Below are 57,671 nucleotides of genomic sequence, written 5' to 3'. Positions count from 1 at the left end.
TAAGGTTGCTTCTAAATTACCATCGTCATTTGTCCTAGCTTGCTCTAATTGTTGTTCGAGCAGGCGAAATTCTTTATCACCGTCCATCACATAATCAAGAGCAGATTGCTCAAGCGACGGTGTTTCTTGTTTAACGGTCGCTATTTCCCAAGTACTTGGCATACTCAAGTTTCCTGCATCAGGAGATAGTTCTCCTAATAAAGCCGCAAAAAGAGACGATTTACCACAACCATTACTGCCCACTAAACCTACTTTATGATTGGGATGAATAGTGAAGCTTGACGCGTTGATTAGATTTTTTGCGCCTCTATCTAAGCTTAAGTCGGTTGCAGTGATCAAGAAAATGCCCTAATAATGAGATTTGAATAATTCGAGACTATTGTCGCTTTTCCTTAGGGGGTAGTTCAAGGTAAAATAGTCTAAATAGTATTTATTTTCCCTTTTGAGAACATTGTTGTGAAAAATAAGATTAAAAAAAGATTTATCGCGGGTGCTGTTTGTCCTAAATGTAAGGCGCAAGATACGATGGCGTTAACTAAAGAAAATGATGTTGAAAAAGTCACCTGTGTTAGTTGTGGAGAACAAATGACACAAAGTGAACCTCAAGTTGAAGAAGTGGTACGCCAACATGAGCAGGTTATTGGAGTCTTTAAGCCTTAATAATATAGTAGTGTGGTTACCAAGGGATTATGACAGGCAGCATAAGCTCATTGCTGCTAGTGGGAGTCCATCTCAGAACGCTAACTGTTGCCATAATGCGGTCTAAATTTTTAGAACAATCACGTCCACTTTTATGTCCGCTATCTTCAAGAATAGCTGACATTAACAGTATTTTCCTATCTAGCTTTCGCCCCCTTTGTGAGTTATAAGCTATAAATCAGTGGCCAGAATTACTTAGCCACTACAGAGAGTGTCATTGTTAGGACGAACGATAAACTGGTTATCGTAGTTAGTTAACTCTGAGAAATGCTCAAAGCTATTCCAACCATTACGTTCATTGAATGGGTTACCTACTTCAGCCATATCATTTGCGATAACAGCCTCAAGTTGAGCATCTGTATATAGGTCAGTAGTTGTTGCTGCCGTTGGAATAGAATTTGCAACAATCGCAAATGTACCGATTAGTGATGCTAATATTAATTTTTCATGGTTCTATTCCTTATTTAGTTGCTACAGGCACAGTCCACTCACCTGCGAAGTACGCTGGAGTAGGTTTGTATAAACGGATTAGATAGTTCCAACCGTCAAGAATTTCAATGCTGTTCTCTACTGATGTATCATTAGTAAAGTTAACAGTTACTGAACCGTCGCCATTAGGAACAGCCGATTGGCTGTTGATAACGTGTGAGCCAGTTTCAGTAGATAGGAAGCCTTCTTCGTTGTAGACAGTCACTGACCAAAATGCATCATCAGCTACTGGCACATCATTCAAAGTAATTGAGTATGCAGTTTCGCCGTCATTGTGCTCTGGGGTACCTTGAACATATGTGGCGTTGTCAGCTGCCCAACCACCCCATGCAATAGCAGTACCGATTAGATGATGAACCATGTTCACGTCTTCAGCATTTTTACCGTATGTGTAGATGTAATCAGTATGGTTCTCACCGAGTGCACGAAGATTTTCACGGATAGGAATTAATGTATCCATATCAGGAACAGGTAGGTCTTCAAGGTTACCTTTGTCAGCTTGTGTGAAAGTCATAGCATTTTGAGCTATACGAGCTTTATCTAGGTCACCATCGTTAACGATATTGACCATAGTACGACCAATCAGAGATGCATAACGACTTCCAGCTATCTCTTCAGTAAGTACATATTCACCAGCTTCAGAGTAAACGATAGGTGCATAGTGACCTTCATTTACCACTAATAGCGTTTGGTAGCGACCATCAGTATCAGGCATGTTGATTGTCACGGGAGAACTTAGGTCAACAATTACTGCTGTGTATAACGTATCAACGTTGCTACGAACAACGGGTTGACGGTCAAGAGGAGTAACTACTGGTTGATGGAATACTTCACCGATACCGCCTGTGATTTGCATCATTCCATGCATCATTGCATGAGTTTCTTTCTCAGCGAAGTTATCAATTGTTACTGGTTCAGCTCCTACAACTACAGAGGCTACTGTGGCTGCAAAAACACCTGCTAATACATAACGACCTGGATTTAAAAATTTAACCATCGTATTTCACCTTTCTATTTAGTGGATGTTACAGGTGCGCCCAATGTAAGACTCACTTGCAACAATCTTTTGAATGTGGAGCTATTATGATGGAGAGGCGTTAATGGGTATGTGTGGAGGAAGCTTAATAATGTGTGTTTATTTAAAGGTAAAGTATCTGATCAGCAGTGTCCGTCTGGTGGGCTCATTTAGCGTTTAATATTCAACGGTAATAAAGCGTCAATGTCGGGTTCTAGTTTGGAGAATTCATCTAAACATTTCAATACGTAATCAAATGGGATAAGTCTATTAGCTTTGGCGGTTTATATAATACTGTAGAGTGCTGCGCTAGCATAATAATGTACACAATAACGTCATAACTCAAATCAAAATGTTTTTTGCTCTGAAAAAGGAAAAACAACAAGATTTAGCCTATAATTTAACCACCCAAAAAAAGAGGAACTATATTATGAGTAATCAACATTCTTGGGAATTATCAATGAATCAAATTGAAAATTGTAGCTGTAGTCACGGATGTGGCTGTCAGTTTGGCGGTTTCCCAACCAGTAAGGATGGTGGCTGTGAAGCAATACTAGGCTTTGAAATACTTAAGGGTCACCTAAACGACTTAGACTTAAGTGGTTTGAAAATGGTGTTTGCTGCCGCTTGGCCAAGTGCTATGCATGAAGGTAATGGCAAAGGTGCTCTTTTTATCGATAACAGTGCTAACGAAGAACAAGTCGGTGCGCTTGCTACCATAATGTCAGGACAAGCAGGTGGTATGCCTGTTGAGGTACTAGGTACTTTGTTTAGTGAATTTGATGGACCAATAATGGCTGATATTAAGTTAAATAGGCAAGACTATACATCAACGGTAACAATAGAGGGAATTATTGAGGTTGAACAAGAGCCACACATTAACCCCGTTACTGGCGATATTAATGAAGTGCATATTTCCTTCCCTAAAGGCGGCTTTATGTGGAATGATGGTTTTGCAGGAAAAACCAAATTAATGAAAATTAACCATGGCAATATGGCTTTTAATTATAGTGATACCTTTGCTGCAAATGCTGTTGTTAATTGGCCAAATGCTTAAATAAAGATACATCAATGCCTGATTACAAAATGGTATTAATAAATCGAACTTTTATCATTATTAGTGTGTGCCTACTCATTTATTTGAGTTGGCATTACATGCTTTATGATATGACTATGAATATGGATCCAGTAGCAAGTTGGTCTGTGGCTGATGTATTCATGCTGTTTATCATGTGGGCTATTATGATGGCAGGAATGATGCTGCCATCGGCAATTCCAGTAATATTATTGGTTGATAAACTAAACCGACAACGTATTTCGTCAAATCAAACCTACACACCAACCATTTTTTTTACCTTCGGCTATCTCATAATTTGGTGCTTATACAGTTTAGTTATTACCTTTTTGCAGTATTTTCTACACCATTTAGGTCTACTGACACCAATGATGGATAGTGCGAACCTAAGCTTTAGTGCGTCAATTTTAATCATTGCTGGTATCTATCAATTTTCTTCATTCAAACAAAACTGTTTAAATCTGTGTAGATCACCATTGTCTATGCTTAGTAAAGATTGGCAAGAAGGTTTTAAAGGTGCATTACTCTTAGGCCTAAAACACGGCAGCTATTGCGTAGGCTGTTGCTGGTTTTTAATGACGGTATTATTTGTAAGTGGGGTAATGAATCTAAAATGGATCCTTATTTTAACGCTGGTAATTGTTGTAGAAAAAGTCATGCCAAAAGGAGAAATAATCAGTAAATACTTAGGTGCATTACTGATTGTTTTTGGATTAAGTTATTGGTTCTAGGTAAAACGCATCAACTTATCTGCTAAAAGCGAGTTGCGAATAGAGTATAATCATGACGACCAAGATCATGATATTGATGTTCAACAAACCTTCACTGAGCAACTCAAAAGAAAATAGTAAAATGTCCGCTTAGTTGAATATGAATGGCATAATGAGCTTTCAGGAGACATCGAACTACCAATACTCGACTGGCGAGTTAGTCACCAGACTGTGTGAAAACTCTTGATCACTTTCTGGTCTAATACTCAGTTTTTTATGATCAGCTTCAGCTTCATCAACAGGGGCATCACTTAGACCGAGTGAAAATATTGCCGAGGTATTAGATTGTTTTAATAGTTCTTTCATAGTAATTACTCTTATTAAGCATAGAAGGAATAAGCAATGTTAAGGCACAGAGAAAGTAACTTAATATTGATAGACTTTTCTATAAATGAAAAATGACTTTATGTGAAAGCCACGACTACCCGTAGACAGTTACCAAGACTCAAACCGCTCCAATTAAATAAATAGATATAGCGTGTCTGAAATTATAATGAGACATGTTAAATTAGGTAGATACTATGATATCAACATTTAAACTCAAGGCTCTTAGCTAACATTAAGCTTTCACATAACTCAAAATACAAAGGTAAATACGCCTAGACATGTGTAATTCCTAGCACTTATAATCACAGTATTCCTGTAAAATTTAACATATTTAATTTAAGGCACTCAAATGAAAATATTATCTTTACTGATTATTTTGACACTATTTATCTCTAACACTGCACTTGCAGAAAAACCTGAATGGGCAGGAAAAGGTAAACCCACCAAAGAACAACTCAAAGCTCATAAGGAGTCGATGAAAGCTAAAAAAGGTGTAGAGAGCGAATATGAAAAAATGGAAGAAAAGCCTGAAAAAACTAAAGATAAAAAGAAAAACAAGATAAAAGGAGACAAGCAAAAATTAAGGGCTATCTCAGATAAGGAGAAAAATAAAAAAGCTTACAAAAGCAATAATGAAATAAGAAAACAAAAAACTGGTAAAGACAAAACAGCAGAAATAAAAGAAAAAGCAGTTAAGTCGGAAGTTAAAGAAAAAACAGATAAAGATAATAGTGCAGAAAAAGCTAAAGAAGTTAGAAAAAAATGGTGGCAGTTGTTCTAAAATACTAAAGTTAAAACTCACATTTATAAATCACTAATTTAAGGAAAAAACATGAAAAAAATTATTACTCTATTTTTAGCTATTTCTCTTCTTACTGCTTGCTCTCCAAAAGTAGGAAGTGAAGATTGGTGTTCTGATATGAAAGAAAAAGACAAAGGTGATTGGACTGCTACAGAGACTAAAGACTATACAAAACATTGTATTTTTTAAAGTAATTAAACAAGCCTTTAAAATCGAAAAATAAAAGTTGGCTACGTATTTTAAAATACGTAGCCAACTTTTACTTTACTGCTTAAAGTAATAAAATATAATATGAACCATTTCTTGGGTTGTTCTGAGTGGGAAAATTAGCAATGTCTGCCAGTAGTATTATGTTGGTTTACAAACTAACAGCGGAATGTCATTTTTAACCCTACTCATGTCAGGTTTATTGCCACAGGCAGGTATGAGCTAGGCACCTTAATAATGTGGCGGTGGTGGTTCTATCTCATCTTTATCTGATGACATGCTACCTGCATCTTTTAGACGATTTGCCACTAATTGAATTTGCTCTTTCAGCTCTGCCATTTGCGTTTGATGTACAGCCAACTCTTTACTGAGTTGCTCTATCACATCATCTTGAAAAATATTGCGAGATTCCAGCGCATTGATGCGCTCTTTGAGTATACTGATTTCTTTATTTTGATTGTCGTTCGTCATTGACTTAATTCTATTCTTACAGGTTAGTGTGCTTGGGGAATACGCCAAAGTTCAGCATATCCAGAGGAGCTTTCTGTTATTAGGGTGTTATTATCGCTAAATGCGAGACTATAAACAACGGCTCCTGTCGGTCTATTTGCTTCTTTAGGGGTAACACGCCAATTAGCCGTTCGTTTTCCTGTGGCGACATCCCACACGCTAACTTTACTACTCGCTGCCCCTGTCACTAAGGTTTTGCCATCAGGTGAAAAACTCACAGAGCTAAATACTTCGTGACGTTTAGTGCCTTTTAGCTTAGTGATTAGTTTACCCGTTTTTAAATTCCATATATGGGCTGATTTCATGCTATCAGCCGAGAATGCAAAACGGCCTTGGCTATCAAGCGCCACTTGTGATACTCGGCTAGTGTGATTGAACTGATAAATAACTTGTCCTGATACGGTGTCCCAAACATAGGCAATAAAATCATTACCGCCTGACATGGCAACTCTGCCGTTGGGCATCATATCAACGGTATTTATTTTTTCTTTATGACCTAAAAACTCTAAACGCCTGCCAGTATCCACAGCGACATGTACCACGACACCATTACCTTTGCCAATAAGTAAGTAATCACCATTGTTGCTAACGGCAATATCACGTATGTTTGACTCACGTACCTGCCAGTAACCTTCAGATTGACCAGTATTCATATTCCACAAAGCAAAATTTTCTCGGCTAGCGGTGAGTGCGTGGCTATTGTTATTACTAATATCAATAGCTAATACTAAATTATCACTACTATCTTGCTTTTGTGCCCATTGATACGTTAATGCGTTCTTTTCTAAGTCCCAAACGCTAATGCCGTGATGAATAGAAGAAATCACACTCCACTTGCCGTCATTAGATATGTTGCCAGCATAGCTGCCTTCTATTGCGTGTTGAAATCTTTCTATGGGTTTATCGCCGGAAGGACTGCATGCGAGTAAAAAAATTCCAGACAGTAACAGAGTAACTGAGATTTTCATCACTGATAACAAGTACTTTTTAGGTTTTGAAAAATTAAGCAACATATTAGGTCTTTTTTATTTTATCGTTTCTCGTTAGTATATACTCAAACCACCTCAATATGCGAGTTTCAGGACGCTTGAGCGAATCATGTTCAAGGCGTACTTTTTATTAATGGTTGTTCAGGGGAATATGCTCCTGCATCCTCTAATAAGCTACGTCCATGTAACGTCCTTAAAAATAGATGCAACGACGAGCATGTTTTGCTCAGTCGTCCCCACAGGGCTGGTTTAGAAACGCTTTATGCTGTGTTATTGATTTTGAAAAGGGGTAGCCATTCTCTTTAATCAATGCTTTGCCTACATGGATGTAGGTACTTAGGTTCAGTCGGGAACTATGAACCTGTGCCTAAAGACGTTTCTAATTCCAGCTGAATTCTGTATCTTGAGGTGGCTTGAGTATAAGGCGTTTTTTTAAATTGTTTAGCTTTATTTTAGTTTAGCTAGAATGATAAATGGATTGGGGAATTCTCCAATTGTGATGTTTTAATGGAGAAATAAATGAAATTATTTAAACCCACTTTAGTTGCGGTTGCTTTATTAGCTGTGGCTGGTTGTTCAGAAGGCACCAAAAAAGAAGAAGCAAAAGCACCGGTATTACCAGTATTAGACACTGAAATACAAAAACAAGCTTATGGCTTAGGCGCTTCTATTGGTAGTTACATGCAACGTAATTTGGATGAGCATGACAAGTTAGGGTTATCGCTAGATAAAGAATTAATTGTACGTGGCTTTGTTGATAGTATTAACGATAAAGCAGTGATTGAACAGGAAGAAATTCAAGCATTGTTGAAGAATTTAGAACAAAACATGAAATCGAAACAACAAGAACTATCAGTAAAAGAGGCAAAAGAAAGTTTAGAAGGTGGTCTTAAATTTCTTGAAGAAAATGCCAAGAAAGAAGGCGTACAAGTCACTGAGTCAGGCATTCAATACTCAGTTTTAACGGAAAGTGAAGGTGCAAAACCTGTGGCTACTGACACAGTAAAAGTACACTATAAAGGTACTTTTTTAAATGGAGAAACTTTTGATAGCTCATACGATCGTGGTGAACCAGCTGTATTTCCATTGAATCGTGTTATCAGAGGTTGGACTGAAGGCGTGCAACTTATGTCAGTTGGATCGAAATTTAAATTTACTATTCCTTCAGACTTAGCATACGGGCCAAATGGTAATCCGCCACGTATTCCTGGTAACTCAGTATTACAGTTTGAAATTGAGTTATTAGAAATTCGAAATATAGAGTCAGCTCCTGAAGTTGTTGAGCAGCCTACTGCAGAGAAATAAGTACGAGTTACTAGTAAATAGTTACCCGTAACGTAATGCGTTTTGAAAGCCATCTGCAAAATATTGTAGGTGGCTTTTCTTTTAATTAATACCAGTTTCATTAATTAGGTGATCTATTTTATAAGTAGGGAAAACGGTCAAATACAAGGCGTTTATTTCAATAACTAGTTGTTCTAGCAATTAAATAAATAACGAAGTAGTTGGTCGTTTTAACAAGTAGAAATAATCACATAGTTAGTGAGATTGGTATAAATAGTACTTTTGGTGCAGGTGTAATTAACAAATTGGTACAGATGAAATGAAAAAACTTTTAATCATAGGTTGGGTTTGGCCTGAGCCTAATTCTTCTGCAGCAGGTAGTCGTATGTTGCAATTAATAGAGTTCTTCCTGCAACAAGCTTATAGCATAACTTTTGCGTGTACTGCTCATCGTACTGAGCATATGGCTGATTTAGATCAGCTGAATGTCGACTGCATAGACATTCACTTAAATTGCTCAAGCTTTGACGTTTTTATTGATAACCTACAACCTGATGTGGTGATGTTCGATCGCTTTATGATGGAAGAACAGTTTGGTTGGCGTGTTAGTGAAAAGTGTCCACAAGCATTGAGAATATTAGATACTGAGGATTTGTTTTGTTTACGAAATGCTCGTCATAATGCTTATAAACAAAATCGAAGCATGACCAATGCCGATTTGTTGGGTTCAGATTTAGCTCAAAGAGAGGTTGCAGCAATTTTTCGTTGTGATCTAACGTTAATGATTTCTCCCGTAGAAATAGCATTGTTGACTGATCTCTTTAAAGTCGATGCTAGTTTATTGCATTACCTACCCTTTGTTTTTAATCAAGAACAACGTCAAAAAAATAATCCTTCTTATCATCAGCGACAGGGCTTTATTTCTATTGGCAATTTTCGTCATCCACCTAATTGGGATTGTGTATTATGGCTAAAACAACAGATTTGGCCATTAATTCGTCAGCAATTACCGAAAGCTGAATTGTTGATATGTGGCGCTTATCCCCCGCCCAAAGCGACTGATTTACATGATGAAAAAACAGGTTTTTTGGTTAAAGGCTGGGTTGATGATGCGGTACATGCGATGCAATCTGCGCGAGTATGCTTAGCGCCTTTGCGTTTTGGTGCTGGTATCAAAGGAAAATTGGCTGAAGCGATGCTATGCGGTACTCCTTCGGTTACTACCGATATTGGTATTGAAGGTATGCAAACCCAATTAGCATGGCCGGGTATGGTAGCTAATGAAGCGCAAGCGATTGCTGATGCAGCGGTTAAACTTTATCAACAAGCTAATGTTTGGAAAATAGCCAGTGAATTAGGCGCAACAAATGCGGAACAATTATTTGAGCAAGTTAGACATTTTAAAGCGTTATCAGACCATATTGATGGGTTGCTATATAATTTAGAGCAACATAGGCAACATAATTTTATTGGCACAATGTTGAATCATCATCACCATAAAAGTACTAAGTATATGTCTCAATGGATTGAAGTAAAAAACAAGTTGGTATAATGCAGCGTAACTATAACGATTCTTCTAATATTTTAGTTAATCGCTGTGCTGCTAATAATAACCTTTGCTCCATAACAACTTGATGGTGGTTCAAATAATTATCCGGTAATCTTATTTTACCTGTCAGTTTCTGGCAGCTGCCATCGTTGTTTGATTGGCAATAGTTTAAGCTAGCACTTTTTGCTAATTGAAAAGATTCATCAGCCCATAGCCAAACTTGTCCCGTTTGCCAGTTTGGCTGCAAATGTTGATGCCATTTTTCTGTTAGTAACGCTAACCACTTTGCTTTACTGTGCTTGCCTTTATATAAAATACATTCATCCCAATACCAATGTAAGTTCTTACATTTCGTCGCTAAGTGGGAAAATTCCACTCTGTTGCCACCTAAGTCATCCGCGAAACTGATATGCAAAGGTTGATGAATATCACCTAGCCAATGACCTAAAAAAAGTAAGGCTTGTACTTGTTGCCACTTTGCATCGTTTTTGGTTTGAGCTAATGTTTGTTGATGTTTTAAAATAGCTTGAGGTAGACAGTTTTTACTGCAATCGTTGGCTCTTATGTTAATGTGATCACGCGGTACATTCATATAATGCCAAGGATTATATGACTTAAACTCTTCTAAACGTTTGATTGCATCAGCCCAAGTACAGGCGTTAGCAAAGGTTATTGGACTGTTTTTCTTTTTATAATTAAAATTATTAATTAAGTGCTGATGTTTTGTTGGGATAGCGTTAAGTAAAGCGGATATTTGGGTTTGTTTGGTTAAGGATAAATGTTCAAAAGCTAATTGACAGACAATTTGGTGACCCAGTTTTCCTAAAGCAAAGCTAGGGTTAGAAAAAGTAAAAAATATCAAGATGAAAAAAAATAGCTTTATTGTCAAAATTTAGTCCTTTGATTTAGCTTTGTCTGTCGAGAACAAAGCTAATTATTTATATCTATGTAAGCAAAAAATCACAAGCGTGATGTTGATGGAATGGCCTTAATCAACAAATATTTCCATTTCTTCACCAATTTGCTTACGCATCTCCATTAATTTTACTGCAGTATCGTGCTGTTTCTTATCGGCTTCTGTTACAGGAACCCACTGAGGTACTTGCTCAGATTGACCGTTTTGATCAACTGCCACCATAATGACAATACAATGGGTAGTTAAACGACGATTCAATGATTTTGGATCACACGCATTAACTTCTAGTGCGATATGTAGAGAAGATTTTCCAGTGTAAATAACTTTGGCTTCTACTTCGACTAAGCTACCGACATGGATTGGGGCAACAAAACGAATGCCACCAGCGTATGCGGTTACACAATAACGACCACTCCAACCTGCCGCGCAAGCATAAGCGGCTAAATCAATCCATTTCATCACCGCGCCACCGTGGACTTTTCCGCCAAAATTGACATCTTGTGGTTCAGCTAAAAATCGTAGGGTAATATCCCGTTGTGGTTTTTTCATTTTATTTAGTGCTCTAAAGTTGCATATTAAAAGAAATTTATATTGTTAAGGTGTTATTAGCAAATAATTAAGCGCTTTTTCTTCGATGCATATAAATTATATGCATCGACTAATAGAGTTGATAGTAGTCTGAACTCGGGTGGTATAGCCTATTTATCAAACAAGGTTGATTTACTCTTCAAAAATAACGACTAAAGAACCGCAATAAAGTGTTATTTTTAGCAATGTGCTTGATTGATGAAATAATAACGATAGTTTCGGGTCATCTATCTATACCCGTTCCATTTGAAGATGCATGATTCAGCTGGAATTAGGCACGCCTTTAGGCAAGGCATTGATTGAAGATAATGGTTACTCCCTTATCAAAATCAATAACGTAGCATAAAGCGTTCCTAAACCAGCCCCTTGGGGAAGGCTGAGCAAATCATACTCTGCGTTACATTTCTTTTTAAGGGAATAACCCTTAATAAAAAAATGCGCCTTGATTATAAATCGCTCAGACTTCCTGAAACGAGCATCTTCAAGTGGAGCGGGTATATACATCATTAGAGCATTTTATTACTACCATTGAGAAAGCCAAACTTGAGGTACTAAAGTTCAGCAATCTTATAGTAGACATAAATAATTGATACAACTAAAACGATTAACGAGGTAAACATGGATAATATGTACAGTATGCTCAGTTTATTGGAAAAACTATCGGTTATTTTTATTTTTTTTATAGGATTGGGGGTTTTAGCCATAATCTACATGTATATCGTTGATCGAACACAGACGAAGCAGGCTATACGTCGTAATTATCCTGTTATTGGACGGTTTCGATATTTATTTGAAAAACAGGGTGAATTCTTCAGACAGTACTTTTTTTCTATGGATCGAGAAGAGTTACCATTTAATAGAGCTGAACGGAGTTGGGTTTATCGTGCGGCAAAAAATGTAGATCGCACTATTGCTTTTGGATCAACGCGAAATATTGAGCTGACAGGAACTATCATGTTTATGAACTGTGCGTTTCCAACTTTGGAAGAGGACGCGGTTCCACCAAGTACGATTACTTTTGGTGATGGTTGCCGGGAGCCTTATAGTACCGATTCATTATTTAACATTTCAGCCATGAGTTATGGTGCGCTATCTGCACCGGCAGTTAAAGCACTTTCAAATGGAGCAGCCAAAGCTGGGTGCTGGATGAATACTGGTGAAGGAGGGGTGAGTGAACATCACCTAGCGAGTGGCGCTGATCTCGTTTATCAAATAGGGACAGCAAAATATGGCGTGAGAGACGAGCAAGGACAACTATGCGATAAAAAGCTAGCCGAAGTGGCAGCAAAGCCACAGATTAAAATGTTTGAAATTAAAATGAGCCAAGGAGCAAAGCCAGGAAAAGGCGGGATTCTACCGGGTAATAAAGTGACGGCAGAAATTGCGAAAATACGAGGCATACCACAAGGGGAAGACTCAATAAGCCCTAATGCTCACCCGGAAATAAAATCAGTACAAGACATATTAGTTATGGTTAATAGGGTAAGAGATGTGACTGGAAAACCCGTGGGTTTTAAAGTGGTTATTGGTGAGTCGTTGTGGTTAACCGCGCTCTTAGAAGAAATAAATAGTCAGGGATCTGAGTTTGCGCCTGATTTTATCACCATAGACAGTGCTGACGGCGGTACGGGAGCTGCTCCGCAACCGTTAATGGATTATGTAGGTTTACCGTTAAAAGAAAGTTTACCCTTAGTTGTTAATTTACTGATTAAATATGGTCTACGAGATCGTATTAGGGTTATTTGCTCAGGCAAGCTTATTACACCCTCTAAAGTTGCTTGGGCGCTGGCGGTTGGTGCTGATGCAGTGAACTCCGCAAGAGGTTTTATGTTTTCTCTGGGGTGTATTCAATCATTGCAATGTAATAAAAATACCTGTCCAACAGGAATAACCACGCATAATGCAAAATTACAACAAGGACTGGATCCCGCAGATAAGGCGGAACGTGTGGCTAATTATCATAAATATGTACAATATGGTGTTGGCTTATTAGCACATTCTTGCGGTGTAAAGCATGCGAGAAAGTTATCGCGTCGACATGTTCGTATTATTCAAGATAACGGATTGTCAGTAGCATTAGATAAATTATATCCCTATAATCATGCTGAAAAGTAGGAACTTATCCATCTTTTAATAAATAATCAATTGGAAATAAAAAAGCCTTTCTCAAAGAGAAAGGCTTGAAATGCTCGCTTTATGGTCTTGTTGAACAAGCCTCTTATTATTTATTCTTTCTAGCTGCTTTTATTCTTTTTATTAGACTTCCTTGCTAGTGCAGCTATTTTATAACAAAGCGTTTTCTCCACTGCAACAACTTTAATAGAGTATAAACTCGACTATTTTCTTCGTAGCGGGTGTTATTTTGCTACTTACTTGGCTAAGTAACTGATTATAAATCTATTTAAAGATAGCGAATATTGAATAATATAAAAAAACATTTTAACTTTTTATGGAACATTTGTTGAAGTTAGTAAAAGCAATTGATTTGGCGCATAGATCCAAAATTGTACCAGTGCTAGAATACTCGGCATAAATTTCTCGTTATCTATACCTGCTCCATTTAAAGGTGCTCGTTTCAGGAAGTCTGAATCATGCATCTTCAAGTGGAACGGGTATATATTAATGACAACGAGAGCAAGCAAACAGTAAATGAATTTAGAGGATTTATTGGTGACCGAATTAAAAAATGATAATTATTTACGTGCGTTATTAAAACAACCAGTAGATTACACCCCTGTATGGATGATGCGTCAAGCAGGACGTTATTTACCTGAATATAGAGAAGTTCGCAAAGGCGCTGGCGATTTTATGTCGGTTTGTCGTGATGCTGACTTAGCGTGTGAAGTAACTATTCAGCCTTTACGTCGTTTCAAACTTGATGCCGCTATTTTGTTTAGTGATATTTTAACTATCCCTGATGCGATGGGCTTAGGATTGTATTTTGAAACCGGTGAAGGTCCTAAATTTACTAATCCTATTACCTGTAGAGCGGATATTGAGAAAATAGGCATTCCTGATCCAGAAGATGAGTTAGGTTATGTAATGAATGCCGTACGTACTATTCGCAAAGAGTTGAAAGGAGAGGTGCCGTTAATTGGCTTTTCAGGCAGTCCGTGGACGTTAGCAACGTATATGATTGAAGGTGGCAGCTCAAAAGCTTTTACTAAAATCAAAAAGATGATGTTCTCAGATCCGCAAAGCTTGCACTTGTTACTTGATAAGTTAGCAGACTCTGTCATTACCTATCTTAATGGTCAAATTGCCGCTGGCGCACAATCAGTTATGGTATTTGATACTTGGGGTGGCGTGTTATCACCGCGAGATTATAAAGACTTTTCACTACAATACATGGCGAAGATAGTTGATGGCTTAACTCGCCATGCAGATGGCCGCCAGGTGCCAGTTACCTTGTTTACTAAAAATGGCGGTATGTGGCTAGAAGATATTGTCGCGACAGGCTGTGATGCGGTAGGACTTGATTGGACGATTGATATTGATAAAGCTAAAGCGCGTGTCGGTGATAAAGTTGCTTTGCAAGGAAATATGGATCCGTCAATGCTATATGCACCTCTACCTCGTATTGAAGAAGAAGTAGCGAAGATATTGGCAGGCTTTGGTCATGGTGGTACAGGGCATGTGTTTAACTTAGGTCATGGTATTCATCCTGATGTTAAACCTGAGCATGCAGGGCACTTTATTGAATCAGTACACCGATTAAGTAAGCAATACCACAAGTAAAAAGTGACGAGATTTTAGTAATAAGGGTAGCGAACTCTTTAGAGTTTGCTACTACTTTTTAACTCGTACTTCGACTGTTCGTACCTCACGCTCAGTATGAATGGACTTTTTGTCTATTTTTAGGCTCATTATGAACAGACCTTTCCGTTCGCTCTGAGCCCTAAGCCCTGAGCCCTGAGCTTGTCGAAGGGTCGAAGGGATCAGTCTTCTTCTACATCATAAGCGCTAAAATCAGTAACGCCCTTTTTTTCTAAGATGCGACGCACGCTTGCAGGTAGCTTTTCATTATTATCTTTTGCTAAATCTTCATCATCAGGTAAAGGTTGGCCGGTGAAAGCATGTAAAAATGCTTCACATAATAGCTCACTGTTAGTCGCGTGGCGTAAATTGTTTACTTGGCGCCTAGTTCGTTCATCTGTTAACACTTTCAAAACACGTAAAGGAATTGATACGGTAATTTTTTTTACCTGTTCACTTTTTTTTCCATGCTCGGCATAGGGATTTATATATTCGTCATTCCACTGAGCCATGTTACTTCCTCAATTATTATTCTAGTTATCTTATTATACCAAATGAAATAATGAATTAGTCAATTCAGAGCTGTGTCAGGTAAGTTAGAACAAGCAAAATTTGTGCGTATATAGTTATTCTATATCAAACAAATTTGTGAGGTTATCACTTTCCTGACAAGCTCCCAAGGGCGAGTTTAAAAGGTTTATATGCCGCGTTATTGATTTTGACAAGGGAATAACCATTCTCTTTAATCAATGCCTTGCCTCTTAACCTTTTAATTCTCGCTGAATGAACAACTCACTACTTCAATTGGTATTAGTTATAAGATAGATTTTACTGGTTGTTGAAACTCAGTCAAGTAGAAGTTTAGATGTCTAAAAAATCTTGACCTAAATAACCAAAGAGTTTAGAGTTATAGACGTCCAAACATCTAAAAAAACATATGAAAAATTCATATGTAAAATCAAGTAAAAAAGTGATTGAATAAGAGGAATTTATATGTCGATCAATAAAATCACCACTGCTGCGGTGCAAGCCGGTATTAATATCGACCCACATCATGGTGCTGTGGTTGCGCCTATTTATTTATCAAGTACTTATTCATTAAAAGGCTTTAATGATAAGCGTGAATTTGACTATTCTCGCACTGGCAACCCAACGCGTGCTACTTTTGCTCAAGCTATCGCTACATTAGAACAGGGCAGTGTTGGTATTGTTACCAGTACAGGAATGGCTGCAGTACATTTAATCTGTCAGTTATTATCAACAGATGATTTGGTGGTGATTCCTCATGATTGTTATGGCGGAAGTTTTCGTTTATTTACCCATTTAGCCAAGCGTGGTCAATTCAAATTAATTGTAGTTGATCAAAATGATCAGAAAGCGCTAGCAAAGGCGTTAGCGCAAAAACCTAAATTAGTTTTATTAGAAAGCCCAAGCAATCCGTTATTACGCTTGGTAGATATTGAGCAAGTCACTAAAGCTTGTCATAAAGTAGGTGCTTTAGTGGCGGTTGATAATACTTTTTTATCGCCAGCCTTACAGCAACCACTGTTACTTGGCGCTGATATTGTTTTTCATTCCACGACTAAATACATTAACGGTCATAGTGATGTTGTTGGTGGTGTTGTCGTTACTAAAGAACAAGCGCTAGGTGAAGAGTTAGCATGGTGGGCTAATTGTATCGGTATTACTGGCAGTGCTTTTGATAGTTTTTTAGCTTTACGTGGTTTAAAAACCTTACCTATACGTATTAAACAGCACCAAGAAAATGCTGAAAAAGTGGCTGCTTTTTTAAAGAACCATACTGCTATTGATGTTGTTTACTATCCAGGATTTACTGATCATCCTGGTCATGATATCGCTAAAAAGCAGCAATCAGGTTTTGGTGCTATGTTAAGTTTTGAAATAACAGGCGGCGTCAATGCCGTGAAAAAATTGTTTGATAATTTAAGCTTATTTACCTTAGCGCAATCTTTAGGCGGGGTAGAGAGTTTGATCAGTCATCCGCCGACAATGACGCATGCTGGTATGGAAGAAGCTGCTCGGCTAGAAGCGGGTATCACAGATTCATTGGTGCGTATTTCTGTGGGTATCGAAGCTATTGAAGATATTTTAGCTGACTTGGCGCATGGTTTAGAGCAAAGTCAAATTGCTTAGTGACAAAAGATCTAAAGAGTAAAATTAAAGGATTAAACTAACCCTCGAGTATTATGGGTATATAGAGCTCAGTTGCTTAGTTTTGTTTTTTCTAGCATTATTGACTTTTATTCATATGCTTTATCGACGTAATGGCTAAACCTGACCAGCATCAAACACATTATACTCGTCAAGTTCATAGCTTGCTGAGCAAAATCTATGGACGGAGTCAACTCAAAGACTCTATGCTTGAACGAGCAATTCATTATTTTAATCATCAGTCTTTTATGGCAACGGATGAAACGGTAAGTGAAAACCACCTCGAGCTAGAAAAATTAGAACGTATTGACCGTCATAATCATTTACTCAATATTTGTCTTGAAATTATTGATTTAACTGAAGGTGACAGCTTTGAGGAAAGTAATCGTAAGTCAGCTCAACTCCTTGGTACTATTCAATTAATTAGCCCAACTGAAGGCAAGAAAGTTACCGATAACAACGAGTATTATAAGTCGTTATATAAAGCGATATTAAGCTTACGCTTATTAGATAAACTGTTGTTTGATGGTGAAATAACCGATTCTCATATAACTAAAACATTAGCTGAATTTCCTGAGCAACCCTATGCGCAGTTTGATCTTGATGCTCAACGTCGTGTAATCGAACAAATCAAAATACCCTTGTTGATGGCGGCGTTACTTCAAGATATCGGTATTTATCACAGTGATGCACAAGCTATACTCGTTGGTACAGATTTGACAGAAGACCCTCATAGAACATTGGTTGTAGATGAACGGAAAAAGCTATTAACCATCAATTATAAGCAAACATTGAAATATATTATTGATGGTTTAAGTGTCCCTGTTTATGTCGGGAACTCTAAAGAAGAGCGTGACCAGTTTGTCGTTGATGAAAAAGTAAAGTCGCAATTTTTACAACAATTAATTAAAAGTAGTTTCAAAGTAAAGCAAGGTATTGGTAATTTATTGAAAGTACCACAAATATACACCTCTATTATTCTTTCAACCAAAAGTAGCTACAACTATAAGGTGTTACCTAAGGTTTATCAGGTATTAAATAAAAATGCTGAGTTAGGGGCCTGCTCTCAGAAAGTTGTTGATGCGCTGTATCAAATAACAGGTATGTTCCCTCAAGGTTATGGTGTGATTTATATGCCACAAGAAGGAGGGTGTTATGAATATGCAATTGTAAATCGATTATACCCAGCTTTGCCTGAGCAACCGCTATGTCGTATAGCAACGAGGAAATTAGCTTTTATTAGTCATGGGCATAATATAGAGGTGGAGAAACAAAGTAATTTATACTTTCCACATATGGCTAAAAAAGTAGCTCGCTTAAGTAAAGAGCGCTTGAATGAAATTCTTGAGTTGTTATCTTCAAATTATCAGGAAAGACAAGAATTGGATTTACTACCGCGTTGTTGGCATGCAAATGAATTCTTTTCAGTTAAAATTAATCAAAAGCTTTGGAATAAAAAGGATTAGTAAGCAAATTTTATTGGAACTCGTCAAAATGGTATTTTATAGTTTTTGGCCAAACATCTGGATTCAATTTGGCTAAAATATTTATAATAGATAAAGGAAATTGTAACTACTCACCTATCGTCACTCCCGAGATGTTTTAATCGGGAGTCTAATGTTTAAAACAGGCAGATTCCTGCTTCAGCTTTGTAGTTCCAGACCAAAGCTAAGTACCCACGTCCTATCGGCAAAGACACAACCGGAATGACGTGCACGCTGGGTATGGTGAATAATTACAGGAAATTTACTATTAGTGAAGCGTTTATTAGGTAGCTAAGCAATGATCAGAAGGATATAAATGAAAAATTCTTTAGTGACAGCAAAAGTCAAACCAAAACTGTGGCATTGTTACAATAGCCGTTCATTACGAGTATTGTGGGCCTTAGAAGAGTTAGGGATAGATTACGATATAGAAACTATGGCGTTTCCGCCTCGCTATACCGTTGAAAAATATAAAGAGCTGAATAGCTTGGGCACAGTACCTTTCTTTGTTGATGGGGAAAATGGTGAAATACAGATGACTGAGTCGGTGGCAATTTGTCATTACCTAGGTGAAAAGTACCACAGTAAAAATAACCTGATACTGTCCGTAGTCGATAGTGGTTATGGTGATTATCTAAACTGGCTTTATCATAGTGATGCCACATTAACGTTTCCACAAACATTAGTATTGAGGTATCGTGCTTTTGCGGCTAAAGGGTGTACTCAGCAACAAACAGCCGATGATTATGATGCTTGGTTTGTTGCACGCTTAACACGCTTGAGCGAACATTTACTTCACCATGATTACTTATGTGCTGAGCGATTTACTATCGCTGATATCGCCATCGGATTTTCTTTGCACTTAGCTACCTTGTTACAGTTAGACAGGCACTTTAGCCCACAAATTTCAGCTTATTTGATGAGACTAAAAAACAGACCTAAATTTCAACGCGCTCAAGCTATCGGTAAAGAACTCGACCCTTTTTCATAAAAGAGCATTAAAAATACTGTTTCTACTTCATAAAAAATGCATGTTAAAAGTTTGTTTGCACTAGTGCATTAATATGTCTGTCTTTGTGAAATATCAACAGCCTTTAATCGAATAGAAAAAGCTAAAAAGTTGAGTTTTATCAAATTATCAAAAACAAATTAGTTTAAAATAACGTTATCAATATTTTATATCTTGACGTATTTAATTCTCAACATAAATGGATCGGACAATCAAAATGAAAAAATATATTCTAGTTATATCAGCATTATTACTTGTGTTAATGGGTTGCAGTAAATTAGTCGATGTGCAACTTGATGCGGAAGTGACGGTGTTTTTGAGCAATGGCGGCGAGAGAAAAATACAGTTAACGGCGAAAGATGCAGAATACATTATGTTGAAAGAGTGGCTCGAGCAACACAAAGCGGACTGGTTATCTACATCGGGTCTATATTCTGGTGGTGTTTACTTAACATCAGGTAGTTACGGTATTCAAGTGACCGATAGTAAAGTAGTGTTGTATACGAATATTACTGATAAACCAACGGCTATTTATGCTCAAGAAATAGAACGCAGTGCTCTTAAAGCGTTAAAGAACTTGGATAAATAAGAATCCTAGTTGAAGTTATTTCACTTTTGTTTATAAAGGAATTATCAATAATATTACAAAAACAACAAAGTTCATCCAAAGTGCTCTGAATAGCGTTATTCGAATGCATTTTAGGTTGTTGTCTATTCATAAACAATAACGTTGGATCATTGCTATCAACAACTTGTCTGTTTTATCTATTTCGCTATGGGCTAAAAATTCGTTTGGTTGGTGTGCTTGGTTGATTGAGCCCGGCCCTAATACAATTGTTTGACAGCCTAGCTGTTGAATATAGGGCGCTTCAGTAGCGTAATTTACCGCGCAACAGGTATGGCCACTAATTTCTTCGGCGATGCTAACAAAACATTCTTCATTATTTGTACTCTTCTCTTGTTCAAAGCTTGGTGAGCTAGGATGTAGTTCTTCAAAACTAATACGACCTGGATATTTCTCAGCCAAAGACTTCAATGATTCGCTTAACCAATGCAGTAGTTCGTCATCACTCATCCCCGGTAGTGATCGTAAATCAATGTCCAAGTCACAATGACCACAAATACGGTTGGCATTATCACCTCCTTTAATGGCACCAAAATTTAAGGTGGGTGCTGGCACATCAAAGGCTTCATTTTTATAGTTCAACCTGAACTTTTCTTGTAGATTGATGAGTTGGCCAATCACTTCATACATTATTTCAATGGCATTAACGCCTAAACTCGGTTTGCTAGAGTGACCAGACTGCCCTTGTACACTAATACGATGTGACATGTGCCCTTTGTGCATCATTACAGGGACTAAGTTAGTGGGTTCGCCAATAATTGCCACATCAGGTTTTGCCGCTTGGCTTTGAGCAAAAAACCGCGCTCCGGCCATGGTGGTTTCTTCATCGGCTGTTGCTAGGATGTATAATGGTTTTTTTAGTTGTTTTGCATCTAGTCCTTTACAGGCTTGTAAAATAAAGGCGAAAAAACCTTTCATATCACAAGTGCCTAAGCCATAAAATTTATCATCTTTATCGACTACACCCATAGGGTCGCTTTGCCAACGTCTTTCATCAAAAGGTACAGTGTCACTATGACCCGCAAGTAACAAACCACCTTCGCCACTGCCAAGTTTGGCAAGTAAATTATATTTATTGTCACTGGTTTTATGTGCGCCGGGAACCTTTTGAATATCAATGCTAAAGCCTAACTGCTCAAACCATGTTCCAAGCAATTGAATAACTTCTAAATTACCTTGATCCCAACTCGCTTGAGTAGAGCTAATAGAAGGGCAGGCAATCAACTGAGTTAATGATTGTTTGAAATTAGGTAGCTGCGACATAAAAACTATTCCGGTAAAAAAACTCAAATAAAAATTAAATAGTTATGCTAAATAGTTGCATAACTACCCATTAACTGGTAAGTTGCTCTCCCAGTGTAAATAACCTGCTTTCATAAGGCTACTTTTTTCATAAAGGTACAGTGTAATGCTAATTGTTCAAGAAATACGACGACGATAGAGAATTTTTTATTATCTCTTGAATGCTTTAGTTATAAGAGGTAGTTTTTCCCTGGTAAAAAGCATATCGTTATTGTTTATTTGAATATTAAGGTCTTTGGTTGTGTCAAAAGTTATGAAGGTCGCCGTTATCGGCGCAAGTGGTTATGCCGGTGCTGAATTAGTTGGTTTATTATGTCAGCACGATAAAGTTTCAATACAACATTTGATTGTGTCAGAAAACTCTTCTTCCTGTGGAAAACTTTTTAGCGAGTTACATGGTCGCTGGCAAGGGATATGTGATATACCCCTGCAGTCTTTTTCTAAGGAATGGTTTGAAGCTTCTGCCAAAGAGTTAGATGCTGTTTTTTTTGCTACTCCTCATGAATTTAGTGCCGATTGGGCGCATGCTTTTGTTGAGGCAGGTGTTAAGGTATTTGATCTTTCAGGTGGTTTTAGACTTAAAAACCCTCAAGATTACCCAACGTTTTATGGTTTTGAACATGCCAATGTAGAGGCGCTATCAAGTGCTATATATGGCTTAGCCGAGTGGCATCAAGACGATATTGCGGATACAAATTTGATTGCCGTTCCAGGTTGTTATCCAACCGCGAGTTTACTTTCCCTTAAACCGATTACCAGTAACAATTTTCATGTTGAAAATTCACTTATTGTGGTTAATGGTATTAGTGGTGTTAGCGGTGCAGGTAGAAGTGCCTCTTTAGCTACTAATTTTAATGAAGTTAGCTTAAAGCCTTATAATATTTTGCAACACAGGCACCAACCTGAAATATCTCAAGAAGCTAATGCGCAGGTGATATTTAATCCACATTTAGCACCTTATACAAGAGGCTTGTTGGCAACGGTAACATTACAATTAAAAACAGAAATTAACGCCAAACAAGTAGCACAAGCATTTGAACAAGCCTATGCTGACAAGCCATTGGTTAGGCTAGTAAAAGCTTGGCCGCAAATAGGCAATGTTGCTAATACTCCATTCGCTGATGTGCATTGGCAACTTGATGAAGAGAAACATGTGCTTGTGGTAAGTTGTGCTATTGATAACCTGCTAAAAGGTGCAGCATCACAGGCCTTACAATGTTTTAATATTTCTCTTGGTTTACCAAGCGAGTACAGCTTGATGGCCTCTAAATAGCAGTAACAAATAAAGAATAACGAAAAGATAAGAGATAGACATGAGTAACCCTAAACCCTTAGTTATAAAAATAGGCGGTGCCATCTTAGAAAAAGAAGATGCACTGAACAATTTATTATCCGTGATCACCAAGCTAAAGACTGATGCTAAAGTTGTCTTAGTGCATGGCGGCGGTTGCGTTGTTGATGACATGCTAGCGCAGGCAGGTTTTACTACCGTTAAAAAACATGGTTTGAGAGTAACCCCTAAAGAGCAAATAGGCTTAATTAGTGGTGCATTAGCGGGGACTGTGAACAAATCGATAGTTGCTACTGCTAATAGTATGAGTTTGCCTGCCGTGGGTTTATCGTTAACCGATGGGGATATGATTCAGTGCAGTTTATCACCACAAGATTTAGGACAAGTAGGTCTTCCTAGTGCAAAAAATAGTGTATTATTAGATGCCTTACTAAATAATCATTTTTTACCTGTTATTTCTTCTATTGGCGCGTTACCTAATGGTGATCTAGTTAATGTGAATGCTGATGATGCCGCAGTGGCAATTTGTCAGCTGTTAAACGCTCAATTATTGTTATTGACAGATGTTAACGGCGTAAAAGGGGCTGATGGTGAGTATTTGCCTAGTTTAAATAGTGAGCAAGCAAACAAGCTTATTGATGAAGGTGTTATTGCTGGTGGCATGACAGCTAAAGTAAATGCAGCCTTACATGCGGCGAATCAATTACGACGAAGTATCGCGGTTGCCAGCTGGCAATCGCCAGAGCAAATTATGCAATTACTTGATGGTCAGGGTGTAGGAACACAAATTCAGCCTGACTAGGATCTTATAGCCCCTCTAATAAATAACAGGAGGGCGTTAACGTAATAAGAATTTTTTAGAAGAAGATACTAATGTCGAACCAATTAAACCACTTTTTAGCTGATGATCAGTTAAATAAAAACCAATTGCTAGCCTTGATTGAGTTAGCCATAAAGATTAAAAGCAATCCTACCGATTATAATCAAGCTTTAGCTGGAAAGTCAGTGGCGATGATTTTTGAAAAACCGTCATTAAGAACTCATGTTAGCTTTGATATGGGTATCAATAAACTTGGTGGTCATGCCTTATATTTAGGGCAACAAAACGGCAAGTTGGGTGAACGTGAGCGTGTTAGCGATTATGCCAAAAATTTATCCTGCTTTGCCGATGCTATTGTTGCCCGAGTTTTTAGTCACGATTCAATTCAAGGCTTAGCCAAGCACGGTAGTGTTCCAGTAATTAATGCCTTGTGTGATGTGTATCACCCTTGTCAAGCATTGGCTGATTTTGTTACCTTAGCTGAGTTACTTCCGTCCTTAAATAAAAGTGAGTTAAGTAGCGTTAAATTGGCTTATGTCGGTGATGGTAATAATGTCTCTAATTCATTGATGATTATGGCAGCAACCTTAGGTGTTGATTTTACCTTACTTACGCCTACAGGTTATGAAGCACAATCAGATATTGTCGCGGTTGCACAAGCATTGGCAGATGAGTCGGGTGCCAAACTGACTATCACCACTGATGTTGAAGCTATTGGTGCACAAGATGTTATCTATACAGATACATGGATTTCAATGGGCGATGAAGACGCGAGTAATAAAGCGAAGATATTGGCGCATTTTGCTCCCTATCAAGTCAATCACCAATTGATGACTAAGGCGAACGCAAGTGTAGTTATGCATTGTCAGCCAGCACATTTGGAAGAAGAAATTACCACTGAACTGTTTGACAGTGAGATGGCGGTGGTATTTCAGCAAGCCGAAAATAGAATGTGGGCACAGAATGCCGTATTGGTATCGCTACTAAAATAACGAACCTATTTACTAAAAAATCATTTATTAAGAAATTATTTAAACAAATTTAGAGAACAAAATTATGAGTATTCAAAAGAAACAAATTAAGAAAGTAGTATTAGCATATTCAGGTGGTTTAGATACCTCAGCCATCATTCCATGGTTAAAAGAAAACTATGATAATTGTGAAGTAATCGCATTTTGTGCTGATGTTGGTCAAGGCGAAGAAGAGCTTGTTGGCATTAAAGAAAAAGCAATCGCTTCAGGCGCTTCTGAGTGTTATGTAGCCGATTTGAAAGAAGAATATGTTAAAGAATATATTTACCCAATTCTTAAAACGGGCGCGGTTTATGAAGGTCAATATTTATTGGGTACTTCAATGGCACGTCCCATAATTGCTAAAGCTCATATTGAAGTAGCTTTAAAAGTTGGTGCTGACGCAGTTTGTCACGGTTGTACCGGTAAAGGTAATGACCAAGTACGTTTCGAGGCTTGTTTTGCAGCCCTTGCTCCTGAGCTTACTGTTATTGCGCCATGGCGTGAGTGGGATATGGTATCTCGTGAAGACTTATTAGATTACTTAGCTGAACGTGAAATTCCATGTGCCGCTTCATTAACTAAAATTTATAGCCGTGATGCAAACGCATGGCACATTTCTCACGAAGGTGGAGAATTAGAAGACCCATGGTGTGAACCGTCTAAAGAAGTATGGACCATGACAGTTGATCCAATGGATGCACCTGATGTAGCTGAAAAAGTAGCGTTAAGCTTCCTTGACGGTGAATTAGTTTCTGTTGACGGTAAAGACTTCTCTGGTAATGGTACGGAAAATAGCCCTGGTGCTTATGAAGCACTAATGTACCTTAATGATAAGGCTGCAGCACATGGTGTTGGTCGTATCGATATTGTTGAAAACCGTTTAGTTGGTATGAAGTCTCGTGGTTGTTACGAAACTCCTGGCGGCACAGTATTAATGGCTGCGTATAAAGGGCTAGAAACACTTATTTTAGATAAAGAATCTTTAAAATACCGTGAATCGGTAGGCCATGAATTCTCTCACGTAATTTATGATGGCCGTTGGTTTACACCTTTAGCAAAAGCACAACTAGCTTCTGCTGCTTCTTTTGCTGAAAAGCTAACGGGTGATGTAGTCGTTAAACTTTACAAAGGTATGGCACAAGTTATTCAACGTCGTTCGCCAAACAGCTTATACTCAGAAGAGTTTGCTACTTTTGGTGCTGATGATGTTTACGACCAAAAACACGCTGAAGGTTTTATCCGTTTATTCAGTTTATCTAGCCGTATCACTGCACTTTCTCAGAAAGAGAAGTAATCATGGCTTTACTTGTGAGATGTGGCGGGCGCTATTGCGTGGCTAGCTTTCTTTACATTCTAAGTAGTATTTTCGAAAAAAATTGGAGTAAATAACTATGGCTTTATGGGGCGGACGCTTTAAAGGGCAACCTAGTTTACAGTTTAAAAAATTCAATGATTCACTGCCTGTAGATTACCGCATGGCAGTACAAGATATTGTTGGCTCTATCGCGTGGGCAGGTGCTATTCATTCTGTCGGGATAATTAACGAAACTGAGTTAACTGAACTTACCGCAGCACTTAATGAATTAAAAGCTTCTGTTGAAGAAAATCCACAGCAGATTTTAGGCTCAGATGCCGAAGATATTCATAGTTGGGTTGAAATTGCGCTTATTGAAAAAACAGGTGATTTAGGTAAAAAACTCCATACTGGCCGCAGCCGTAATGATCAAGTGGCTACAGATTTAAAGCTTTGGTGTAAAGAAACCGGCGGCGAATTATTGTTTGCCTTAGTTAATTTACAACAAGCCATGATGAACTTGGCTGAGCGTGAAAAAGACACGGTATTGCCAGGGTACACCCATTTACAACGCGCCCAACCAGTAACGTTTGGTCATTGGTGTTTAGCCTATGTTGAAATGTTTAACCGTGATATTGGTCGTTTAAAAGACGCGCTTTATCGCTTAGACGTTTCGCCATTAGGCTCAGGCGCTTTAGCAGGTACAGCCTACCCAATTGATCGTAATAAATTAGCGCATAACCTAGGCTTTAGAACGGCAACGTTAAATAGTTTAGATGCGGTATCCGACAGAGATCATGTTATTGAATTACTTGCGTCAGCCAGTATTTCAATGATGCATTTATCACGTTTTGCAGAAGATTTGATTTTTTACAATTCGGGTGAAGCAGGCTTTGTTGAAATGAGTGACTTAGTTAGCTCTGGTTCATCATTAATGCCGCAAAAGAAAAACCCTGATGCTTGTGAATTAATTCGCGGTAAAGCAGGTCGTGTTTTTGGTTCGTTAACGGGTATGTTAACTACTATGAAGGCATTGGCACTTGCGTATAACAAAGACATGCAAGAAGATAAAGAAGGTCTTTTTGATGCTCTTGATACGTGGCAAGAATGTATGGAAATGGCGGTTTTAGTTGCTGATGGTTTAAAAGTAAATCGTTCACGCACATTAGCGGCAGCGCAGCAAGGTTATGCTAACGCTACCGAGTTAGCTGATTACCTAGTGAGTAAAGATATTCCATTTCGTGAAGCACATCACATTGTTGGGGAAGTGGTACTTGCCGCCATTGACAAAGGTGTTCCGTTAGAAGATTTAACCCTTACTCAGCTGCAAGAATACAGTAAAAAAATTGGCCAAGATGTTTATCAACACTTATCAATAGAGTCGACGTTAGATAAGCGTGAAGCACTGGGTGGTACATCACGTGGTCAGGTTGAACAAGCGTTAGCAAATATTCAGTCGGGCGATGGTGAAATTCTTAATGAAAATGTTGTTGGCGCTCCAGGTAAGCAACAAATCAAAGGCGCATTAAAGCAAGTAAAACAACGTTTGAATGCACAAAAAGCGGCAGCGATGTCGGTACGTAGAGCAAGAATGTCAGACGTTGACAGTATATTTTCTTTAACTACGTTTTGGGCTGAAAAAGGCGAAATATTACCACGTACACGTGACAATATTATTCATGACATTCAAAACTTTGTGGTTGCTGAAATTGAAGGGAAAGTGGTCGGTTCTGCTTCGCTATATATCTATCAAACCGGGCTTGCTGAAATCCGCTCGGTCGTCATTGACGAAAATGCTCAAAAACAAGGTCAGGGTGAAGCACTGGTTCAATATTTACTTGAATTTGCTCATCAGATGGAACTAGAGCAAATTATTGTATTGACTTATATTCCGCAATATTTTGCTCAATTAGGCTTTAATTTAATTGATAAAAGCTCACTTGCTGAAAATATTATTGAAGACAGTGAGCCAAGTCCTCATAAAGACCCTGCAGATGAAGTGGCAATGGAATATATTGTTGGCCGTTCTGATAGTGCAAAGTAAAAGACGTTAGGGAAATAAAAGATCATCATGGATAATAATAAAAATAATGTAAAGTGGTTTAGAAGTGCTGCGCCTTACATCAATGCGCATCGTGGTAAAACGGTGGTATTAATGTTTGGCGGAGAAGCTGTTTCACATGCAAATTTTGCCAATATTATTCATGATATCTCTTTGTTGCGCAGTTTGGGCGTTAAGTTAGTGATAGTGCATGGCGCACGGCCACAAATTGAAGAACGCATGGTACAACGAAATATTACGCAAGTAATTGAAAAAAATATTCGTATTACCGACGCTGATACACTAGTAGCGGTAAAAGATGCCACAGGCTCTTTACGTTTACATATTGAAGCCTTATTAAGTACAGGGTTAGTCAACTCACCTATGCACGGTTCACAAATTCGTGTGAGTACCGGTAACTTTGTGATTGCCAAGCCTATAGGCGTTCGTGATGGTATCGATTACAAATATACCGGAAGTGTTCGAAGAATTGATTCTGACGGCATTAACATGCAGCTAAATTATGGCTCGATTGTTTTATTATCACCCATCGGTTATTCGCCCACAGGTGAAGTATTTAATCTGGCGTTAGAAGATGTTGCTGCACAAACAGCCATTGCTTTAAAAGCGGATAAATTGATCACCTTAACCGAAGATGAAGGCTTATTGGCTAAAACGGGCGAATTGATCAGAAGTTGTAGTGTTCGTACCGTTAAAACATTATTGGATGAGAAAGATTGTCATGTGCGTCAGTTATTGCTTCGCGCAATAATTCAATGTGGTGAAAATGGTGTTGAACGTTGTCATTGTGTGAGTTATCAAAGTGATTCTGCATTATTACAAGAGCTTTTTACCCGTGATGGTGCTGGCACTTTGATTGCTAAAGATCATAAAGAACAAGTAGCAATAGCAACGATTGACGATGTTGGCGGTATTTTGGAATTATTAGCACCGCTTGAAGAAGAAGGGGTTTTAGTCAAACGCTCACGTGAATTACTTGAAGTAGAAATTGATAAGTTCACCGTGATCAAAAAAGAAGACGTTATTATTGCTTGTGCCGCTTTATATCCCTATTCGGATGCGAAAATGGGCGAGGTAGCCTGTGTCGCTATACACCCAGATTACCGCAAAGGTGATCGCGGAGCACGTTTGATGACAGCGCTTGAAAATGCTGCAAAGCAACAACAACTTGCCGCTATATTTGTGTTAACAACGGTAAGTGGCCATTGGTTTCTTGAGCAGGGCTTTATTGAACAACCGATGAGCAAGCTGCCTGAAGGTAAAAAAAAGCTGTATAACTTTCAGCGAAAATCAAAAGTTTTAATTAAAGATATTTAATTTAGTCTAATACCAGTTTCATTAATTAGGTGATCTGTTTTAACCTGTAGAAATGATCACATAGTTAGTGAGATTGGTATAACAACTAACGAGAAGCCATAACATTTATGTTATTTAGTGAACAGGATCAAATTTTTTATCGGTAGTCTAACCGAAATATGAAACGGCTATAAAATGGCGTAAGATAGAAAATAAAGCTATATTGTACACAGTAATTTTATTTGATTTTCTAGATAAAAATATGCGAAATGAACAATTATCTCTAACAGTATTCTATGATGGTGCTTGTCCTAGGTGTATAAAAGATCGGCGTCTTTACGAACGCCTTGCTGGCTCACTGGGCAAGCAAGTCAAGTGGTTGGATATTACAGGTCAAGATGAGTATTTAAAAAATTTAGGCATTGATCCCCTTAAGGCTCTTTCGGAGCTTCACCTCCAACTTTCAAATGGCCAGATTTTATCTGAATTAGATGCATATATCGTTTTAATGGAACGGGTATGGCTGCTAAAATTAATAGCTTGGTTAATATCCCTGCCTATCATTCGTCCTTACTTATCAAAATTGTATCACCAAAGAGTACAAAAGAGATTGAAAGCAACTGGACGATTATGATCTGATCTGATTTGATATTAGATTTAGCATTTTATTTGTCGCATTATTGATAACAGCAAAATATAACGTGGCACTATAAAGTGTATATATCAGCGCCTGCACGCTTATGAATTTCACCTCGGGACAGTAAGCCATCAACGGCAGTTTGTACTTGCGCAATATTGTGAGAATACTTCTCATTGGCAAGCCATTGATTACATATTCGCGATGCTGACGCTGATGCATCAGGGTGTACGGAAAAGTAATTGATAATACCCATTTGAATTTCACTGTGAAGGTCTGCAATTTTCATGATCATTCGTCCTCATGTTATATACCCAAGACACTTCAAAGTGCGAGTTTCAGGATACCTGAGCGAATCATGATCAAGGCGCATCTTTTTATTAATGGTTGTTCCATTAAAAATAGATGTAACGATGAGCATATTTTGCTCAGTCATCCTGAATCCTGCATTTTGAAGTAACTTGGGTATAGCGTTCATAAATAAGCTTAGCTTAATTTGCAGTATTTTTCCTTCACTACCCTAACGGGAGTATTTAAGTTCGGGGTTCTCATGAATTGGCTTGTGCTGAGCTGCATGCAGGGTGGTGTGAGCTAGAGGCTAGATAGCTTCGGTTACCCGATTAATTGACTATGCCCAACCACCATTCTCTTCAATCAATGCCTTGCCTAAAGACGTTTCTAATTCCAGCTGAATCCTGCATTTTGGCGTAACACGGGTATAAGTCTTCAGGATTATAGTTTGGGCCACAATAACCTTGTTTACATGCTAAACATTGCCAGTAATCTTCACCATTCAAGGCTACAATTAAAATAGTTCTTCTTCATTGTTAACACCCTCCATACTTTGAAATATATCAGCACTATTATCAGTGCTTATGTATTCGGTAGGTACGGTACCTAATTCAAAGTATTCAAATAAACTACTCTTATTGGTTTTAGTGGTTAACTTACCCGTTGCTTTATCAATGCGCACAGAAACGATTTCAGCAGGTGGTTCAAAAGACTCGAAGGGGATATCAGTTAACGCAATTTTCATAAAACTTATCCATGCAGGTTGGGCTGATTTAGCACCAAACTCTTTACCGGTAATTTGATTTCTACCTAGATTATTGTTGTATACGGATTTACCTAAGTTACGACTAGGGTCATCAAATCCTATCCATGAGGTGGTCACTAAGCGACGTGTAAAACCAGAAAACCAAGCATCTTTGGCTTCATTAGTGGTACCTGTCTTTCCGCCAATATCACGACGTTCTAATGTTCTAGCGCGCCATCCTGTACCTTGCCAACCATTCTCTACAGACCAATCAGCTCCCCAAATAGCACTATTAAGTGCTTGGGTAATCAAAAATGCATTTTGTGCTGATATCGCTCTAGGCGCCGAAACTAATGGTGCACTAATGGGATTTTTATCTTCCAAACTACTTGTTGAGTATTCATCATCATAGGGATTCATTTCTTCCAAATATTGATCATATTCAGTCGATGCAATACAGGGATCACAAGCCAATTCAGGATTAGCTTGATAGATAACTTCCCCTTCAGCATTTTCAATACGCTCAATTAAGTAAGGCTCGATTATAAAACCGCCATTGGCAAACGTTGCAAAACCAGTAACAAGCTCCAACGGCGTTAATGAAGCTGAGCCCAAGGCTAACGATTCATTACGCGGTAATTCGTCGGGCGAAAAACCAAAAGATGAAAGGTGATCTACTGTTTTTCCTATGCCAATACTTTTTAATAATCTAACCGCAACTACATTTTTTGATTGCGCTAAGGCTAAGCGCATTCTAAGTGGTCCAACATATGTTTCTGGCGAATTTTTTGGTCGCCATACAACACCACTACTTTTATCCCATTGATTAATAGGTGCATCATTTATTAATGAGGCGAGAGTAAAGCCATTTTCTAATGCTGCAGAGTAAATAAAAGGTTTAATATTTGACCCCACTTGACGTTTGGCTTGGGTTACACGGTTAAATTGGCTTTGCTTGAAACTAAAACCACCAACGGCAGCTTTAATTGCTCCATTATCTGGTGATAGGGAAATAATGGCAGCACTGGCTATAGGAAGTTGGCTTAACCTGTATTCACCTGTCGATGTCTTATTGACTAATATAACATCACCATAACGGAATATTTCACTCGCTACCTTGGGAACCTGGCCTTGCTTTTGGTCATTTATATAAGGACGCGCCCAAGCCATGCCAGCCCAGGGTATTATCGCTTCTTTATTATCTCGGAAGGTGATATTAACTGATTTTTCATTTACTTGTGTAACGACAGCAGGTGCTAACATTTGATAATGAGTAACATTGTTAAGTGCAGTTTCAATTTCATCAGCTGTTAGGGGTAAATGATTGGTTATTGATTGTGCTTTGTCGTTTGTTTGTGAGGTGGTAATGTCAGTTAACTCTTCAGTCGGGCGAAGAGAGGCAACAGCACCACGGTAGCCATGACGTTGATCATAGCGTAATAAATTTGAAGTGACAGCAGTGTGTGCGGCTTGTTGTAATTTATTAGTGACGGTAGTAAATACTTTATAACCACCAGCATAAGCTTGTTCTTTTCCGTAGCGGAGGAGCATTTCTTTATGAGCCATTTCAGCAATATAAGGTGCGTCTAATTCTATGTTTGCTCCATGGCGCTTGCCAGTAATTGGAGCTATTTTTGCCTGTTGGTATTCTTGATCTGTGATATAGCCGCTAACTAGCATCCGCTGTAATACTGTTGTTCTTCGTAACTTGGCTTTTTCAATCGAGCGGATAGGGTTGTAGGTTGAAGGGGCTTTTGGTAGGCCTGCCAACACCGCTATTTGCGCTAAATTAAGTTGTTCAATCTCTTTGCCATAATAGACTTGTGCCGCGGCACCGAAACCAAAAGATCTATGTCCTAAGGGAATCTTATTAACATAAAGCGTCAAAATTTCATTTTTAGTTAATAAGCTTTCAATATGAAAAGATAAAAAAATCTCTCTCACTTTTCTAATATAGGTTTGTTCGCGAGTTAAAAAGAAGTTTCTAGCAACTTGCATCGTGATGGTACTAGCACCGCCTCGACTATTTCCTGTTATTTGACCAAAAATAGCGCGTGCCATACCGATAGGGTCAACTCCAAAATGAAAATAAAAACGATCATCTTCGGTGGCTAATAAGGCATTGATTAATTGCTGAGGAATCTCATCAAAGGTTAATGGCTTTCGTTTTTTCTCACCAAATTGAGAAATTAACGCCCCGTCAATACTGTAGATTTGCATGGGCGTTTGCCATTGAACATCCTTTAACGAATTAATATCGGGCAATTCATCGCGCAAAGTTAAATATAAAACAAATGTGCCCAAAAAAGTAATAAATACTAAGATAACAGTAAGCTTGAGCCAATTTTTGACAGAAAACACTACATTCCCTCTAATTGTGGATAAAAATATCAGATAAGACTAGTATATCTTGTAAAACCATGTAATAAATGTATTTATATGAAAACATTTCTAAAATAATTACAACAATTTGATTTAGTGAGCTGTTATGCTAGATAAACTATGGAAAAAGAAGACCGCTATGATGGTAGGGATCGATATAGGATCTCATGCCGTCAAAGCGGTTTTACTCAGTAAGAGTAATGAAGGTTTTATTATAGAAGACTTTGCAATTGAGCCCATGATACGTGGTGCAGTTGTTGACCGTGAGATTCATGATATTGAAGCGGTTGGTAATGTTATCGCTAAGATTCGCCAAAAAATATCGATGAAGGCAAAAGAAGCTGCTGCTGCTGTATCGGGGCAAACTGTAATCACTAAAATTATTTATATGGATGTTGCTCTTAGTGAAGATGAATTAGCTAGCCAGATTGAAATAGAAGCAGATAGTTTAATTCCCTATCCTTTAGACGAAGTAAGCTTAGATTTTGAATCGTTAGATGTTAATGAGTCAGATCCGAGTAAAGTTAATGTCTTACTTAGTGCTGCACGAGCAGAATCTATTGAAGCAAGGATTGCTGCCTTGGAGTCAGGTGATTTTCATGCGAAAGTTATTGATGTTGAATCTTATGCGGTGAGCAGATCACATGATTTATGTTTATCCCAACTACCTGAAGATGCGGTAAATAAAACAGTAGCAATTGTAGATATTGGTGCCACCATGACACTTTTTTCTGCAACCAAAGCAGGAAAGCATCTCTATAGCCGAGATCAAATATTTGGTGGTGAGCAATACACTCGTTCAATTGTTTCATATTATAACAAATCATTTGAAGATGCTGAAGAAGCAAAAATTACTCAAGATTTACCTCCTAATTATACTTTTGAAGTGTTAGCTCCTTTTCATACCATTTTAATGCAACAAATACGTCGAGCGATTCAAATGTTTTTGACTTCAAGTGGTGCCGATAAAGTAGATTATATACTCGTCTCTGGCGGAACGGCTTCAATTGAAGGCTTAGAGAAATTACTTACCGATGAATTGGGTATTCATACAGTTATTGCTAACCCGTTCAACAATATGGAAATAGGCAAGTCAATAAATGCAGATGAGTTAGCTAAAATAGCACCACAATTTATGTTAGCAACAGGGTTAGCTTTAAGGAGTTTTACGCCATGGCATATATAAATCTGCTCCCTTGGCGCGAAGAAGCACTTAAGGCGAAGCAAAAAGAATTTTTTATCATTTTAGCTGCTGCAGGACTGTGTGCCTTTGCATTAGTTTTATCAGTTAATTTGTTTTTTCAAGCACGTATAGATGGACAACTGGCCCGTAATGCATTTTTGAAAAATGAAATTCAACTATTAGATATACAGATAGCAGAAATAAAAACCTTAAATGATAAGAAAGCAGCATTACAAAAACGCATAGATGTTGTAGAGCAATTGCAGCGCAGTCGTAATGTTGGGACGCAAGTCCTTGATGAAATCGCCACGATAATTCCTAATGGAATTTATATTACTCAAATTGATAAAAATGGCAATACCATTCAAATTACGGGAAAAAGTGTGTCAAACAATCATTTAGCTAATATGATCAGAGCGATTGAATTATCAGATTTATTTACTGACGCTACGCCAGAATCAATTACCTCGGATGAAGACTCTCCTAAACTTCTGAGTAGTTTTAAGATGCGAGTGAAGATTAAAGGGCTGTTGAATGATTCAAATACTAAACTTGCTAATACAGCAAATGGAGGTGGTAAGTGAGACATGTCCAATGTAAAACCTCTTTGCTAAGAACAGCTTTAATGCTTAATGGAGGTGTCTTTTGAAGTTTGACGCATCACAATTTGAAAATTTAGAACTTGAAAATATTGGTCAATGGCCAGCAGCAGCGAAATTGGTTCTGATTGTTTTTTTATCAATTGTTGTTATCGGTTTAGGGTATGTTGGTTTAATTAGTGACAAAATTAAAAAACTTGATCAGGTTATTGCGGAAGAAGTCACGTTAAAGCAGTCTTTTAAAAGTAAATACAAAGTTGCGGCAAATTTAGACTTGTTTAGAGCACAGATGTTAGAAGCAGAAGATATGTTTGCGAACCAATTAAGAAGTTTACCTAACAGCCATGAAACGCCAGGTTTATTAGATGATATTACTTTTATTGGCACTATCAGTGGCTTAGACTTTGTTAAGTTAGAATGGCAACCTGAAATAAGCAAAGAGATATACATAGAGTTACCTATTGATATCGAAGTAAATGGCTCTTATCACTCTTTTGGTAGCTTTGTCAGTAAAATAGCAGGATTACCTCGCATTGTTACTTTACATGATTTTAAAATAGATATTATGCCGACAAGTAAAGATACATTAAACTTGAAACTTGAAGCTAAAACTTACCGCTACCAAGAGGCTAAAACACAATGAAGAAATTAGCTTTAATTACTTTAGTATTCGTTAGTGGTTGTTTTGATGATACTAATGATCTTAGTGCTCATCTTCAACAGGTTAAAGCAACAACAACTAGTCAAATTGATCCTATGCCAGAAGTACACCCATTTAACCATTATGATTACTCGGCATTTGATTTAAGAAGTCCATTTTCTTTACCAAAACCAGAGGTAATTCAACAAAAAATTCAACAAATGTCAGGGTGTTTAAGTCCAGATCCCCGCCGTCGCAAGCAACCATTAGAAAAGTTTGCACTTAGTGATATAACAATGCGTGGCACCATGGGAGATGATGGTATACTTTGGGCTTTGGTAGAGGCTTCAGATTTCACCCTACATAGGGTTGCTATAGGTAGTTACATGGGTTTATTTAATGGTCATATAACAGAAGTGAATGCTAAAAGCGTAAAATTAGTTGAACTAACACCTGATGGTGCAGGTTGTTGGGTAGAACGTGCAACAGTGATTAAAATTGCTCTATCAGAATCCGAAGGGTAAAGGGAAATAATAATGCTAGTTAATAACATGAAAAATTATAAAATTTTTACTAGAGTGACTAAAATGAGACAAACTTGGTTAGTTTTTTTAACTATACTTACACTTGTTACAACCTCTTTCAATCTCAGTGCAGAGGAAGCAAGTGATAGTAAGTTATTAGGTCTTTCTTATAATACAATTCAAGACGATGAGATTGAATTAGTCTTTGAATTCTCAACAGAGATTCTTTCCCTACCTGCAGTCAAAACCTCTATGGACGCTGCTTATGTTGAGGTTAGTTTTGCGGCAAATATGTATGATGATAAGGTTAAAGAGACGCTGATTAATCATGCGGGTATTACTAATGTCGTTATAGATAATAGCTCTGGTAAGGTTGTTGCCTTGATCAATTTAGATAAGTTATCTGTGTTTGATGTCGCTTTAAAGGGCAAAAAGTTCTCTATTACCTTTAATTATGGTGAGTCAGCTGAAATCGTTGAAGCATTAAGCCCAGTAGGTGAGCAATTTATTAACCATGTAGAGTCACTTGATTTTCGTTTAGGTGAAAATAACTCTGCTGAAATATTAGTCTATTTAAAAGACAATATGGTTGCTGTTGATGTGAATGATAAATTAGGAAAAGTTAATGTTGAATTTCATAATACAAAAATAATTGAAGATTTACTCTATAAGCTTGATGTAACTGATTTTGGTACAATTGTTTCAGGTATTGAAACATTTAAAGAAGGGCGTAACGCTCGCTTAGTGATTGATGTTGATACGCACTTTACTTTTTCACATCGTCAAACCGATAATTTATTTATATTAACAGTTAAAGAAAAAGAAAAGAAAGTACCTGGTTATTTAGGCGATAGCGAAGACTTTACTGGTCGTGCAATATCATTAAACTTCCAAGATATTCCTGTGCGTACCGTGTTGCAAATTATTGCTGATTATAATGAATTTAACTTAATTACTAGTGACACCGTTACAGGAAATATCACTTTACGCTTAGATGGCGTTCCTTGGGATCAAGCACTCGATATTATTTTGAAAGTGAAAGGTCTTGATAAACGTATGCAAGGCAATATTTTAATGGTCGCGCCAAGCGATGAACTCGCTGCTCGAGAAGCCAAGAATTTACAAGCACAACAGCAAGTCGAAGAGTTAGCGACATTGTATTCTGAATATGTACAAATAAATTATGCTAAAGCCAGTGAACTCTCTGACTTAATAAAAAATGAAGGTACGAGTATCCTATCACCTCGTGGCAGTGTCTCAGTAGATGAACGCACAAACACTTTATTAATTCGCGATACAGCGAAAATTATTGAAGATATTAAACGGATGGTTAATATTTTAGATATTCCTGTACGTCAAGTAATCATCGAAGCTCGCATGGTAACCGTTAAGGATAATATAAATGAAGAGTTAGGAATTCGCTGGGGAGTTACAGATACTGATGGCCAATATGCAACCTCGGGCTCTTTAGAGGGTGCAGGCTCGGCTAATACTGGCCTTGTTCCTGCGCTAGTAGATCGATTGAATGTTAATTTGCCTGTAGTAAGTCCTGCTGGGGCTTTGGCATTCCAAGTAGCTCGATTAGCTGATGGAACCATTTTAGATCTTGAGTTGAGTGCCATGGAAAAAGAAAACAAGGGTGAAATTATTGCTAGCCCTCGTATAACCACGGCAAATCAGAAAGAAGCTTACATTGAACAAGGTGTTGAAATTCCTTATCAAGAAGCCGCATCAAGTGGAGCAACCGCAACACAATTTAAAAAAGCAGTGCTTAGTTTAACGGTAACGCCACATATTACTCCTGATAACAAAATTATCTTGGATTTAGTGGTAACTCAAGATACCGTTTCAGATGTCCAAAGTGGACAAGCTCCTGCAATTGATACCCAACGTATAGGTACTCAAGTACTAGTCAATAACGGTGAAACTATTGTACTAGGCGGTATTTATCAACAAGCAATTATAAGTACAGTATCTAAGGTTCCTGTATTAGGTGATATTCCGTATTTTGGTTGGTTATTTAGAAATACTAATCAGTTCAATGAGAAAAAAGAATTACTAATTTTTGTAACTCCACGCATAGTCACCGAGCACTTTTAGCACAGATTAGTTATTTAATTGTCGTTAAGTAAGATTTTTATCTTACTTAACGACAATGTTGCTTGCAATCTTACCCCAACAATTGCGATAATTACGCCCTTGAAATTCCGAGGGAGACCTCTATAACGTCAAAAGGCAGTTAGGCAACTACTGTTAATTCCCTTTTGATATGATCTGAAACAAACGAGTATTAAGTAAATCTAATGGCAGAAAAACGTAATATCTTCCTGATTGGGCCTATGGGCGCAGGAAAAAGTACTATAGGTAGAGAGCTTGCTGACAGACTACATCTTGAATTTTTTGATTCAGATCAAGAAATTGAACGTCGTACTGGGGCAGACATTGCTTGGGTTTTCGATCTTGAAGGCGAAGAAGGTTTTCGCAAGAGAGAAGAAGAGGTTATTGAAGACTTGAGTGAAAAACAAGGTATTGTTTTAGCAACAGGCGGTGGCTCTGTCATTAGCGATCAAGTTCGTAACCGCTTATCAGCACGTGGTATTGTGGTATATCTTGAAACCACAATAGATAAACAAGTAGCTCGTACTCAAAGAGATCGCCGACGCCCGTTATTACAAACATCAGAAAAACCCCGCACTGTATTAGAAAATCTAGCAGTTGAACGCAATCCTTTTTATGAAGAGATTGCAGATGTGATCATTAAAACAGATGATCAAAGTGCTAAAGTTGTGGCGCATAAAATTATTGAGCGCTTAGACTTTTAATTTCATTTATAGTCCAGACAGTGGTAGATACAAAACATGCCAACACTTCAGCTTGATTTAGGCACCCGAAGTTATCCAATTTATATAGATTCAGGTCTGTTTAATAATTCAGATCTGTTTTCCTCTCATATTCGAAATAAGCGCATTTGTATTGTCACTAATACTATTGTAGCGCCTCTTTATCTTGCTAATATCAAAGAAAAATTAACTAACTTTGATGTTGATGAAATTATTTTACCTGATGGAGAAGCTGAGAAAAACTTAGCTAATTTTGAACGTATTATGTCGCATCTTTTAGCGAATGAGCATGGTCGTGATACAACGTTAATAGCTTTGGGTGGAGGAGTTATTGGTGATATCACTGGTTTTGCTGCTGCCAGTTATCAACGTGGAATAGACTTTGTTCAAGTCCCTACAACTCTCCTATCACAAGTAGACTCTTCTGTCGGCGGTAAAACAGCAGTAAACCATCCGCTTGGTAAAAATATGATTGGCGCTTTTTATCAACCTAAAGCGGTCATTATTGATATTGACAGTCTATCTACTTTACCTGAGCGAGAATTTAATGCAGGTATGGCTGAAGTCATTAAGTATGGTATTTTAGGTGACTATGACTTTTTTGTTTGGTTAGAGCATAATATTGCCTTAATTAAAGCTGGCGATAAAGATACTCTTTCCCAAATGATTGAGAAATGTTGCCAATGTAAAGCTGATATTGTTGCTAGTGATGAAAAAGAAGCGGGTGTGAGAGCCCTACTTAATTTAGGTCATACCTTTGGTCATGCAATTGAGGCAGAACAAGGATATGGTAATTGGCTTCATGGCGAAGCCGTTGCTACTGGCATGGTACTTGCTGCTAAATTAGCAGTAGCAATGAATTTGCTGGAAGTGTCAGAACTTTGTCGAATAGAATCACTTATTAAAGTATTTGATTTACCTTTGTTAGCCCCAAAAACGATGGGGTTTGATAATTTTGTTCGCCATATGCGCCGTGATAAAAAGAACATCGGTGGAAAATTGCGTTTTATTGTCCCTACCGCTATCGGACAATCAGAAATTCGTGACGATGTGACAGTGGAAATACTTCAGCAAATTCTATAACTGTTTGTGCTTCCTAAAAAATAATAGGAAGCAAATATTATAGAAAGGGTTGGATATGTCAGCACTAGCGAATACGCGAGTAAATCAGACCAGAATCAATGAGCAGGCTGATATCAGTGTTCAAGATGATATGGTCGAAATATCAAATACCTCAATTAGTGTCATTGCTCGCATTGATTATATACAACGCTTTTCAAAACAGATGACTGTTGTTGTTGATAAAAACTCAGCAGTGTACTCTAAAGTAGCCCGTCAATACTTAGCTAACATAAGCCAAGAATCTAGTAATCAAGAAATGAATGTTGCCTTTGTTGCAGCATCAAGCAAAATAAACGATATTCAAATGCGCTGCCGTGTAATTGAACAGTTGTTTGCTAATACTCTATTCGATCCAGAACAATCTCTAGCCGTGAGCATTTTGCGTTTAGCTAAACAAAATAATGGCATTATTACTGTTGTTGTTGAACACGCTCAAGCATTATCGTTACAAATTAAGTATGAGCTTTGCCAGCTTGTTGATACGGCAAAGAAAACACAAAACAATATCAACGTTGTCATATTCGGTTTAGAACAAGCGGCAATAGAAATAGGACAGAATAAAACTATTTTTGATAAAAAAGCTAGCATAATAGACGCAAGTAGTGGGCAAGTTGTTTCTTTAGATCATGCTAGGTTTAAAAACAAATCAGCAATGTTTAAAAATAATACATGGTTAAAAATAAGCTTAGCTTCTTTATTTACTCTTTTGATAATACTGGTTTTTTGGTTTTTATTTAGTGAGTATAAAAGCTTCAACTTTACGACTTTGCCTATTACACCATCAGTAACTAAAAATCCTATACCCGTAATAGTGCCGGAAAAAGTAAATACACTAGCTACGCAAAATAAACTTGCTAGCGTTTCTGAGGTTCACCTTGCCTTACTAGCTCAAGATAGTAGCCAACACTTGCTTTTAGCAAAAGCAGACAATGGTGATATATTACAAGCATTAATGTTACCTGAGTCGACTGTAAATGATAATCAGGTAGCTTCAAGCCTTGAAGAATCAACCTTGACACTAACAAAGATACAAGTAACGGCAAAGCAAATTAAATCTAACGATGTGAAGCTAGAAAAGCTAAGTGATTTAACTGCTTTACCAGTAAGCTTAAATGAACAATATTATCTGAATTCAGAAAAAGGCTATGTTGTACAAATAACAGGTTTTTCTCATTTATCAAGACTAGAAGAGTTTATTAAACAAAATAAAGATCTAGAATATTTTAGTTATGAAAAAACCTTAAATACTAAAAAGTTTTATGTACTTACCTCTAAGGTTTTTAGTGATAAAACGCAAGCAATAGAGGCAATGAACAAACTACCACAAGCTATAAAGAATCTAGGCTCCTTTTTAAAGTCGGTTTCTACAATTAAGCGTGAAATAAATACCGTTAATCAATGATTCAAGCTACAATCCCCCTCAAAGAATAAATATAGAAAAACTAGTGTAGCGGTAGTATGAGTGAGAGGTAACGCGCATTTTTAACATGAACTGAATACTTCTACGCTTTTCTCTTTTTAATACGTATGAAAATGGATAGTTCATCTATTTATAGCAGACAATCATGTTAGCTTTCGCTACGAATAATTTATAGGCTTTTTTGTGACTCAAGTTAAATCACTAGTTAGTATGCGATCTGCTTTGAAATGAGCGGGATACCCTTACGATTTTTTAATGAAATACGACTGCTCCGCATTTATGTTTTCTAAAACTATGAAAAGTGATATATCATCTACTTTCTGTCAAATATCCATGTTAGCTTTAGCTACTAATTAATTTATAGGTTTTTGTTGTGACTAAAGCTCAACCAATTGCTGGTATGCGATCGCCTCTGAAATGGGCGGGAGGCAAAAAAAGAATTACAAGTGAAATTGCTAACCTACTGCCTAAAAGGGGTAAAAAAAGGTTAGTAGAACCTTTCGTTGGTGGTGGTTCCGTTTTTCTTAATTTAGAGTTTGATGAATATCTTTTGGTAGATATGAACAAAGATCTCATTAACTTATTCAACATCATTAAAAATCAACCGACAGAATTTATTGCAGACGCTCAAAAGTTCTTCAATGGGGATAATAATCACCCCGAAAAGTATTATAATTTTAGAACTCAATTTAATCAATCTGCTGATCCATATGAACGTTCTCTAATGTTTTTGTATCTAAATAGGCATGGTTATAATGGCTTATGTCGTTATAATAAAAGTGGTGGATATAATGTACCTTTTGGAAGATATAAACATCCATATTTTCCAAAGGAAGAGTTGGAATTTTTTTCTAAAAAAGCTCAAAACGCAACGTTTATTCAAGGTGATTTTGAAACCGCTTTTTCTCAACTTGATGTTAATGATGTAGTATATTGTGATCCACCTTACTCACCTATTAATCGAACCTCAAACTTTACTGCTTATGCTGGGAACTCGTTTACTGATGAAGATCAAAAACGATTAGTTGCTTGCGCTGAACTTGCTCAAAAGAAAAATATTCCAACCTTAATATCAAACCATTATGTAGACTTTACAAAAGAGCTTTATAAAGGTGCTACTAAACATAAGCTACTCCAGGTACAACGCTCAATCAGCCAAAAAGGTAAAGGTCGAATTAAGGTAAAAGAAATATTGGCACTATATAAATAAGACCGACACTAATTGCGCAGCTATCAGTGGTATATTTTAATAAATTTGAGCTTATCAATTCAACTAGGTACTCGGTATTACCAGAGTAACGATTGCAATTAGCACAGCAATAAAAATGATCACCCCAATTACTCCTACAATAATGAAATGGCTCAATTTTCCTTGGCTAAAATCTCTTTCTCTGTTTTTATTACTTTGCACACCGAAAAATGCTGAGGCAACACTTTTAACCGTATTGATCAATGATGAGTTTTTATAAAGCATTTTTTATATTACTAATAAGTGATAAATTAGTGAAAACTATAATGCAATAACTCGACTAAATCTAGAAAATGTAAATGGGAAGGTTTGTTATCATTAGAAAGCTAGGATAGCCCACTTTTATTTGACATATAAATGTCTATTCATTAGAAGCATAAAAGTGTTAATAGGTTAGGGTGTAACCAATTAACACTTGTTGTTATGTCTTCTTTTGTTAGCTCTTAGCTATACTTAGAATGATTTACTAATGCTGAAAACTAGGTTTTCGTCACTTTCAGCACCAGCTAATTCTTTTGAGTTAGCTACAACTGCAATACCAACATCAAAACCAGAAACTTCAGTGCCGTAACCTAACTCGATGTAGTCGCCGTCAAATTCGTCACCCCAAGTACCATAGGTAGCATAAAAACCTTCATGTTCAATAGTTGCAGATAAGAAGTCATAGTCTTGATCTGCACCACCTTCAACTTCCCACTCACCTACGTTATAAGAAAGTGAGAACATACCGTAGCTTAAACCTAAGTTTACTTCATTATAAGAAGTATCAAAATCACCTGTGTATTGGTAAGTAGTAAAACCAACACTATAACCGAAGCCGTTATCTAGTTCGTTACCGTAACCGCCATAAACATCAATTTCTAAACCCTCTTGAACGTCAGCTGCCCAAGTACCAATATAAAAACCACTGTTTTCATAATCAACACCAGCGCTAGCAGATGCGGTGTCTGTTTGTACTACACCACGGAAGATATATTGTGATACTAGACCAACATTGGCACTTAAGCCTTCAATATCAGTAGCAGATGCTGAAGTTGAAATGAATGCAGATGTAGCTAAAAGTGAAGTTAGTGTGATGCTTAATAGTGATTTTTTCATGTTAATCTCTCTAAGTTATTATTAAATTATGTGTATGCCAAGTAATTAGCAAAGATGATGCCCGAATGTTCAATGTTGATATAGCTCAATATATTAATGTTACTAAACAAAGGGTTAATTTTATAATTTAATTGTGAAATAAAAATAACGTTCAATAAGCATTGATAGGTTGTACTAAAATGGTGCAGGTAAATTAATCTTGGTCAAATTAGGTGCACTGTTTATATACTGTCGCGAAACTCGCATTTAGCATTAGCTTGGGTATAATAGCGATAACTTTTTTTAGGGCTTTTTTGTTATGTCTTCTTTTTTAATTGCACCTTCTATTTTATCTGCTGATTTTGCTCGCTTGGGTGATGATGTCGCCAAGGTTTTAGCTGCGGGCGCAGATGTTGTTCACTTTGATGTTATGGATAACCATTTTGTCCCTAATTTAACTTTTGGCCCTATGATTTGCCAGTCATTGCGTGATTACGGTATAACGGCACCAATAGATGTACATTTAATGGTGAAACCTGTCGATAGTTTAATTCCTCAATTTGCTAAAGCAGGTGCTGACATCATTACTTTTCATCCAGAAGGTAGTGATCATGTTGACCGCACTTTACAGTTAATAAAAGATCATGGCTGTAAAGCGGGTTTAGTATTAAACCCAGCAACACCCTTACAATGTTTAGACTTTGTCATGGACAAACTTGATGTCATTTTATTGATGTCAGTAAATCCAGGCTTTGGGGGACAATCTTTTATTCCAACTACCTTAGATAAATTACGGTTAGTGAAAGAAAAAATCATCCAAAGTGGTCGAGATATTCGTTTACAAGTTGATGGTGGGGTTAAGGCCAATAATATTGCTGAAATCGCTGCTGCAGGTGCAGATATGTTTGTTGCAGGCAGTGCCATATTTTCTCAAACAGATTATAAAATTGCCATTGATGACATGCGCGCAGAGTTAGCAAAAGTATCAAAGTAAACATCAGTTTAAACTGATGTTAAAAATTTTTAAGGTAAGAAATACCGTTTAAAGGAAAGTTATGAGTAAACCTATTGTATTAAGTGGCTGTCAGCCATCAGGTGAATTAACTATTGGCAATTATTTAGGCGCATTAAAACAATGGGTCAATATGCAACCGAGCCATGAGTGTTATTACATGTTGGTGGATCAACATGCTATTACCGTTCGTCCTAAAGCTGAAGATTTACGTAAAGCGACTCTCGATGGATTAGCCCTTTACCTTGCTTGTGGCGTAGACCCAGAGCAAAGTACTATTTTTATTCAGTCTCATGTGCCAGAACATGCACAGTTGAGTTGGGTATTAAATTGTTATACGCAAATGGGTGAATTAAACCGTATGACACAATATAAAGATAAGTCGCAAAAATCTGAAGCAAATATGAACTCAGGTTTGTTTACTTATCCGGTATTAATGGCAGCAGATATTTTGTTGTATCGCGCAGATAGAGTGCCTGTTGGTGATGATCAAAAACAGCATTTAGAATTAGCTCGTGATATTGCCACCCGCTTTAATAACCTTTATGGTGATATTTTTACCGTGCCAGATCCATTTATTCCTCAGCATGGTGCACGAGTAATGAGCTTACTTGAGCCGACTAAGAAAATGTCAAAGTCAGATACTAATCCCGGTAACTTTATTGGTTTATTAGAAGATCCTAAAAAAATAGCCAAAAAGATTAAACGTGCAGTGACAGACTCAGATGAGCAAGCGCGTATTTATTATAATTTGGAAGAGAAACCAGGTGTGTCTAACTTACTCTCTTTGCTTTCATGTGCCACTGGCAAGCCAATTGATAGCTTAGTACCAGAGTATGAAGATAAAATGTATGGTCATTTAAAAGGTGATGTCGCTGAGGCAGTAGTCACTATGTTAGAGCCTATTCAAACCAGATATCACCAATATCGTGAAGATCACGCTTTTCTTGAGCAAGTGATGAAAAGTGGTGCTGAAAAAGCGTCGCTGAGAGCGAGCAAAGTATTAACATCAGTTTATGATGCAGTGGGCTTTATTCCGCGTCCATAAACACAGTTTCCTTCTATCCTTCGACCCTTCGACAAGCTCAGGGCAAGCGGACATGTCAGGGCAAACGGACAAGCTCAGGGCAAACGGACAAGCTCAGGGCAAGCGGACATGTCAGGGCAAGCGGACATGTCAGGGCAAGCGGAGATATTATCCGTTCACCCTGAGCTTGTCGAAGGGCTATTCCTCTTGAGCTTTCTTACTGGTCTTGTCAAAAAGCTTACTGCTATCCTCGATAAACTCATCAACGTTGCTACTTGTTGTTAATAAAAAGCTAGGCATCATAATAGTCGCGTTATAGTTAGGTCTAGGATTGAAGTCGGGCTTCTTACTATATTGTATTAAATAGCTTCCACCAAATAATAAGATAGTAAGACATGCCGAAATCACTATTCGCCTTTTACTACTCATATGAAAGCCGATATAACTATTTAACCAGAACAAGCCAAAGGCAAGCATGACTGAGGTAAAAGTCATAAATATCGGCAATATGTTGTTACCTGAACTATTAAACGTAACTATATTTTCTAAAATACTGCTAAACCACATCAAGTTAAATAATACAAAACTAACAGCAAGCTGCGCCATTAGCCGGGCGTCATTTTTGGTGAAGTGTGATACCAAAGCTACCCCTGCAGGCCATAGCGCAAACCCTAATGTAATGCCAATAGCTGGCACTAGTAATTGACTGAAATTTACTTCTATCGGTTTATTAAAGTAAATAATACTCCCAGCTATTATTGTGAAAAAAGCAATGCTGATAAATAAGGCTACAGGGTGACGCATAAGATTGATAAAGCTTTCAAACGGACTAAAAGCTACTGTTGGTGCAACGGCATGATCGCTAAATAATAGTCGTAACTGACTTTTACCTAAGTTGATTACATCACCATCACGCACAATATGCTGATTCGCGTCCTGCTTTTTCTCTTTAGAGTTTTCTATAAATGTACCATTAATTGTATGATTATCAGTTATTTGCCATTGTTTATCGATATAATCAATACTAATGTGGCTTGGGCAAACATGAGGGTCAGCTAAAATAATATCATTATGATAGTCTCGACCTATATTAATACAGGGTTTATCGATTTTGTGTCTATGTAGCAATTTATGATTACGATTGATTTCTTCAATCACTAATTCTTTCACGTCTACTTTGTTTGTCACGAACGCCTCTTTTATTAATTCCATGACACGGCCTCCATAAACTTACGGGTGAACGCTAACGCATTTTTTTGATCAATACCCGCAACAGTAAAGTGGCTTACTAACGCCTGTTTATTTTTGTCTATTGAAGCACTTAAATACAGTACATCGAATAAGTCTGGAAATTTTTTATAAGCGCGAGTACACAAGATGCTTTTGTTATTTATCATTTGGTTGTCAGGCATAACTAAATCATGATGACATTGGTATTGGGTAACGTTGTCTTTTCCTGCTCTATTTCCGGCACCAGCATGGGCGATTTGCTGTTGATATAAATGATAAAACTTATTAGCCCCAATATCTTTTGCCTGCATATAGCGAAATTCTATTTCCATCGCGCCCGTAAAAAACCGTGATGAAAGGTAAGTGTTTTCATCTAATGAGCAATTTGCTACGGCAGTTAAAATCAATGCATCTGCTTTGTCAGCATTTGAATCTCCCCAACAACGAATAAAGGGCACATCAATGATAGGAATAACGCCATGCTTCCCAAGTGTTTTTGCTTGCCATGGGCTATTTAATATTTCGGTCATTAATTTGTTTTGATTGGCGGTTAATTGTGCAGTCATTTGTAATTCAATTGATTCAGGGGGAGTGAGTAAAAAATCCTGATATAAATTTTGGAGTTTGTCGTGAGGCACTAAAAAGCCAATTGAATTACCTGAGGTTGCCACGTTAATACCAACAACTTCTGCCTGTTTGTTTACCACAGGCCCACCACTCATACCTGAATTGATTGAACCAGTAAAATGAATGCGTTCATTAAACGATTCTTTTTTCAAACCATTATAAGTACCAGGTACTACTATCATGCCTAAATCATGGGGATTACCTAAGGAAAACAATTGTTCGCCTTTATGTGGTGCGGTTTTAGAAAGCTGGAAAAAACTTATCTCATCGCTACTTGTAGTGTCAATTTTACGTTTAACTAAAGCGAGATCATTAATTACATCAACACTTTGTAGGGTTAATAAGCCAGTATCTCCTTCACTATTTAAATATTCAATACGATACTTTTTAGAATGTAAGGCATAGCTTGAAATAACATGATAATTGGTTGCTATAATGCCATCCTCGCTGATTTGAAAACCTGATCCAATAGATGACTTTTCACCGCTCGCCTTATCGATTAACTTTATTTGATAAAGAGAGGGTTTCAATTGATTAAATAGTTGCTCTGCTTGTTCCGTGGCAAAACTACTACTGCTTAGCACAATAAATACTAAGGTAAAAAGAGCTTTCATCTATATTCCTACTAAAAAATGACCATCCTATTGTGCCATTGTCTGCGTATTAGTCACTTAATATTTTGACTATTCTAATGTCTAACGTATTATGCAAATAATTAATGAGTAAAATGGATGATTTTATGAAAGTAATCAAACTATTATTGACCACAGCTTTACTAGGTTATTACAGTCACTTTGCGTTGGCTAGTGACAATAAAGGGTTATGCCAAGAGGGTGATAATTCGTGTACTTTTGTACTATTAACCGAGTCTAGAAAAGTAAACGCTAGCAATAAAGGCAACATAAGTACTGTAAATGAAGCTCGAGCAAATACACAGCTTTCACCTTTTTCTACTTTTAAAGTTACCAATAGTTTAATTGCCTTAGATTTAGGCGTAATTAAAAATACTAAGCAAGTATTAACTTATGATGAAAAATCTTATCCTAAGCAAGTTTGGTGGCCATCTGTGTGGAAGCTACCTCATTATGACTTAACCACAGCTTTTAAGTATTCAATGGTGGCTATTTATCGTCAATTGGCAACCGATATTGGCGAAAAAAGCATGAGTAGTTACTTAAATAAAATGCATTATGGAAACCAGGATATTTCTTCAGGCTTAGATAACTTTTGGTTAAATGGCAGTCTGAAAATATCAGCCGTTGAGCAAATAGGTTTTTTGCAAAAAATATATCACAACAAGTTTGCTTTTAACGAACAGGCGATTGATAGCTTAAAAGAGGTAATGCTGATAGAGACAAAACCGAGTTACCGTTTATTTGCCAAAACAGGTGCGGGTAAACTTGATGACGGTACTATGCTTGGTTGGTATATAGGCTTTGTTGAAAACTCTGCGGGGGTTCATTTTTTTGCTTTTAATTTTGACAGCCCAAGTTATGGTGAAATGAAAGCTAAACGAACTAAGCAGGCGAAAAGTCATTTAAGACAAGCCGGTATAATTGAATAACCCCATTACTTTGATTGGTATAATACTCCATGATAAAAATCAGCTTTATTGATCTAGTGCAAAAAAGCTGATTTTACCCTGCGACAAATTGTCGCGCATTGCGCATTTCCTTTTGTTTTAAATAAGTTAAGCCGTGAGAATGTGTTTAATTTAAAAATTACTCATTAACTGAAGTGAAACACTATGCGCACTTTTCTTACCCCATCAGCAATTGCTGTAAAAATAGTTTTGTTATCAACCATTACCTCTTCCACCGTTATGTTATCTGGACAAGCTTTAGCCGATGACGCGCCTGATGCGATTGATGAGTTAGAAGTAATCACCATTACCAACCAACGTCATCATGGTTTGGAAGGCATGAAAGGCTATGCGCAAGGGCACACTAGCGCACCTGATTTAGCTGATTGGCTCACCTCTGTTCCGGGCGCCAATATTAATAGCAATGGCCCAATTACCGGAATTGCTCAATATCGCGGTTTATATGGCGACAGAGTTGCAGCCTCTCTTGATGGTCATCCTGTAATTGGTGCAGGTCCTAATGCGATGGATACACCGCTAAGTTACTCAACTCCACTCATCGTTGACTCTATGACTGTGTATCGCGGTATCGCACCAGTATCAGCGGGTATTAATACCCTTGGTGGTGCCGTTGAAGTAAAAATGCGTAAAGCAGAAACTATGAATAGTGAAAACACAGCATTATCGGGTGATATACAAGCAGGTTACCGTAGTAACAACAGTGCTAAAACGTTATCTGCTGTTACCAATATCGCTAAAGGTGATGTTGCCGTATTGTTATATGGCAATAGCCAAACAGGTGATAGCATGGAAAGTGGTGATGGTGTTGAGATCAGCCCAACTGACTTTGACAAAGTACAATTTGGTGGCGATATTCGTTATAGCAAAGGCGACAATGAAGTAGGCCTAAGTTATCACTATACCGATACTAATGATTCAGGCACGCCCGCTTTACCGATGGATATTGAATATATTGAAAGTCATCGTATCACGCTTGATGGTGCTTTTAAGTTAAGTGATTGGCAGGGTGAATGGCAGATAGGCTATATCGATGCGGATCACGGTATGACTAACTTTTTAATGCGTGAAAATACTGATCCTACAAAGTTTCGTCGTAATAATGCGACAGCAGAAACCTCTGATTTCAAACTTGAATTAACTCAAAGTTTTGACTTTGGTGAACTTGCCTTTGGTATTGATGGTTACTTTGCTAGCCATGATTCAGTTATTACAAACCCTAATAATATGATGTTTAAAGTGGTTAACTTTAACTCAGTTGAAGACAATCGCTATGGTGTTTTTACCCAATGGCAAAATAAGTTTGACCAAACTAATGTACAGCTAGGTGTCAGGCTTAAACGCGCAGAAGCCAATGCAGGCGAAGTTAGTTCATCAATGGCGATGATGATGAATCCTATGGGAAGTCTTGCCGGTGGCTTGCAAGATGATTTTAATAATGCAAATCGAAAAGTGTCAGACAATAATGTAGATATCGCCTTAAATACCCAAACTCAATTATCAACTAATGTCTCTTTTTCTGCAGGCTTAGGGATTAAAAATCGTGCGCCTTCTTATCAAGAACGTTACTTGTGGACGCCTATGGAATCAACAGGTGGTTTAGCAGATGGACACACTTATATCGGCGATATTAACCTTAAATCAGAAACGGCTTACCAAGTAGATTTAGGGTTAACGTATCAAGATGACAAGCTAATGTTAGCACCGCATATTTTCTATCAATCTATTGATGACTATATTCAAGGCACGCCAATGGGCATGGCTGATATGTCGGCTAAAATGCTGGCAAATATGATGTCGGGTGACACTAATCCGCTAAAATTCTCAAATGTTGACGCAGAACTTTATGGTGTTGATCTTAATGGCTATTACGATATTAGTGATCAGATAGAATTATCAACGATTATTAGCTATGTACAAGGTGAGCGTCGTGATATTGATGACAACTTGTACCGTATTGCACCACTTAATGGTCAGATTAATTTACGCTATAGTAGCGACGACTGGATGGTTAAAACAAGCCTTGTTATGGCAGCTAAACAAAATGATGTATCGAGTACTAATAATGAACAGAAAACATCAGGCTATGGTGTTGTTAATATAGATGCGCAATACTTTGTCAATAACGACTTAGCAATACGCTTAGGTGTTGATAATATTTTAGATAAAAATTATCAAAATCATTTAGGGGGATATAACCGTGTTAAAGGAACTGAAACACCTGTTATGTCGAGATTACCTAGTGAAGGTGTTAGTGCTTGGGCTGAAGTTACTTATAGCTTTTAAATTTCACTTTATAACTCAAATAACCTAAAAAAAAGCCCTGAAATATCAGGGCTTTTTTGATTGTTTCTTTATGCGCTAGATCAAACATTCCCAATAAATATCTAGGTAACTTCCTATTTGCGACATTTTGTCACACTGCAAAAACCCCAAAATATTCTACTATAGCGCCAAGTTAAATAATCAAAAAATAATAGCTATCAACATGAATAAAAAATTAAAAATATCATTACTGTCTCTCCTTATAAGTCAGTATTGTGGGTCTGTTTTCGCAGAAGCTCCTTTGATGGATGATGGGGCTCATGGTTTTGAACGTATGACTGTCACGGCATCACGTCAAGAGTCATTAGACACTGATTTGGCTATGTCTGTAAAAGGTGTTGGTAAAGAAGAATTAGCACTTGATAATGGCCAACATGTGGCTGAATCATTGAACAGTATTTCAGGGGTGCTAATTGACCAACTTTCAGGTGGTCAAGGTCATAAGGCTGCCATTAGAATGCCAATGAATACAGGGGGTTACTACTTATACTTACAAGATAATATCCCACTGCAATCGGCTGCTTTTTTCAATCATAATGCGTTGTGGTGGTCTAGTTTTAATTCGAATGTTGCCCGCATGGAAGTATTAAAGGGGGCAGGAACTGCACTTTACGGCTCAGGCGCGGTAGCAGCCACGGTAAATATTTTATCAGCGGATATAGCTCAGTCGCCACAAACCAGTATTGATTTAATGCTAGGTGAAGATGAGTACTCTAAAGTACAAGCCAGTCATAGTAATCAAATATCTAACACTCAAAGCTTTCGACTTTCAGGGTCGTATTTAAAGAATGACGGTTGGCGTGATCACACCGGATCTGAACGTGCAGAAGTAACCCTTCGTCATGAGCTTGATTTAGGTGACAATGAACGTTTAATTACTTCTTTTGTAGCCTCAGATCTTGAGCAGGAAATGGCGGCAAGCTTATCTGAAGATTTATATGAAAATGATAAAACTAACTCAGGTCTTTCTGAAAGCGTTTTAGCCAGCGATCCCTTACGTAAAACCAAGTATATGCGTCTTTCAACACAATGGGATAAAGTTGATGGCAATAACTTCTACTCACTGATTCCCTACTATCGTTATCGCACTAATGACTATACTGCAACGTGGAATCAAAACATGCCGAAAGTAGAATCGCAAGTGCAAACATTAGGTTTATTAGCATTAGCAAGTTTTGAGCACAGTAGTGATAACACAACAACAATTGGGGTCGATATTGAATTGACTGAAGGTGATCAACTTTCTTATCAACCGCTCGATTTTACTACGTCAGGTTGGGGAGCAGACACGTTTGTACAAGGTGAAAAATTCTACGATGATACTACTCAATTCATCAGTATATCTCCTTATATTCAGCATAAACGTAGTTTAACGGATAACCTTGATTTAACTTTAGGTGCCCGTTACGACTATGCACAGTATGACTTTGATAATCACTTAGGCGTTTATGGTGATATTGGTCATGGCAAAATAAGTGTAGAAAATCGAAGTGATGATTTTAATCATTTCAGCCCTAAAGCCAGTTTAAATTATCATTTAAGTGAAGACAGCAGCGTTTATGTTCGTTACGCCAATAGTTTCCGCTTACCTACGGCAGGCAGCTTATATCATTTAACTGTTAAAGATGATGGCGATGCTAAAGCGGTTGATCCTGAAACATCAGATACTTACGAGTTAGGTTATAAAGCCAATTGGAAAACCGTAACCTTTGATACGGCTATTTATTATATGGATGTTGATGATGGCATCGTTCACGCCTATAACGATGATGGTCAGCGTTATTTAACCAACGCGACGCGTGTTATCCATAAAGGGATTGAAGCTTCAATTTTATGGCAAATTAATGAGCAACTAAATATTAGTACTGCCTATAGCCAATCTAAGCATGAGTTTGATGAACATGACGATTTCGCCGGTAATGAAATGTCAGCAGCCCCTGATTATATTGCCAATGTGCGTGTGCGTTATATGCCTTCTTTCTTACAAGGTTTTAGCGCCATGTTAGAGGTACAATCAATTGGTGAATATTGGTTAGATGATGCGAATAGTCAAGATGATGAAGGAAATGATCGCATTGAAGATGGTTACACTATTGGTAATTTGAAAGCACGTTATCAGGTCTCAGAGCAGCTAGCATTTCATGCAAGGGTGCTAAACATTACCGATGAAGAGTATGCTCAAGAAGCATCGTATCGATATGGTAAAATCACTTATTCACCTGGCGCTCCTCGAACAGCCTATGTTGGCTTAAGTTATCAGTGGTAAGGAAAAAACATGTATACATTGATTTATAGATTGTTGCTTTGCGTCATGTTTTTTTTATTGTTGTTCACTGTAAATAAAAGTACCGCAGCGGAACATAATCACCAAGCAATGGTTTCAAAAGTGGTACAAACAGAAAATTGTAAAGAAATAGAAGTAACATGTGCTAAAACTGTGACTTCAGTGTTTGCGCCAAATGATGACTTATGGCGTTTGTGGGCACAAAACACCAGTATGTACTTTCAAATTTCAATAGATAATGGTTTAACATTTTCTGATGTTAATCGGGTTGCTATAGATAAAGAAAAAATATCGGCCCGCAATGAAAATCGACCTAAAATAGCCTTTGATAAATACCAAGGTGTGTACTTGTCATGGGCAACACCAAAAGAGAAAAAACATACCGCAGATGTACGCTTTTCTTATTCTAGTGATTACGGTAAAACGTTTACTAAGCCCATAACAGTTAATGATGATAACTTGCTAACAGGGCATAGCTTTAATGAAATGTTAGTAACAGATGAAGGTGATATCAACATTGTTTGGCTTGATTCACGCTTATCTCATCAGCTTCGTTTGCAAGGAAAGAAAACCAAAGGCTCAGAATTGTATATTGGTAAAGCTAATTATCGAAAAAACGAAACAAGTTTTTCAAATAAGCAGCTAGCAAATAATACCTGTGTTTGTTGTCGTATCGCGATGGATTATAATAATCACGGTGAGTTAGCCATATTTTGGCGACATATTTATGGTGATAACATTCGCGAATTTGCTTTGTTAACACTTAGCAAAGGCGAAAACTCACAACAAACACCTTACCAAATAAGCTATGATCATTGGAAAATTAATGGCTGTCCTCATCAAGGAGGTGCTATCAGCATTAATGAAAATAATCGCTATCATATGGTGTGGTTTAATCAAGGGGACGTTGGTAAGGGAATTTTTTATGCCTCAAGTACCGATCAAGGAAAATCGTTAACCAAACCCATTTCAGTTGGCGTGCAATCCGCACAAGCAGCACACCCGCATTTGAATACAAATAGCAATAATATCGACATTGTTTGGACACAGTTTACTGGTACTGAACATGAACTATGGCATCAACGCTCAACAGACAACGGCAAATCGTTCACTCAAGCGGTGATGTTAGCAACAGCAGTTAACGGCTCTGATCGCCCCTTTATATTCAAAAAAGATAAGGTTAGTTATGTGTCATGGCATCGTCCGAAACAAGGGCATTTGGTGCAAGCATTATGAAGTTTTTTAAAAAGCTAACTTATGCTGTTTTTATTTGGTTTTTAGTTGGCATAAGTACCTCTTTTGCGGAATCAATTGCCTTTGATAAAACGCAATTGGCTTCGGTTAAAATGCAAAACATGGGTAAGCAATGGTTAATGCTACTCTGGTCAGTTGACTGTCCTCCTTGTTTTAAGGAGCTAGCCATTATTCAAAAGCTACAAGGTCAACATGATGATCTAGCGGTAGTGATTATAAATACCGATGCTAATGATGAAATAAATGCAGAACGTGAAGAGATTATAAAGAAGTTCGAATTAGGCAATTTTACTAATTTTCATTTTGTTGATGGCAGAGGCGATCAAAGCCGATTTTTTATCGATCCTAATTGGTACGGTGAATTACCGCGAAGTTATTTTATCGAAAGTAACGGTAAATTTCACGGTAAAAGTGGCTTGGTTAATCAATCCATTTTAACGCAATGGCTAGTTAACTAAAATGACTACAAAGTCAGTAATACTTGTATTTATACCCGTGACCACTGAAACCTGCACTTTGAATGATTACGGGTAAAGATATTGATAAGCAATTACCGTTATTTTTAAATTAAGAAACTATTCTTCGCATTAGCTCACTAAATGGTGAATTTAATACCCTATAAAGCCAAGACTGATTTGTATTAGTTTTGGCTTTTATATTCAGCGGATGACTCTTTTTAACGATTAACTTATTAATGCGCTGTTGTTCTTCGCGTTTTAACTGTCTAGCCTCAATACGTCTATCGCTGGCTTGATTAGCACGATCAGCAAAACTGAGCCTTTTTTCACTACTCATCGAAGACAATATACCAACACTACTATTAGCTGTTTTAGCTTTAACTTTTCGTTTAGGTTTTGGCGAACTACACATAGCGATAACCCTCATGCTTTAGCAATGTTGTTAATCGAATAATCTATACCCTTGAGATAACATGGGTATATAAGTAGAACCCTTAAGCTTGATTATTATTTCATCGTTAATTTAGGTATCATAAAATATCATCTAAAAGTTGGACGAATTCTCCTGTTTATAAAGAATGAGATAAAACATGACTGAAAGCTTAACCTTTGAACAAGCTGAGCAATACTTATTATCTAAACCCGAAACTTCTTTGTATTACCCGTTTGGTGACGAAGTAAAAGTTTTTCGGGTAAAAACTAAAATGTTCGCTACGTTAGCACTGGGTAAAATGGGCAAAGGTGATGGCGAAAATCAAGACTGGTGGCTAAACCTTAAATGTGAACCTGATGAAGCGATAATGTTACGCGAAATATTCCCCTCAATAATTCCTGGTTATCATATGAATAAAAGATTATGGGTTACTGTCATTCTTGATGGCTCTATTCCACAGGGTGAAATAGAGCGGATGATGGATAATTCGTTTATGTTAGTGGTTAATAAAATGACTAAGAAAGAGCAGCGGTCGATTCTTTTGCATATTGGGACATAGCTTCTGTAAAGTGCGCAAACTGGAAGTAATATTTTGAAATTGAGAGTATTTGTCGAGGTCAACTGAATATCAGGTAGTTGACCTAAGCAAGTTGACAGCGAAATTAAAAATTATTGGCATAGCGGACGTTCCAAAAATCAGTTTTTAGGCTAATTTCATGGTCAAAAAAGAAAAATAAAATTATAGAATAAAAATAATAGCTATGACGGCTGAAAGCTCAGGCTGTGTGAAAACTCATAAACAACTGTGCTGTTCGCGCACTATCTTTGTTCTGGTGTTAATAATAGCTACTTTTACAAGCATTTTAGGTTATTTACGATGACTAACGTGATGGGGAACCCTGTAGAGTTATTACGTTTATATTGGTGTTTTTGTCACTAATAGTGAGGTTTTTAGACCAAATCAGACCAACTATTGCCTGATTAACTTCATCAAACCAATAGTGCCTTTAATTGACATCATTCGTTTAAGATTATAAGCAAGAACATGTAGATTAGTCTCTGTACTTACGTTTTTTAAACGCTTAGTAAGATAATGAGTCGCACCCATCCACATCTTTATGGTGCCGAATGGATGCTCTACAGTTTGCTTACGAATAAGCGGCGTGTCACTCGCTTCCTTGAGTCGTTGGTGCATGGCATCAATGTCATTTTCATGTACCCAACGTCGCATTTTTCTTGGTTCTTTGAGTGAGCGAGTACACTTTGCGCGAATATCGCAATCTCTACAAGCGATATGGTCTACATAGATGCGTATCTGTAAACCATCTTCCATGGCATTACGACGATAAGGCAATATGTTACCCGCAG

Annotated in this window: 55 protein-coding genes (1 of these 55 running past the window's edge); 37 read left to right on the top strand and 18 right to left on the bottom strand. The window is 37.5% G+C overall.

What is annotated here, in order from left to right; translation table 11 throughout:
* Nucleotides 1-339, bottom strand: partial view of an ATP-binding cassette domain-containing protein gene (locus DWA31_RS13975; protein WP_114327190.1) — the start only. 1,557 nt of this gene lie to the left of the window's left edge; 339 of the gene's 1,896 nt are visible here — the first part of the coding sequence; the start codon lies at nucleotides 337-339; its stop codon lies beyond the left edge, outside the window.
* A 117-nt stretch (nucleotides 340-456) separates the two neighbouring features.
* On the opposite strand from DWA31_RS13975, the gene DWA31_RS13970 reads away from it, so the two are divergent.
* Entirely contained in the window at nucleotides 457-660 is a 204-nt protein-coding gene (locus tag DWA31_RS13970) for a YheV family putative zinc ribbon protein (protein ID WP_114327189.1), read from the top strand.
* A gap of 234 nt (nucleotides 661-894) precedes the next feature.
* Here the strand turns inward: DWA31_RS13970 and DWA31_RS17585 are convergent, their stop codons facing one another.
* Together DWA31_RS17585 and DWA31_RS13965 are read right to left on the bottom strand one after the other, a co-directional pair.
* Nucleotides 895-1,023: a DUF1254 domain-containing protein gene (locus tag DWA31_RS17585; protein ID WP_136038001.1), complete on the bottom strand. Its 129-nt coding sequence runs from the start codon at nucleotides 1,021-1,023 to the stop codon at nucleotides 895-897.
* Between the two features lie 136 nt (nucleotides 1,024-1,159).
* Nucleotides 1,160-2,185 carry a DUF1214 domain-containing protein gene (locus DWA31_RS13965; protein ID WP_114327188.1) on the bottom strand — a complete coding sequence of 342 codons (1,026 nt, stop codon included), beginning with the start codon at nucleotides 2,183-2,185 and terminating at the stop codon, nucleotides 1,160-1,162.
* A 448-nt stretch (nucleotides 2,186-2,633) separates the two neighbouring features.
* Here DWA31_RS13965 and DWA31_RS13960 point away from each other — a divergent pair, with 448 nt between their 5' ends.
* Together DWA31_RS13960 and DWA31_RS13955 are read left to right on the top strand one after the other, a co-directional pair.
* Nucleotides 2,634-3,260 carry a DUF1326 domain-containing protein gene (locus tag DWA31_RS13960; protein WP_114327187.1) on the top strand — a complete coding sequence of 209 codons (627 nt, stop codon included), beginning with the start codon at nucleotides 2,634-2,636 and terminating at the stop codon, nucleotides 3,258-3,260.
* A 14-nt stretch (nucleotides 3,261-3,274) separates the two neighbouring features.
* Nucleotides 3,275-4,009 (top strand): DUF2182 domain-containing protein, encoded by a 735-nt coding sequence (locus DWA31_RS13955; protein WP_114327186.1) that lies wholly within the window; start codon nucleotides 3,275-3,277, stop codon nucleotides 4,007-4,009.
* Nucleotides 4,010-4,183: 174 nt separating this feature from the next.
* Here the strand turns inward: DWA31_RS13955 and DWA31_RS17245 are convergent, their stop codons facing one another.
* Nucleotides 4,184-4,354, bottom strand: coding sequence for a hypothetical protein (locus DWA31_RS17245; protein WP_168427351.1), 171 nt, complete (start codon nucleotides 4,352-4,354; stop codon nucleotides 4,184-4,186).
* Between the two features lie 370 nt (nucleotides 4,355-4,724).
* Between DWA31_RS17245 and DWA31_RS17240 the strand changes: the two genes are divergently transcribed.
* Both DWA31_RS17240 and DWA31_RS13945 read left to right on the top strand, forming a co-directional pair.
* Complete coding sequence (locus DWA31_RS17240) at nucleotides 4,725-5,156, top strand: hypothetical protein (RefSeq protein WP_114327185.1); 432 nt, start codon at nucleotides 4,725-4,727, stop codon at nucleotides 5,154-5,156.
* Between the two features lie 51 nt (nucleotides 5,157-5,207).
* A complete protein-coding gene (locus tag DWA31_RS13945) occupies nucleotides 5,208-5,366 on the top strand; it encodes a DUF3012 domain-containing protein (protein ID WP_114327184.1) in 159 nt (52 codons plus the stop codon).
* A 249-nt stretch (nucleotides 5,367-5,615) separates the two neighbouring features.
* Here the strand turns inward: DWA31_RS13945 and DWA31_RS13940 are convergent, their stop codons facing one another.
* Both DWA31_RS13940 and DWA31_RS13935 read right to left on the bottom strand, forming a co-directional pair.
* Entirely contained in the window at nucleotides 5,616-5,855 is a 240-nt protein-coding gene (locus tag DWA31_RS13940) for a SlyX family protein (protein WP_114327183.1), read from the bottom strand.
* Between the two features lie 23 nt (nucleotides 5,856-5,878).
* A complete protein-coding gene (locus tag DWA31_RS13935) occupies nucleotides 5,879-6,907 on the bottom strand; it encodes a WD40 repeat domain-containing protein (protein WP_245942628.1) in 1,029 nt (342 codons plus the stop codon).
* A gap of 495 nt (nucleotides 6,908-7,402) precedes the next feature.
* Between DWA31_RS13935 and fkpA the strand changes: the two genes are divergently transcribed.
* Both fkpA and DWA31_RS13920 read left to right on the top strand, forming a co-directional pair.
* Nucleotides 7,403-8,188, top strand: a complete 786-nt coding sequence (gene fkpA / locus DWA31_RS13925) for an FKBP-type peptidyl-prolyl cis-trans isomerase (protein ID WP_114327182.1) — start codon at nucleotides 7,403-7,405, stop codon at nucleotides 8,186-8,188.
* A gap of 298 nt (nucleotides 8,189-8,486) precedes the next feature.
* The gene (locus tag DWA31_RS13920) at nucleotides 8,487-9,719 is read left to right on the top strand and encodes a glycosyltransferase (protein ID WP_114327181.1); all 1,233 of its coding nucleotides are present in this window, start codon (nucleotides 8,487-8,489) and stop codon (nucleotides 9,717-9,719) included.
* Nucleotides 9,720-9,729: 10 nt separating this feature from the next.
* Here the strand turns inward: DWA31_RS13920 and DWA31_RS13915 are convergent, their stop codons facing one another.
* Both DWA31_RS13915 and DWA31_RS13910 read right to left on the bottom strand, forming a co-directional pair.
* On the bottom strand, nucleotides 9,730-10,605 hold the full coding sequence (locus tag DWA31_RS13915) for a S1/P1 nuclease (RefSeq protein ID WP_168427350.1): 876 nt from the start codon (nucleotides 10,603-10,605) through the stop codon (nucleotides 9,730-9,732).
* 99 nt (nucleotides 10,606-10,704) lie between these two features.
* Nucleotides 10,705-11,181: an acyl-CoA thioesterase gene (locus DWA31_RS13910; protein WP_114327179.1), complete on the bottom strand. Its 477-nt coding sequence runs from the start codon at nucleotides 11,179-11,181 to the stop codon at nucleotides 10,705-10,707.
* A gap of 657 nt (nucleotides 11,182-11,838) precedes the next feature.
* Here DWA31_RS13910 and DWA31_RS13900 point away from each other — a divergent pair.
* Nucleotides 11,839-13,335 (top strand): FMN-binding glutamate synthase family protein, encoded by a 1,497-nt coding sequence (locus DWA31_RS13900; RefSeq protein ID WP_114327177.1) that lies wholly within the window; start codon nucleotides 11,839-11,841, stop codon nucleotides 13,333-13,335.
* A gap of 555 nt (nucleotides 13,336-13,890) precedes the next feature.
* Nucleotides 13,891-14,958, top strand: a complete 1,068-nt coding sequence (gene hemE, locus DWA31_RS13895; RefSeq protein ID WP_114327232.1) for a uroporphyrinogen decarboxylase — start codon at nucleotides 13,891-13,893, stop codon at nucleotides 14,956-14,958.
* A gap of 200 nt (nucleotides 14,959-15,158) precedes the next feature.
* On the opposite strand, the gene metJ is transcribed toward hemE, so the two are convergent.
* On the bottom strand, nucleotides 15,159-15,488 hold the full coding sequence (metJ, locus tag DWA31_RS13890; RefSeq protein ID WP_114327176.1) for a met regulon transcriptional regulator MetJ: 330 nt from the start codon (nucleotides 15,486-15,488) through the stop codon (nucleotides 15,159-15,161).
* A gap of 481 nt (nucleotides 15,489-15,969) precedes the next feature.
* Here metJ and metB point away from each other — a divergent pair, with 481 nt between their 5' ends.
* The 4 genes from metB (at nucleotide 15,970) to DWA31_RS13870 (ending at nucleotide 20,230) form a co-directional block, all read left to right on the top strand.
* Nucleotides 15,970-17,130, top strand: coding sequence for a cystathionine gamma-synthase (gene metB, locus DWA31_RS13885; protein ID WP_114327175.1), 1,161 nt, complete (start codon nucleotides 15,970-15,972; stop codon nucleotides 17,128-17,130).
* Nucleotides 17,131-17,261: 131 nt separating this feature from the next.
* Nucleotides 17,262-18,614, top strand: coding sequence for a hypothetical protein (locus DWA31_RS13880; RefSeq protein ID WP_114327174.1), 1,353 nt, complete (start codon nucleotides 17,262-17,264; stop codon nucleotides 18,612-18,614).
* Between the two features lie 334 nt (nucleotides 18,615-18,948).
* Entirely contained in the window at nucleotides 18,949-19,623 is a 675-nt protein-coding gene (locus DWA31_RS13875; RefSeq protein WP_114327173.1) for a glutathione S-transferase family protein, read from the top strand.
* 235 nt (nucleotides 19,624-19,858) lie between these two features.
* Nucleotides 19,859-20,230: a hypothetical protein gene (locus tag DWA31_RS13870; protein ID WP_114327172.1), complete on the top strand. Its 372-nt coding sequence runs from the start codon at nucleotides 19,859-19,861 to the stop codon at nucleotides 20,228-20,230.
* 126 nt (nucleotides 20,231-20,356) lie between these two features.
* Here DWA31_RS13870 and argE read toward each other — a convergent pair whose 3' ends face one another.
* Nucleotides 20,357-21,529 (bottom strand): acetylornithine deacetylase, encoded by a 1,173-nt coding sequence (gene argE, locus DWA31_RS13865; protein WP_114327171.1) that lies wholly within the window; start codon nucleotides 21,527-21,529, stop codon nucleotides 20,357-20,359.
* A 280-nt stretch (nucleotides 21,530-21,809) separates the two neighbouring features.
* On the opposite strand from argE, the gene argC reads away from it, so the two are divergent.
* The 7 genes from argC (at nucleotide 21,810) to DWA31_RS13830 (ending at nucleotide 29,978) form a co-directional block, all read left to right on the top strand.
* Nucleotides 21,810-22,841: an N-acetyl-gamma-glutamyl-phosphate reductase gene (argC, locus tag DWA31_RS13860; RefSeq protein WP_245942627.1), complete on the top strand. Its 1,032-nt coding sequence runs from the start codon at nucleotides 21,810-21,812 to the stop codon at nucleotides 22,839-22,841.
* A 40-nt stretch (nucleotides 22,842-22,881) separates the two neighbouring features.
* On the top strand, nucleotides 22,882-23,661 hold the full coding sequence (gene argB / locus DWA31_RS13855; protein ID WP_114327170.1) for an acetylglutamate kinase: 780 nt from the start codon (nucleotides 22,882-22,884) through the stop codon (nucleotides 23,659-23,661).
* 71 nt (nucleotides 23,662-23,732) lie between these two features.
* The gene (locus DWA31_RS13850) at nucleotides 23,733-24,671 is read left to right on the top strand and encodes an ornithine carbamoyltransferase (RefSeq protein ID WP_114327169.1); all 939 of its coding nucleotides are present in this window, start codon (nucleotides 23,733-23,735) and stop codon (nucleotides 24,669-24,671) included.
* A 64-nt stretch (nucleotides 24,672-24,735) separates the two neighbouring features.
* Complete coding sequence (locus tag DWA31_RS13845) at nucleotides 24,736-25,986, top strand: argininosuccinate synthase (RefSeq protein ID WP_114327168.1); 1,251 nt, start codon at nucleotides 24,736-24,738, stop codon at nucleotides 25,984-25,986.
* A 97-nt stretch (nucleotides 25,987-26,083) separates the two neighbouring features.
* A complete protein-coding gene (argH, locus tag DWA31_RS13840; protein WP_114327167.1) occupies nucleotides 26,084-28,030 on the top strand; it encodes an argininosuccinate lyase in 1,947 nt (648 codons plus the stop codon).
* A gap of 27 nt (nucleotides 28,031-28,057) precedes the next feature.
* Complete coding sequence (argA, locus tag DWA31_RS13835) at nucleotides 28,058-29,365, top strand: amino-acid N-acetyltransferase (RefSeq protein WP_210725603.1); 1,308 nt, start codon at nucleotides 28,058-28,060, stop codon at nucleotides 29,363-29,365.
* 202 nt (nucleotides 29,366-29,567) lie between these two features.
* Nucleotides 29,568-29,978: a thiol-disulfide oxidoreductase DCC family protein gene (locus DWA31_RS13830; protein ID WP_245942626.1), complete on the top strand. Its 411-nt coding sequence runs from the start codon at nucleotides 29,568-29,570 to the stop codon at nucleotides 29,976-29,978.
* 73 nt (nucleotides 29,979-30,051) lie between these two features.
* Here DWA31_RS13830 and DWA31_RS13825 read toward each other — a convergent pair whose 3' ends face one another.
* Nucleotides 30,052-30,270 (bottom strand): hypothetical protein, encoded by a 219-nt coding sequence (locus tag DWA31_RS13825; RefSeq protein ID WP_114327164.1) that lies wholly within the window; start codon nucleotides 30,268-30,270, stop codon nucleotides 30,052-30,054.
* Nucleotides 30,271-30,786: 516 nt separating this feature from the next.
* Complete coding sequence (locus tag DWA31_RS13820; protein ID WP_114327163.1) at nucleotides 30,787-33,378, bottom strand: penicillin-binding protein 1A; 2,592 nt, start codon at nucleotides 33,376-33,378, stop codon at nucleotides 30,787-30,789.
* Between the two features lie 127 nt (nucleotides 33,379-33,505).
* Between DWA31_RS13820 and DWA31_RS13815 the strand changes: the two genes are divergently transcribed.
* The 9 genes from DWA31_RS13815 to DWA31_RS13775 all read left to right on the top strand — a co-directional run bounded on the left by DWA31_RS13815 (nucleotide 33,506) and on the right by DWA31_RS13775 (nucleotide 42,937).
* Nucleotides 33,506-34,585, top strand: coding sequence for a pilus assembly protein PilM (locus DWA31_RS13815; RefSeq protein WP_114327162.1), 1,080 nt, complete (start codon nucleotides 33,506-33,508; stop codon nucleotides 34,583-34,585).
* On the top strand, nucleotides 34,573-35,166 hold the full coding sequence (locus tag DWA31_RS13810; RefSeq protein ID WP_114327161.1) for a PilN domain-containing protein: 594 nt from the start codon (nucleotides 34,573-34,575) through the stop codon (nucleotides 35,164-35,166). Before DWA31_RS13815 ends, DWA31_RS13810 begins: the two co-directional genes overlap by 13 nt.
* A 61-nt stretch (nucleotides 35,167-35,227) precedes the next feature.
* The gene (locus DWA31_RS13805; RefSeq protein ID WP_114327160.1) at nucleotides 35,228-35,824 is read left to right on the top strand and encodes a type IV pilus inner membrane component PilO; all 597 of its coding nucleotides are present in this window, start codon (nucleotides 35,228-35,230) and stop codon (nucleotides 35,822-35,824) included.
* Entirely contained in the window at nucleotides 35,821-36,345 is a 525-nt protein-coding gene (locus tag DWA31_RS13800) for a pilus assembly protein PilP (RefSeq protein ID WP_114327159.1), read from the top strand. Before DWA31_RS13805 ends, DWA31_RS13800 begins: the two co-directional genes overlap by 4 nt.
* Before the next feature lie 12 nt (nucleotides 36,346-36,357).
* The gene (locus DWA31_RS13795) at nucleotides 36,358-38,445 is read left to right on the top strand and encodes a type IV pilus secretin PilQ (protein ID WP_114327158.1); all 2,088 of its coding nucleotides are present in this window, start codon (nucleotides 36,358-36,360) and stop codon (nucleotides 38,443-38,445) included.
* Nucleotides 38,446-38,648: 203 nt separating this feature from the next.
* Nucleotides 38,649-39,167, top strand: a complete 519-nt coding sequence (aroK, locus tag DWA31_RS13790; protein ID WP_114327157.1) for a shikimate kinase AroK — start codon at nucleotides 38,649-38,651, stop codon at nucleotides 39,165-39,167.
* Nucleotides 39,168-39,203: 36 nt separating this feature from the next.
* On the top strand, nucleotides 39,204-40,268 hold the full coding sequence (gene aroB / locus DWA31_RS13785; protein ID WP_114327156.1) for a 3-dehydroquinate synthase: 1,065 nt from the start codon (nucleotides 39,204-39,206) through the stop codon (nucleotides 40,266-40,268).
* A 55-nt stretch (nucleotides 40,269-40,323) separates the two neighbouring features.
* The gene (locus tag DWA31_RS13780) at nucleotides 40,324-41,709 is read left to right on the top strand and encodes an SPOR domain-containing protein (protein WP_114327155.1); all 1,386 of its coding nucleotides are present in this window, start codon (nucleotides 40,324-40,326) and stop codon (nucleotides 41,707-41,709) included.
* A gap of 418 nt (nucleotides 41,710-42,127) precedes the next feature.
* A complete protein-coding gene (locus DWA31_RS13775; RefSeq protein WP_114327230.1) occupies nucleotides 42,128-42,937 on the top strand; it encodes a Dam family site-specific DNA-(adenine-N6)-methyltransferase in 810 nt (269 codons plus the stop codon).
* A gap of 63 nt (nucleotides 42,938-43,000) precedes the next feature.
* Here DWA31_RS13775 and DWA31_RS13770 read toward each other — a convergent pair whose 3' ends face one another.
* Together DWA31_RS13770 and DWA31_RS13765 are read right to left on the bottom strand one after the other, a co-directional pair.
* Nucleotides 43,001-43,201, bottom strand: coding sequence for a DUF2970 domain-containing protein (locus DWA31_RS13770; protein ID WP_114327154.1), 201 nt, complete (start codon nucleotides 43,199-43,201; stop codon nucleotides 43,001-43,003).
* A 228-nt stretch (nucleotides 43,202-43,429) separates the two neighbouring features.
* Nucleotides 43,430-44,074 (bottom strand): TorF family putative porin, encoded by a 645-nt coding sequence (locus tag DWA31_RS13765; RefSeq protein WP_114327153.1) that lies wholly within the window; start codon nucleotides 44,072-44,074, stop codon nucleotides 43,430-43,432.
* A gap of 298 nt (nucleotides 44,075-44,372) precedes the next feature.
* On the opposite strand from DWA31_RS13765, the gene rpe reads away from it, so the two are divergent.
* Together rpe and trpS are read left to right on the top strand one after the other, a co-directional pair.
* On the top strand, nucleotides 44,373-45,047 hold the full coding sequence (gene rpe, locus DWA31_RS13760) for a ribulose-phosphate 3-epimerase (RefSeq protein ID WP_114327152.1): 675 nt from the start codon (nucleotides 44,373-44,375) through the stop codon (nucleotides 45,045-45,047).
* Nucleotides 45,048-45,108: 61 nt separating this feature from the next.
* Nucleotides 45,109-46,113: a tryptophan--tRNA ligase gene (gene trpS / locus DWA31_RS13755; RefSeq protein WP_114327151.1), complete on the top strand. Its 1,005-nt coding sequence runs from the start codon at nucleotides 45,109-45,111 to the stop codon at nucleotides 46,111-46,113.
* A 177-nt stretch (nucleotides 46,114-46,290) separates the two neighbouring features.
* Here the strand turns inward: trpS and DWA31_RS13750 are convergent, their stop codons facing one another.
* Both DWA31_RS13750 and DWA31_RS13745 read right to left on the bottom strand, forming a co-directional pair.
* Nucleotides 46,291-47,280, bottom strand: a complete 990-nt coding sequence (locus DWA31_RS13750; protein ID WP_168427349.1) for an FHA domain-containing protein — start codon at nucleotides 47,278-47,280, stop codon at nucleotides 46,291-46,293.
* Between the two features lie 14 nt (nucleotides 47,281-47,294).
* The gene (locus DWA31_RS13745) at nucleotides 47,295-48,563 is read right to left on the bottom strand and encodes a S1 family peptidase (RefSeq protein WP_114327149.1); all 1,269 of its coding nucleotides are present in this window, start codon (nucleotides 48,561-48,563) and stop codon (nucleotides 47,295-47,297) included.
* 125 nt (nucleotides 48,564-48,688) lie between these two features.
* On the opposite strand from DWA31_RS13745, the gene DWA31_RS13740 reads away from it, so the two are divergent.
* From DWA31_RS13740 to DWA31_RS13720, 5 genes are all read left to right on the top strand, one after another.
* Entirely contained in the window at nucleotides 48,689-49,513 is an 825-nt protein-coding gene (locus DWA31_RS13740; protein ID WP_168427348.1) for a class D beta-lactamase, read from the top strand.
* A gap of 183 nt (nucleotides 49,514-49,696) precedes the next feature.
* Complete coding sequence (locus tag DWA31_RS13735; protein ID WP_114327147.1) at nucleotides 49,697-51,835, top strand: TonB-dependent receptor; 2,139 nt, start codon at nucleotides 49,697-49,699, stop codon at nucleotides 51,833-51,835.
* A gap of 202 nt (nucleotides 51,836-52,037) precedes the next feature.
* Nucleotides 52,038-54,140 carry a TonB-dependent receptor gene (locus DWA31_RS13730; RefSeq protein WP_114327146.1) on the top strand — a complete coding sequence of 701 codons (2,103 nt, stop codon included), beginning with the start codon at nucleotides 52,038-52,040 and terminating at the stop codon, nucleotides 54,138-54,140.
* A gap of 9 nt (nucleotides 54,141-54,149) precedes the next feature.
* Complete coding sequence (locus DWA31_RS13725; protein WP_114327145.1) at nucleotides 54,150-55,394, top strand: sialidase family protein; 1,245 nt, start codon at nucleotides 54,150-54,152, stop codon at nucleotides 55,392-55,394.
* Nucleotides 55,391-55,870 (top strand): TlpA family protein disulfide reductase, encoded by a 480-nt coding sequence (locus DWA31_RS13720; RefSeq protein WP_114327144.1) that lies wholly within the window; start codon nucleotides 55,391-55,393, stop codon nucleotides 55,868-55,870. Before DWA31_RS13725 ends, DWA31_RS13720 begins: the two co-directional genes overlap by 4 nt.
* A 109-nt stretch (nucleotides 55,871-55,979) precedes the next feature.
* Here the strand turns inward: DWA31_RS13720 and DWA31_RS13715 are convergent, their stop codons facing one another.
* On the bottom strand, nucleotides 55,980-56,282 hold the full coding sequence (locus DWA31_RS13715; protein ID WP_114327143.1) for a hypothetical protein: 303 nt from the start codon (nucleotides 56,280-56,282) through the stop codon (nucleotides 55,980-55,982).
* A 178-nt stretch (nucleotides 56,283-56,460) separates the two neighbouring features.
* Between DWA31_RS13715 and DWA31_RS13710 the strand changes: the two genes are divergently transcribed.
* Complete coding sequence (locus DWA31_RS13710) at nucleotides 56,461-56,862, top strand: MmcQ/YjbR family DNA-binding protein (RefSeq protein WP_114327142.1); 402 nt, start codon at nucleotides 56,461-56,463, stop codon at nucleotides 56,860-56,862.
* A 411-nt stretch (nucleotides 56,863-57,273) separates the two neighbouring features.
* Here the strand turns inward: DWA31_RS13710 and DWA31_RS13705 are convergent.
* Nucleotides 57,274-57,671 (bottom strand): transposase (locus DWA31_RS13705; protein WP_210725602.1); only part of this gene is annotated, 398 nt, incomplete at its 5' end.

Source organism: Candidatus Colwellia aromaticivorans (genome assembly GCF_003333305.1).
Classification (GTDB): domain Bacteria; phylum Pseudomonadota; class Gammaproteobacteria; order Enterobacterales; family Alteromonadaceae; genus Colwellia; species Colwellia aromaticivorans.
The sequence above is the reverse complement of the archived record's forward strand: the minus strand, read 5'-3'. Positions and strand labels throughout refer to the sequence as shown.

Bases quoted from the DNA above. Each gene is read 5' to 3' on its own strand.
- DWA31_RS17585 (WP_136038001.1), bottom strand. From the start codon at position 1,023: ATGGCTGAAGTAGGTAACCCATTCAATGAACGTAATGGTTGGAATAGC.
- DWA31_RS13965 (WP_114327188.1), bottom strand. From the start codon at position 2,185: ATGGTTAAATTTTTAAATCCAGGTCGTTATGTATTAGCAGGTGTTTTT.
- DWA31_RS13960 (WP_114327187.1), top strand. From the start codon at position 2,634: ATGAGTAATCAACATTCTTGGGAATTATCAATGAATCAAATTGAAAAT.
- DWA31_RS13955 (WP_114327186.1), top strand. From the start codon at position 3,275: ATGCCTGATTACAAAATGGTATTAATAAATCGAACTTTTATCATTATT.
- DWA31_RS17245 (WP_168427351.1), bottom strand. From the start codon at position 4,354: ATGAAAGAACTATTAAAACAATCTAATACCTCGGCAATATTTTCACTC.
- DWA31_RS17240 (WP_114327185.1), top strand. From the start codon at position 4,725: ATGAAAATATTATCTTTACTGATTATTTTGACACTATTTATCTCTAAC.
- DWA31_RS13945 (WP_114327184.1), top strand. From the start codon at position 5,208: ATGAAAAAAATTATTACTCTATTTTTAGCTATTTCTCTTCTTACTGCT.
- DWA31_RS13940 (WP_114327183.1), bottom strand. From the start codon at position 5,855: ATGACGAACGACAATCAAAATAAAGAAATCAGTATACTCAAAGAGCGC.
- DWA31_RS13935 (WP_245942628.1), bottom strand. From the start codon at position 6,907: ATGTTGCTTAATTTTTCAAAACCTAAAAAGTACTTGTTATCAGTGATG.
- fkpA (WP_114327182.1), top strand. From the start codon at position 7,403: ATGAAATTATTTAAACCCACTTTAGTTGCGGTTGCTTTATTAGCTGTG.
- DWA31_RS13920 (WP_114327181.1), top strand. From the start codon at position 8,487: ATGAAAAAACTTTTAATCATAGGTTGGGTTTGGCCTGAGCCTAATTCT.
- DWA31_RS13910 (WP_114327179.1), bottom strand. From the start codon at position 11,181: ATGAAAAAACCACAACGGGATATTACCCTACGATTTTTAGCTGAACCA.
- DWA31_RS13900 (WP_114327177.1), top strand. From the start codon at position 11,839: ATGGATAATATGTACAGTATGCTCAGTTTATTGGAAAAACTATCGGTT.
- metJ (WP_114327176.1), bottom strand. From the start codon at position 15,488: ATGGCTCAGTGGAATGACGAATATATAAATCCCTATGCCGAGCATGGA.
- metB (WP_114327175.1), top strand. From the start codon at position 15,970: ATGTCGATCAATAAAATCACCACTGCTGCGGTGCAAGCCGGTATTAAT.
- DWA31_RS13880 (WP_114327174.1), top strand. From the start codon at position 17,262: ATGGCTAAACCTGACCAGCATCAAACACATTATACTCGTCAAGTTCAT.
- DWA31_RS13875 (WP_114327173.1), top strand. From the start codon at position 18,949: ATGAAAAATTCTTTAGTGACAGCAAAAGTCAAACCAAAACTGTGGCAT.
- DWA31_RS13870 (WP_114327172.1), top strand. From the start codon at position 19,859: ATGAAAAAATATATTCTAGTTATATCAGCATTATTACTTGTGTTAATG.
- argE (WP_114327171.1), bottom strand. From the start codon at position 21,529: ATGTCGCAGCTACCTAATTTCAAACAATCATTAACTCAGTTGATTGCC.
- argB (WP_114327170.1), top strand. From the start codon at position 22,882: ATGAGTAACCCTAAACCCTTAGTTATAAAAATAGGCGGTGCCATCTTA.
- DWA31_RS13850 (WP_114327169.1), top strand. From the start codon at position 23,733: ATGTCGAACCAATTAAACCACTTTTTAGCTGATGATCAGTTAAATAAA.
- DWA31_RS13845 (WP_114327168.1), top strand. From the start codon at position 24,736: ATGAGTATTCAAAAGAAACAAATTAAGAAAGTAGTATTAGCATATTCA.
- argH (WP_114327167.1), top strand. From the start codon at position 26,084: ATGGCTTTATGGGGCGGACGCTTTAAAGGGCAACCTAGTTTACAGTTT.
- argA (WP_210725603.1), top strand. From the start codon at position 28,058: ATGGATAATAATAAAAATAATGTAAAGTGGTTTAGAAGTGCTGCGCCT.
- DWA31_RS13825 (WP_114327164.1), bottom strand. From the start codon at position 30,270: ATGAAAATTGCAGACCTTCACAGTGAAATTCAAATGGGTATTATCAAT.
- DWA31_RS13815 (WP_114327162.1), top strand. From the start codon at position 33,506: ATGCTAGATAAACTATGGAAAAAGAAGACCGCTATGATGGTAGGGATC.
- DWA31_RS13810 (WP_114327161.1), top strand. From the start codon at position 34,573: ATGGCATATATAAATCTGCTCCCTTGGCGCGAAGAAGCACTTAAGGCG.
- DWA31_RS13800 (WP_114327159.1), top strand. From the start codon at position 35,821: ATGAAGAAATTAGCTTTAATTACTTTAGTATTCGTTAGTGGTTGTTTT.
- DWA31_RS13795 (WP_114327158.1), top strand. From the start codon at position 36,358: ATGCTAGTTAATAACATGAAAAATTATAAAATTTTTACTAGAGTGACT.
- aroK (WP_114327157.1), top strand. From the start codon at position 38,649: ATGGCAGAAAAACGTAATATCTTCCTGATTGGGCCTATGGGCGCAGGA.
- aroB (WP_114327156.1), top strand. From the start codon at position 39,204: ATGCCAACACTTCAGCTTGATTTAGGCACCCGAAGTTATCCAATTTAT.
- DWA31_RS13780 (WP_114327155.1), top strand. From the start codon at position 40,324: ATGTCAGCACTAGCGAATACGCGAGTAAATCAGACCAGAATCAATGAG.
- DWA31_RS13775 (WP_114327230.1), top strand. From the start codon at position 42,128: ATGCGATCGCCTCTGAAATGGGCGGGAGGCAAAAAAAGAATTACAAGT.
- DWA31_RS13770 (WP_114327154.1), bottom strand. From the start codon at position 43,201: ATGCTTTATAAAAACTCATCATTGATCAATACGGTTAAAAGTGTTGCC.
- DWA31_RS13765 (WP_114327153.1), bottom strand. From the start codon at position 44,074: ATGAAAAAATCACTATTAAGCATCACACTAACTTCACTTTTAGCTACA.
- rpe (WP_114327152.1), top strand. From the start codon at position 44,373: ATGTCTTCTTTTTTAATTGCACCTTCTATTTTATCTGCTGATTTTGCT.
- trpS (WP_114327151.1), top strand. From the start codon at position 45,109: ATGAGTAAACCTATTGTATTAAGTGGCTGTCAGCCATCAGGTGAATTA.
- DWA31_RS13745 (WP_114327149.1), bottom strand. From the start codon at position 48,563: ATGAAAGCTCTTTTTACCTTAGTATTTATTGTGCTAAGCAGTAGTAGT.
- DWA31_RS13740 (WP_168427348.1), top strand. From the start codon at position 48,689: ATGAAAGTAATCAAACTATTATTGACCACAGCTTTACTAGGTTATTAC.
- DWA31_RS13735 (WP_114327147.1), top strand. From the start codon at position 49,697: ATGCGCACTTTTCTTACCCCATCAGCAATTGCTGTAAAAATAGTTTTG.
- DWA31_RS13730 (WP_114327146.1), top strand. From the start codon at position 52,038: ATGAATAAAAAATTAAAAATATCATTACTGTCTCTCCTTATAAGTCAG.
- DWA31_RS13725 (WP_114327145.1), top strand. From the start codon at position 54,150: ATGTATACATTGATTTATAGATTGTTGCTTTGCGTCATGTTTTTTTTA.
- DWA31_RS13720 (WP_114327144.1), top strand. From the start codon at position 55,391: ATGAAGTTTTTTAAAAAGCTAACTTATGCTGTTTTTATTTGGTTTTTA.
- DWA31_RS13715 (WP_114327143.1), bottom strand. From the start codon at position 56,282: ATGTGTAGTTCGCCAAAACCTAAACGAAAAGTTAAAGCTAAAACAGCT.
- DWA31_RS13710 (WP_114327142.1), top strand. From the start codon at position 56,461: ATGACTGAAAGCTTAACCTTTGAACAAGCTGAGCAATACTTATTATCT.